48 protein-coding genes (2 of these 48 cut by a window edge) are annotated in these 57,671 nt (G+C 47.0%); 20 read left to right on the top strand and 28 right to left on the bottom strand.

The window, feature by feature from the left end; all coding sequences use genetic code 11:
- On the top strand, positions 1-495 hold the 3' portion of the coding sequence (locus tag EJV45_RS09210; protein WP_129715384.1) for a porin family protein. The gene continues 102 nt to the left of window position 1, outside the view; 495 of the gene's 597 nt are visible here — the last part of the coding sequence; its start codon lies off the left edge, out of view; it ends in the stop codon at positions 493-495.
- A 317-nt stretch (positions 496-812) separates the two neighbouring features.
- Here the strand turns inward: EJV45_RS09210 and EJV45_RS09205 are convergent, their stop codons facing one another.
- The 7 genes from EJV45_RS09205 to EJV45_RS09175 form a co-directional block, all read right to left on the bottom strand.
- The gene (locus tag EJV45_RS09205) at positions 813-2,477 is read right to left on the bottom strand and encodes a RagB/SusD family nutrient uptake outer membrane protein (protein ID WP_129715383.1); all 1,665 of its coding nucleotides are present in this window, start codon (positions 2,475-2,477) and stop codon (positions 813-815) included.
- Positions 2,478-2,489: 12 nt separating this feature from the next.
- Positions 2,490-5,675 (bottom strand): TonB-dependent receptor, encoded by a 3,186-nt coding sequence (locus tag EJV45_RS09200; RefSeq protein WP_129715382.1) that lies wholly within the window; start codon positions 5,673-5,675, stop codon positions 2,490-2,492.
- A gap of 373 nt (positions 5,676-6,048) precedes the next feature.
- Complete coding sequence (locus EJV45_RS09195; protein WP_129715381.1) at positions 6,049-6,315, bottom strand: hypothetical protein; 267 nt, start codon at positions 6,313-6,315, stop codon at positions 6,049-6,051.
- A gap of 124 nt (positions 6,316-6,439) precedes the next feature.
- Complete coding sequence (locus EJV45_RS09190; RefSeq protein WP_129715380.1) at positions 6,440-6,796, bottom strand: hypothetical protein; 357 nt, start codon at positions 6,794-6,796, stop codon at positions 6,440-6,442.
- A gap of 126 nt (positions 6,797-6,922) precedes the next feature.
- Entirely contained in the window at positions 6,923-7,501 is a 579-nt protein-coding gene (locus tag EJV45_RS09185; protein ID WP_240755237.1) for a DUF4397 domain-containing protein, read from the bottom strand.
- Positions 7,502-7,710: 209 nt separating this feature from the next.
- Positions 7,711-9,330 carry a SusD/RagB family nutrient-binding outer membrane lipoprotein gene (locus EJV45_RS09180; RefSeq protein ID WP_129715378.1) on the bottom strand — a complete coding sequence of 540 codons (1,620 nt, stop codon included), beginning with the start codon at positions 9,328-9,330 and terminating at the stop codon, positions 7,711-7,713.
- A gap of 4 nt (positions 9,331-9,334) precedes the next feature.
- Positions 9,335-12,430: a SusC/RagA family TonB-linked outer membrane protein gene (locus EJV45_RS09175; RefSeq protein WP_129715377.1), complete on the bottom strand. Its 3,096-nt coding sequence runs from the start codon at positions 12,428-12,430 to the stop codon at positions 9,335-9,337.
- 219 nt (positions 12,431-12,649) lie between these two features.
- On the opposite strand from EJV45_RS09175, the gene EJV45_RS09170 reads away from it, so the two are divergent.
- The gene (locus EJV45_RS09170; RefSeq protein WP_129715376.1) at positions 12,650-13,396 is read left to right on the top strand and encodes a DeoR/GlpR family DNA-binding transcription regulator; all 747 of its coding nucleotides are present in this window, start codon (positions 12,650-12,652) and stop codon (positions 13,394-13,396) included.
- On the opposite strand, the gene EJV45_RS09165 is transcribed toward EJV45_RS09170, so the two are convergent.
- On the bottom strand, positions 13,397-14,587 hold the full coding sequence (locus tag EJV45_RS09165; protein ID WP_129715375.1) for an anhydro-N-acetylmuramic acid kinase: 1,191 nt from the start codon (positions 14,585-14,587) through the stop codon (positions 13,397-13,399). It abuts the gene before it with no gap.
- Between the two features lie 103 nt (positions 14,588-14,690).
- Between EJV45_RS09165 and nagB the strand changes: the two genes are divergently transcribed.
- Both nagB and EJV45_RS09155 read left to right on the top strand, forming a co-directional pair.
- Positions 14,691-16,616 carry a glucosamine-6-phosphate deaminase gene (nagB, locus tag EJV45_RS09160; protein ID WP_240755236.1) on the top strand — a complete coding sequence of 642 codons (1,926 nt, stop codon included), beginning with the start codon at positions 14,691-14,693 and terminating at the stop codon, positions 16,614-16,616.
- Between the two features lie 89 nt (positions 16,617-16,705).
- Entirely contained in the window at positions 16,706-17,845 is a 1,140-nt protein-coding gene (locus EJV45_RS09155) for an acyltransferase family protein (RefSeq protein WP_129715373.1), read from the top strand.
- On the opposite strand, the gene EJV45_RS09150 is transcribed toward EJV45_RS09155, so the two are convergent.
- Positions 17,846-19,396 (bottom strand): glycoside hydrolase family 10 protein, encoded by a 1,551-nt coding sequence (locus tag EJV45_RS09150; RefSeq protein WP_129715372.1) that lies wholly within the window; start codon positions 19,394-19,396, stop codon positions 17,846-17,848.
- A gap of 250 nt (positions 19,397-19,646) precedes the next feature.
- On the opposite strand from EJV45_RS09150, the gene EJV45_RS09145 reads away from it, so the two are divergent.
- On the top strand, positions 19,647-20,501 hold the full coding sequence (locus EJV45_RS09145; RefSeq protein ID WP_129715371.1) for a hypothetical protein: 855 nt from the start codon (positions 19,647-19,649) through the stop codon (positions 20,499-20,501).
- A 3-nt stretch (positions 20,502-20,504) separates the two neighbouring features.
- Here EJV45_RS09145 and EJV45_RS09140 read toward each other — a convergent pair whose 3' ends face one another.
- The 4 genes from EJV45_RS09140 to EJV45_RS09125 all read right to left on the bottom strand — a co-directional run bounded on the left by EJV45_RS09140 (position 20,505) and on the right by EJV45_RS09125 (position 26,287).
- A complete protein-coding gene (locus EJV45_RS09140; RefSeq protein WP_129715370.1) occupies positions 20,505-24,239 on the bottom strand; it encodes a HAMP domain-containing sensor histidine kinase in 3,735 nt (1,244 codons plus the stop codon).
- 90 nt (positions 24,240-24,329) lie between these two features.
- The gene (gene fabD, locus EJV45_RS09135; protein WP_129715369.1) at positions 24,330-25,211 is read right to left on the bottom strand and encodes an ACP S-malonyltransferase; all 882 of its coding nucleotides are present in this window, start codon (positions 25,209-25,211) and stop codon (positions 24,330-24,332) included.
- A 17-nt stretch (positions 25,212-25,228) separates the two neighbouring features.
- The gene (gene folE / locus EJV45_RS09130) at positions 25,229-25,870 is read right to left on the bottom strand and encodes a GTP cyclohydrolase I FolE (RefSeq protein WP_129715368.1); all 642 of its coding nucleotides are present in this window, start codon (positions 25,868-25,870) and stop codon (positions 25,229-25,231) included.
- A gap of 6 nt (positions 25,871-25,876) precedes the next feature.
- Positions 25,877-26,287 (bottom strand): 6-carboxytetrahydropterin synthase, encoded by a 411-nt coding sequence (locus tag EJV45_RS09125; protein ID WP_129715367.1) that lies wholly within the window; start codon positions 26,285-26,287, stop codon positions 25,877-25,879.
- 114 nt (positions 26,288-26,401) lie between these two features.
- Between EJV45_RS09125 and mqnB the strand changes: the two genes are divergently transcribed.
- Together mqnB and EJV45_RS09115 are read left to right on the top strand one after the other, a co-directional pair.
- Positions 26,402-27,046, top strand: a complete 645-nt coding sequence (mqnB, locus tag EJV45_RS09120) for a futalosine hydrolase (RefSeq protein ID WP_129715366.1) — start codon at positions 26,402-26,404, stop codon at positions 27,044-27,046.
- A 66-nt stretch (positions 27,047-27,112) separates the two neighbouring features.
- A complete protein-coding gene (locus EJV45_RS09115; RefSeq protein ID WP_129715365.1) occupies positions 27,113-27,961 on the top strand; it encodes a menaquinone biosynthesis family protein in 849 nt (282 codons plus the stop codon).
- Here the strand turns inward: EJV45_RS09115 and EJV45_RS09110 are convergent.
- From EJV45_RS09110 to EJV45_RS09080, 7 genes are all read right to left on the bottom strand, one after another.
- Positions 27,958-28,338: a hypothetical protein gene (locus tag EJV45_RS09110; protein ID WP_129715364.1), complete on the bottom strand. Its 381-nt coding sequence runs from the start codon at positions 28,336-28,338 to the stop codon at positions 27,958-27,960. The two genes, EJV45_RS09115 and EJV45_RS09110, sit on opposite strands and share 4 nt — an antisense overlap.
- Positions 28,339-28,350: 12 nt before the next feature.
- Positions 28,351-29,583: an FtsX-like permease family protein gene (locus EJV45_RS09105; RefSeq protein WP_129715363.1), complete on the bottom strand. Its 1,233-nt coding sequence runs from the start codon at positions 29,581-29,583 to the stop codon at positions 28,351-28,353.
- Positions 29,584-29,631: 48 nt separating this feature from the next.
- Positions 29,632-30,285, bottom strand: coding sequence for an MBL fold metallo-hydrolase (locus tag EJV45_RS09100; protein ID WP_129715362.1), 654 nt, complete (start codon positions 30,283-30,285; stop codon positions 29,632-29,634).
- Entirely contained in the window at positions 30,282-30,893 is a 612-nt protein-coding gene (locus EJV45_RS09095; RefSeq protein WP_129715361.1) for a hypothetical protein, read from the bottom strand. The genes EJV45_RS09100 and EJV45_RS09095 overlap by 4 nt, the downstream gene beginning before the upstream one ends.
- Positions 30,829-31,578 (bottom strand): shikimate dehydrogenase, encoded by a 750-nt coding sequence (locus EJV45_RS09090; protein WP_129715360.1) that lies wholly within the window; start codon positions 31,576-31,578, stop codon positions 30,829-30,831. The genes EJV45_RS09095 and EJV45_RS09090 overlap by 65 nt, the downstream gene beginning before the upstream one ends.
- Before the next feature lie 15 nt (positions 31,579-31,593).
- Positions 31,594-32,358 carry a phosphosulfolactate synthase gene (locus EJV45_RS09085; RefSeq protein ID WP_129715359.1) on the bottom strand — a complete coding sequence of 255 codons (765 nt, stop codon included), beginning with the start codon at positions 32,356-32,358 and terminating at the stop codon, positions 31,594-31,596.
- A 76-nt stretch (positions 32,359-32,434) separates the two neighbouring features.
- Positions 32,435-33,838 (bottom strand): tetratricopeptide repeat protein, encoded by a 1,404-nt coding sequence (locus tag EJV45_RS09080; RefSeq protein ID WP_129715358.1) that lies wholly within the window; start codon positions 33,836-33,838, stop codon positions 32,435-32,437.
- 265 nt (positions 33,839-34,103) lie between these two features.
- On the opposite strand from EJV45_RS09080, the gene EJV45_RS09075 reads away from it, so the two are divergent.
- The 3 genes from EJV45_RS09075 to EJV45_RS09065 all read left to right on the top strand — a co-directional run bounded on the left by EJV45_RS09075 (position 34,104) and on the right by EJV45_RS09065 (position 36,887).
- Positions 34,104-34,568, top strand: coding sequence for a nuclear transport factor 2 family protein (locus EJV45_RS09075; RefSeq protein ID WP_205942356.1), 465 nt, complete (start codon positions 34,104-34,106; stop codon positions 34,566-34,568).
- A 57-nt stretch (positions 34,569-34,625) separates the two neighbouring features.
- The gene (locus EJV45_RS09070; protein WP_129715357.1) at positions 34,626-36,161 is read left to right on the top strand and encodes an aldehyde dehydrogenase family protein; all 1,536 of its coding nucleotides are present in this window, start codon (positions 34,626-34,628) and stop codon (positions 36,159-36,161) included.
- Between the two features lie 87 nt (positions 36,162-36,248).
- Positions 36,249-36,887, top strand: a complete 639-nt coding sequence (locus tag EJV45_RS09065) for a hypothetical protein (RefSeq protein ID WP_129715356.1) — start codon at positions 36,249-36,251, stop codon at positions 36,885-36,887.
- On the opposite strand, the gene EJV45_RS09060 is transcribed toward EJV45_RS09065, so the two are convergent.
- A complete protein-coding gene (locus EJV45_RS09060; RefSeq protein ID WP_129715355.1) occupies positions 36,835-39,111 on the bottom strand; it encodes a helix-turn-helix domain-containing protein in 2,277 nt (758 codons plus the stop codon). The two genes, EJV45_RS09065 and EJV45_RS09060, sit on opposite strands and share 53 nt — an antisense overlap.
- Positions 39,112-39,248: 137 nt before the next feature.
- Between EJV45_RS09060 and EJV45_RS09055 the strand changes: the two genes are divergently transcribed.
- Complete coding sequence (locus EJV45_RS09055) at positions 39,249-41,303, top strand: tetratricopeptide repeat-containing sensor histidine kinase (RefSeq protein ID WP_129715354.1); 2,055 nt, start codon at positions 39,249-39,251, stop codon at positions 41,301-41,303.
- Here the strand turns inward: EJV45_RS09055 and EJV45_RS09050 are convergent.
- The 3 genes from EJV45_RS09050 to EJV45_RS09040 form a co-directional block, all read right to left on the bottom strand.
- Positions 41,300-41,506, bottom strand: coding sequence for a hypothetical protein (locus EJV45_RS09050; RefSeq protein ID WP_129715353.1), 207 nt, complete (start codon positions 41,504-41,506; stop codon positions 41,300-41,302). The genes EJV45_RS09055 and EJV45_RS09050 overlap by 4 nt on opposite strands.
- The gene (locus tag EJV45_RS09045; protein WP_129715352.1) at positions 41,506-42,564 is read right to left on the bottom strand and encodes a nucleoid-associated protein; all 1,059 of its coding nucleotides are present in this window, start codon (positions 42,562-42,564) and stop codon (positions 41,506-41,508) included. Before EJV45_RS09045 ends, EJV45_RS09050 begins: the two co-directional genes overlap by 1 nt.
- A 171-nt stretch (positions 42,565-42,735) precedes the next feature.
- Positions 42,736-43,341 carry a TlpA disulfide reductase family protein gene (locus tag EJV45_RS09040; protein ID WP_129715351.1) on the bottom strand — a complete coding sequence of 202 codons (606 nt, stop codon included), beginning with the start codon at positions 43,339-43,341 and terminating at the stop codon, positions 42,736-42,738.
- A gap of 84 nt (positions 43,342-43,425) precedes the next feature.
- Between EJV45_RS09040 and EJV45_RS09035 the strand changes: the two genes are divergently transcribed.
- The 5 genes from EJV45_RS09035 (at position 43,426) to EJV45_RS09015 (ending at position 48,932) form a co-directional block, all read left to right on the top strand.
- Positions 43,426-44,553 (top strand): sorbosone dehydrogenase family protein, encoded by a 1,128-nt coding sequence (locus EJV45_RS09035; protein WP_129715350.1) that lies wholly within the window; start codon positions 43,426-43,428, stop codon positions 44,551-44,553.
- Between the two features lie 83 nt (positions 44,554-44,636).
- Positions 44,637-45,917, top strand: coding sequence for a replication-associated recombination protein A (locus EJV45_RS09030; protein WP_129715349.1), 1,281 nt, complete (start codon positions 44,637-44,639; stop codon positions 45,915-45,917).
- 1 nt (position 45,918) lies between these two features.
- A complete protein-coding gene (locus EJV45_RS09025) occupies positions 45,919-47,391 on the top strand; it encodes a DUF5687 family protein (RefSeq protein WP_129715348.1) in 1,473 nt (490 codons plus the stop codon).
- A 2-nt stretch (positions 47,392-47,393) separates the two neighbouring features.
- Positions 47,394-48,089, top strand: coding sequence for an ABC transporter ATP-binding protein (locus EJV45_RS09020; protein WP_129715347.1), 696 nt, complete (start codon positions 47,394-47,396; stop codon positions 48,087-48,089).
- A gap of 165 nt (positions 48,090-48,254) precedes the next feature.
- Complete coding sequence (locus EJV45_RS09015; protein ID WP_129715346.1) at positions 48,255-48,932, top strand: OmpA family protein; 678 nt, start codon at positions 48,255-48,257, stop codon at positions 48,930-48,932.
- 91 nt (positions 48,933-49,023) lie between these two features.
- Here the strand turns inward: EJV45_RS09015 and EJV45_RS09010 are convergent, their stop codons facing one another.
- Positions 49,024-49,380: a hypothetical protein gene (locus EJV45_RS09010; RefSeq protein ID WP_129715345.1), complete on the bottom strand. Its 357-nt coding sequence runs from the start codon at positions 49,378-49,380 to the stop codon at positions 49,024-49,026.
- A 95-nt stretch (positions 49,381-49,475) separates the two neighbouring features.
- On the opposite strand from EJV45_RS09010, the gene EJV45_RS09005 reads away from it, so the two are divergent.
- The 3 genes from EJV45_RS09005 to EJV45_RS08995 all read left to right on the top strand — a co-directional run bounded on the left by EJV45_RS09005 (position 49,476) and on the right by EJV45_RS08995 (position 54,446).
- Entirely contained in the window at positions 49,476-50,498 is a 1,023-nt protein-coding gene (locus EJV45_RS09005; RefSeq protein WP_129715344.1) for a Gfo/Idh/MocA family oxidoreductase, read from the top strand.
- Between the two features lie 536 nt (positions 50,499-51,034).
- Positions 51,035-53,344 carry a TonB-dependent receptor gene (locus EJV45_RS09000; RefSeq protein ID WP_129715343.1) on the top strand — a complete coding sequence of 770 codons (2,310 nt, stop codon included), beginning with the start codon at positions 51,035-51,037 and terminating at the stop codon, positions 53,342-53,344.
- Between the two features lie 58 nt (positions 53,345-53,402).
- Positions 53,403-54,446, top strand: a complete 1,044-nt coding sequence (locus tag EJV45_RS08995) for a hypothetical protein (protein WP_129715342.1) — start codon at positions 53,403-53,405, stop codon at positions 54,444-54,446.
- 57 nt (positions 54,447-54,503) lie between these two features.
- On the opposite strand, the gene EJV45_RS08990 is transcribed toward EJV45_RS08995, so the two are convergent.
- From EJV45_RS08990 to EJV45_RS08980, 3 genes are all read right to left on the bottom strand, one after another.
- Entirely contained in the window at positions 54,504-55,064 is a 561-nt protein-coding gene (locus EJV45_RS08990) for a type 1 glutamine amidotransferase domain-containing protein (protein WP_129715341.1), read from the bottom strand.
- 96 nt (positions 55,065-55,160) lie between these two features.
- Positions 55,161-55,910 carry a glycosyltransferase family 2 protein gene (locus tag EJV45_RS08985; RefSeq protein WP_129715340.1) on the bottom strand — a complete coding sequence of 250 codons (750 nt, stop codon included), beginning with the start codon at positions 55,908-55,910 and terminating at the stop codon, positions 55,161-55,163.
- 6 nt (positions 55,911-55,916) lie between these two features.
- Positions 55,917-57,224 carry a glycosyltransferase gene (locus EJV45_RS08980; protein ID WP_240755235.1) on the bottom strand — a complete coding sequence of 436 codons (1,308 nt, stop codon included), beginning with the start codon at positions 57,222-57,224 and terminating at the stop codon, positions 55,917-55,919.
- 70 nt (positions 57,225-57,294) lie between these two features.
- On the opposite strand from EJV45_RS08980, the gene EJV45_RS08975 reads away from it, so the two are divergent.
- Positions 57,295-57,671, top strand: the start of a protein-coding gene (locus EJV45_RS08975; protein ID WP_129715339.1) for a bifunctional 2-polyprenyl-6-hydroxyphenol methylase/3-demethylubiquinol 3-O-methyltransferase UbiG. Its footprint extends 379 nt past the window's final position; only the first 377 of its 756 coding nucleotides appear in the window; it begins with the start codon at positions 57,295-57,297; the stop codon falls past the right edge of the window.

Here is a 57,671-nt window from a genome sequence, read left to right as displayed (position 1 = left end):
CTGAGTACCGATTTTGCTGACAAAGAGAACCGTCTCGGTTACCAGCTTGGTGCCTGGGCCCGCATCGGAAGCGGCTTTTATGTACAACCTGAAGCGTATTTCGGCAGCAAGGGAAACCGGTTTGTAAGTTTTACCAATAACAGCGGCACAGAAGTGGAAGCCGAAGGTAAAGTCCGCTTTACAACCCTTGATATCCCGGTTTTACTCGGTACTCGGGTAGGCGTAGACAAATTAAACCTGCGTTTTATGGCTGGTCCGGTCGTGTCATTTGTTCTTGATGAAAACGCAACATTTTCATCTGCATATGATCAGGCTACAGACTTCAGAAACTATAAGAACAATGCGTTTGCTGCACAGTTTGGTGCTGGTGTAGATGTGGGTAATTTGGCTGTAGACCTGCGTTATGAAGCCGGTCTGAGCAATATCAGCAACAGCGACCGTTACAAACAACGTCCCAACGTCTGGCAATTGAGCCTCGGTTGGAAATTGTTCTAAGTACAGATACCATACAGATCTTAAAGGCTGGCCGTTTGGCCGGCCTTTTTTTGTAACTTCTTAATAAAAGGGTTAATACGCGCTCAAAATGCTTTTTAGGCGTATGCTGAAATTGCGGCTTTGGGCCGACGGTATTGAATCAGCTAGCAGGTTTCAAATAGCCATCTTAGCCGCGCCCTGCCCCCGCTACCACCGCCTTCAAACCATTTCCGATTACGACTGCCCCTGCGAAGATTGGCTGGAAACCTTCCGTGTACCATGAGGGCCCATAGAACAAAAAAGGTCCGGGCCTCGCGCCCGAACCAATCGATTTACATTTATTCCCAGCCCGGGTTTTGCTTCAGCACACCCGGAGGGTAGAGGCTGATTTGCCCGGTCGGAATGGGGGAGAGGTAATTTTTCGGATCGACAAAGGTGCGGACCGAACTTGCTGCGTATGGCATAATATAACCCTGCGCATTCCTCAATACTCTGCCGTTGTCCGGAACTTTTGCGCCCAGAAATGCATCCGGATTCTGGGTTCTGTCCAGATAATAACCTTTCTTCCAGCGCAGCACATCCTGGTAACGGAATCCATTCATCATGAGCTCGGTGCGGCGTTCACGCCTGATTTCCCACATAAGCGGTGAGATGTCAGCTTCACGTTTTGGGTCTGCAATTGTGGTTGCCCCGTTGGCACCAGAGGCAACGTTACCTCCGCCCTGAACAACCAGTTTTGCCACACCGGCACGCGCGCGGAGCAGATTGACCGATTTGTCGAGGTCTGCCTGCGTTACAGCATATGTGCCTTGTTTTTCCATCAGCGCAACGAGCTCTGCATAATTCAGCAACACCTCAGAATAATAAAAAATCGGGGCATCTGTTTCATTGAATGGTGCCAACTGGTTTGATGCAGGCTGCAGGAATTTTGCCGGCCGATAGCCTGTGCTTGTGCTGTAGCCATTTACAAGCGATCCGTTGTAAGCAAGGAAATCGCTGATTGTGCTCGTTAGCCGTGCGTCGCGATTTGCGCGTACAGCTGTAATATTTGCATCACCCTGGTAAAGGGGCGATTGGCCAATAGGCAATCCATCTGTAGCCGGGTAGGCTTCTACTGCAGATTTAGTGAGCCCTGCCATTTGCGTGGTACTGTTTGTATAACCAATAACGGAATGGGTCAGCACACCGGCCAGGTATTTTTTGTATAACAGCACTTCCTTGTTTCCGGCAAGATCCATCGAGCTGTAGATTGTACGATAGTCAGGGTTCAGCACATATTTACCGGTCATCAGTTTCTCTGAGGCATCTTTTCCTTCGGTCAGGAACTTCCCGGCATCATTTAGTCCCAGCTCGGTATGATAGATGCGGTAAGAGCCTTCAAAAAGACAGATTCTGGCTTTCAGCGCAAGCGCAACATCCTGGTTTACGGTATTGTCTTCGTCGCGCACACGGATATTTGCAACCGCGTAATTGATGTCTGCCAGCACACTGTCCATAACAAGCTGACGGCTGTCGCGCGGTTTGTAAATGAGGTTGTCTTCCGAAACATCCAGCGACTTGCTGATATAAGGAACACCGCCAAAAAGTTTGACTTTGTTAAAATAGTCCATAGCACGGAAGAAACGTGCAACACCTTTCCAGTGCCGTTTTGCATCATCGCTCATCGCAATCTGGTCTATACGCTCAAGCATGATATTCGCTTTGCGGATGTATGACCAATCCCAGTCGCCTGAGGTGGGCGGAGCTGTCAGCGTGAAATTCTGGAACGTGGCGGCATTCTGGTCATCACTCAGTGTTGAGAAATAAAAGTCTGCCGATGTACCTGTTCCGAAACCCGTAAAGAGGTTATAAAAACCCCATGAATAGCTGCGCACATTGTTTTCGCTCGTCCAGAAGTTGTCGTCAGAGAACTGGTCGGGCGTATCTACATTCAGGTCCTTCGTGCAGGACGCCAGCACGGCGGCTATAAATGAAAAGAGTATGATTGATTTGAAAAATTTCATGATCTAAATCCTTTAGAAAGTTAAATTGGCACCAAACGAATACATTTTGTTGAAAGGGAAGGTGCGTCCGGTATAACCGGCTTCGCCGTCTGTCATCTCCGGATCGATCGGAACACCTACGTTCGAGAATGTTGCCAGGTTCTGGCCACTCAGGTAGAGCCTGAATTTGCTTACACCAAATTTCTTCAGCGTGTTTGCCGGCAGCGTATAACCGAGCGTAACGTTTCTCAACCGCAGGTAAGCCAGGTTAAGCAAATATTTTGTTTGCGGGTAAAAGTTATTGCCGCTTGCCGGGAAGTTGGAAATGCGGGTGCCGGCATTACCGATGTAAGGCCTCGGGTAAAATGCATCGGTATTTTCAGGTGTCCAGAAGTCCATCTGGTTTGCGTACATAATATCAGCGTTGCCATATGCCGGGATAACCATCGTACCGATGCCCCAATACGCGCGTTTGCCTACACCCTGCATAAAAATATCCAGATCAAAACCTTTAAATGTGCCGCCAAAGCGTGCGCCGTATTGATAGCGTGGCTGCGTGTTGCCTATCACCTTGAGGTCGCCATGATCATTCAGCGTTGTCTTACCCATGTTGATCACGCCATCACCATTGAGGTCTTTATATTTTACATCGCCCACGCCGTATACGAAATTTCCGTTTTGCAGGGCGAACTGGCTTGGTGAGTTTTTTACATCATCTGCTGATGTAAAATACCCGTCTGTTTCAAAACCCCAGATTTCGCCATAAGTCTGCCCCGGGTAGTAGCCGGCACCGTTCTGATAGATAACCATAGAAGGGTTGTTCCATTTGGTAAATACCGTTTTGTTATCGGCGAGTGTCAGCGTGGCATTAACGTTCAGATCTTTATTTACAGGGTAATTGAAGTCAAGGCTGATCTCATAACCGCGGTTGCGGAAATTACCCACATTAATGCGTGGTCCGCCGGCGCCAAATGTCGCCGCTACAACCGTGTTTTGAAGCATACCCTTGGTATCGCGCTGGTACCAGTCGAATGTTAAGCCCATATAGTTTTTCCAGAACCGGAAATCAGCACCGATATCAAGTGTCTGTATTTTTTCCCAGGTCAGGGTTTCGGCCACCGGAATCGGCGCATTGATACCCTGCACCAGCGTGGTGCCTGAAGGGGTGATCCAGTTTGCCGTTGTTCCGGACATGGTTGGGATGTAGTACTGACCACCAACGTTCTGATTGCCTACAGAGCCGTAGGAAGCACGTATCTTGATGTCGTCGATAAATGGCTTGCTGAAGCGCATGAACTTTTCCTCGCTCAGGCGGTAGCCCGCAGATGCCGATGGGAAGAAGCCCCAGCGGTCCTTTTTAGAAAAGGCAGACGAGCCGTCATACCGGCCATTTACTTCCAGCAGGTATTTTCCCTGGAAATCATAGTTTACGCGGGCGAAATATCCTGCATAAGCACCCAGACCACGGCCGCCTGAAGCAAACTGAGTTCCAACGGCCAGCGGAAGTTCCCCGCGGGTTGGGTCGAGCAGTGTTTGTCTGCCGGCGGTGAAGTTTACATTCTGGTAAGTCTCGCTGTTTACACCCGCGGTTAGTTTGAAGTTATGTTCGTTTTCAATTGACTTCTGATAGGTCAGGTAAGCATTCAGGGTATTTACATAGTTCCGGCTTCCGGTGTAGTTAACGATATCCTGTCCGGCCGTAGCAATATTAACAAGTTTTGGCGGGGTTCCTGCCGTCCAGAAGTCCCATGCATTGATTGGTCCGCCAGCTTCATGCCTCATTGCATTATCTCGGCCAATCGTGTAATCAGCACGCAAATTCAGATCTTTTGTAATCTTTACGGTAGCGCCCAGGTCGATCCGATTGTAATTAGCGGTTAGGTCTGCGCGCTGTGCGCCGGCCAGGTAGGCTGGTGTATGCCGGAAATAGTTGCCCTGGTAGGTGCCATAAGGAAAATATGATCCCCAGCGCCAGAAATAATACCAATAGTTTTGATATTGATAAGGGTACTCGTACTTGAAATTCCTGTATAGAAACTTGGCGTCTATGTCCAGCCACTTGGTAACGGCGGCATTGATTGAACCGGTGATGTTGTACTTATTAACCTCGTCGGGATTCAGCTTCATGATGCCGTTATCATTTGCGTAACCTGCTGACAGGTAATAGCCGATTTTATCGCTTCCACCCTGTACGCGGATATTGTGATTATTCTGGGTAGTGAAGTCTTTCAGCATTTCTTTTTTCGGATCCCACACTTTGTAGAAGTAGACGCGGCCATCCTGGTAATCAAAATCCTGACCCAGGATCATCTCATTTCCGGTGTTACCCGAATAATTGTTTTTCCAACGGATAATGCCTTCGCGCAGTTTGGTCAGCTGCATACCGAATGTTTCGGGAGAAGTTGTGCCGGCGCGGACAGATGCATCGTATAAGGCCTGAAGCTCTTCTACGGGGTCAGCAAAATCAGCCAGTACGGTAGGCTGATTCCATGAAAAGTTATTTGTATACGTAACGGAGGTAGGCGCGTTTTTCCTGCCCGACTTGGTCTTAACAAGCACAACCCCAAAGGCGGCGCGTGCACCGTAGATAGATGTGCTGGCAGCATCTTTCAACACAGAGATACTCTCGATGTCATTTGGATTGATTACAGAGAGGTCTGGCGTTTCTACATTGTCCACCATGATAAGCGGCCGGCTGTTGCCGTTTATTGATCCGACACCGCGCAAATTGATGCCGGGAGCGGAGGTCAGCCCACCATTTCCGTAGGTGATGGTCAGGCCGGGTACAACCCCCTGCAGCGCACGCGTAGGATCGGTGAGCGGTTTACTTTCGAAAGTTTTTGCAACATCGACTGTTGTGACGGCACCTGTGAGGTTAACGCGTTTTTGGGTGCCGAAGCCCACCACAACGACTTCATCCAAGCCTTTGGCATCGGCCTCAAGTGTCACATTGATGGTGTTTACTGTGCCGACCGTTCGTTCCTGCGCTACATAGCCGATATACGAAAACACAAGCACCTCGCCGGTGTTGGTGGCGATAGAATAGTTTCCCTCTGCGTCGGTTTGCGCAGTCGTGTTCTTTGATTTGATTTTTACGGTTACTCCTGGCAGCGGACCGTCTGCCGCCGTCACTTTTCCTTTAACCGTTAACTGTTGTGCAAAGGCACTGCCCAGCATCAGAAACGTTCCAAGAAAAAAAAGCAGTAGTTTTTTTTTCATAAACTCTAAGAATAGAATGTGTAAATGTTTTGTTGATCCGATTTCGAAACATGCAGGTAAGCGCGTGTTTTGAAATCGTTTAGTAAATATCCCGATGTTTTTTTGATATTCTGCGCTGCGAAAATCGCTATTGAACGAAAATCGCGCATAACACTGCAAAAAGCCGCAAAAATTTTTTGTAACAATGTAGTTCCACTTATTAAAAACGCATTAGAATGATGCCGGAACGGTGAGAAGGAGAGGAAAAAAGAAAGGAGCCGCATGGGCTCCTGTTTGGTTAGATTGGGTTAATTTCGACAATGTTGACCTCGACGAAACCGGGCCCGGCATATTGGTTGAATGTGGCCTGCGCATCGGTTCCATAAATATCGATCTACTCATAGCTGGTATACGATGAATTTTCGAAACGTATACTGATAGTAAGTCTTTTCGGACCATCGTCAAAAGAGCGGGTGATCCAGATGGGCAGCGCTCCAAGCACGAACGAATCGTAGGCAACGTTGTAGGAGGGGTCGTCAACGTGTATTGAGCGTAAAGACGCCTGTTTGTCTTTAGGCGCATTGCCTGCTCTTGATGAATGAGGAGCAATACTGATCGAGATGGTAAGTGCCATCGCACTCGCCAGAACGAGGTTTTTCATATTCATATGGATAGGGTTTAGGTTGCTGATCATGCTTCCTCTGTAGAAAGGCTAACGATAAACAGATTGGAGGAGCGCAGTCTGCTATGCGATCTGGATGCCTTAAATAGTAGCACAACTTGGTTCAAAGCGGGCTAACGTCCACAAGCGTGACGCCTACGGAGTAAGGGCCTGAGTACTGCGTAAATACAACAAACGTTTCAGTGCCCTCTATGTCAACAAACTCATAGTACGGCTGCGGATTGCTGCCGGCATAAATACGCAATGTCAACCGCTTCGGTCCGTCGTCTTCCGTCCTGGTAATGCGAATCGGCAAAGCGCCGTAGACGTATTCATCATAGAACAGTTCGTAGCTGGGGTCAAATGGTTTTAGATTGGTTATAGGAGTCAGCGGTCGTGGCTGGTGGAAGGCTGACGCCGAACCTGAACACAAGATAGCGGCTGCAAGCACTCCGGCCATCAGATGATTTCTTTTGAACATAGGGTTATGATTAGGATTAATTGCCTGAATATAAGGTTTTGATCAAGAAGGTCCAAATGGCGCAGAACAAAAGCCACAAAAAAGGCCGCCCTGATGAAGGACGGCCTGTGATAATTGTGTTTTTTCTTATTTGATCAGGAAAAACGACACGTACGGTCGTCGAACCGCATCTGTTCTGCCACTGTAACCGGTAGCGAATACGGTATACGATCTGCGGTTGAGAAACGTGTTCGCGCTTGTATAGGTTGCAAGAGCAGTCGATGTCGGCGCGCTCCCTGTGGGACGAATGGTCCACGCAACGGCTGCAGTCGTTAAGATTGGTCTTAGAAAGTAATCTGACGCTGACAGGTATGAAATATTTCCTACAACCAATACGCCTCCATAGTACAGGTCAACTGCTGGTACATTTGGCATCAGGTTCACGAAACGGAAACGTACGAAGCCAGAATCGGGAATGCTATGGTCGTCTTGTGTAAGAAAACTTTTGGTATTTGCAGCCGTATCGGTCAAATGAAGTGTGTAAGCTTTACCAGGCTCAGTCGTAATCTCGGTTTTGTACAAAACAACTGAGTCAGTCAGCGTACCCCGTTTCGGGATGCTGATGCTAACCTCTTGTTTACCAGGAGTAGCGCGCAGATAATCAGCTCTCGAGTCGCCAAGCGTATTATATCCGCCTCCGGGGTACGGGTATCTAGCCGTTAACAAAGGCGAAATTCTCTGACCGTTCAATTTGATTTGAATGCCTGGATTTGCCGAGTATGCAATATTATAATTAAACTTTATCCTCGCTTCTGAGGAGGTGACTTCTTCAAAGTCCGCGTATTTTATCTCGTTTTTAGTACACGACGTTAATCCGATTGCCGTGCATATTGTAACGATAACTAATAATTTAATAGATCTCATCATGATTTGCATTAATTATTTGGCAGACTGAACCACGTTTCCACTGTGTGATAATTTGGAGCCAGCCCTCCCCATTTGTCAAGCTCTTTTCTATTCCAGATGTACTCCGAGTTGTAGCGTGGACGGAGACGGTAGGCATACTTGCCAAGGTTGGTGTCGTTAAGTTCTCCTTCAGCTAATTGCTTGTAATTGCGGAAAACATCAGCACTGTAGTGATGTTTTCTTAAGTCACACCACTGTTCCAGGCCGGCCCAACCCCACTGCGCAATATATTTCTGGCCCATGATGTCAGCAAGTTTTAAATCGCCGGCAGTTTTCGCCACTTCTGTGCTTGCAAGATAAGCATCAATCTCTGCAGCTGTTATCGCTTGTGCAGATGGATTTCCATTTCTGCCATAGGTGTTGACAAAATCCATATGTCCACGAATACCGGCAATGTATGCACTATAGGCACCAGCCAGGTCGCCTTTCGTAAACAACGCCTCAGATTTGATGAACTGCAATTGAGCATAAGTCATAATCGGGTATCTGGCTGCATTCGCGAAAATATATTTACCAGGAAATGGAGTAGCACTTGAACCGGTAACAGAGCCGAGAACATGCGGGATTGTTTTTACAGTAGGTACATCGCCCTGTGTTGGCATAACTCCGCGATATACCCCATTTGTTGCTGGGACAGTTGTAGACATTGGATTAATCATTCTCGTCAACCGCGGATCGACTGATGTCCTTGGGTCAGCAGGAGGGATTCCTCTGACACCACCGGTTAGATAGTCGACTATTGGCTGACCAATGCGGCCATAGGCGAGAGGGGTGAATAAAGCAAAATTCTGCCCGAGGGGATTTGAATCTCCAGATGTGTTTCCGTTGAATCCAATCGTCGCATCGTCTGCAGAGTTAGCGAAAGAGAGATTAACATATTTAACCACACTGTCTGCATAGCGAGCTTTGAATTCAGGTTTATTTACAAGATGTCCATATTGTGTTGCTAATACAGCGTAAACAAATTTTCTCCACTTTGGTCTGTCGCCGCGGTACATTTGGTCGCCTGAAGGAGAAGATAACAGTGCTGCAACATTCGCTCCTTCAGTTTTGTTGAAGCATTCGAGCGCCTTCTGACTCCATTCGCGTACTCTGGCATAAACTTCAGGTTGATCCTGGTAACGGAACTCAAGTTTACCTAATGTAAACGCCTCATCGAGAATTACCGGACCATGTGCATCGGTTAGCATTTGATAGCCCCAGGCTTTAACTGCGTAACCAATTCCAGCGTAGGTCCACTTATTGGTAGCTTCAGCCTCCTTGATCATGTCTTCGAGGTTCAATCCAAAGTTTACATACGCCATTCTCCATAGCGAGCCGCCTAAATCACTCGCCGACACATAACCGTGACGGTCCCAAACTACGCTTGCGGCAAGAACATCTTGCGAGAACATGTTTTGTGTATACTTGAACAATACGCGATAATCAGTAGCGGTATTGTTAGCCATTTGGAAGATGATCGGAGCAAGCATATATTCAGCTTTGACCACCTGTGGTGTTGCCGGATCTGTATTGACGTCCAGCAGTTTTTTACATCCGCTAGCTGTAGCTAAAAGGATGGCAAGTATGATTAATGAATAATACTTCATCGTTTTATAATTTAAGTCTGAAACCAACATTCACACCCAGTGGGCGTCCAAGACTTCCAAGGTCAAAGCCGATTGCTCCTGCACCGCCAACGCTTGGGTTTACTGCATTTACATCAGGATCCGTACCTGAATAGTTTGTAATTAGGAAAACGTCTGTAAGGGTAACGAATACGCCGAGTGAGGAAATTTTTGCCTTCGATAACATCGATGGTGAAAAGTTGTAGCCAAGTGTTAAATCCCGAAGTCTGAACGAATTAATATTGCGCTCGATAAAGTCTTCAGGCGCAATGCCTCCCGTGGTTGATGTATAATAGTTTGTATTTGTTGCAGGCGTAATCACAATGTTATTCGGGGTAGGGCTATCAGAATTTTCCAGTCCATCCAGAAGTACACCTTTAATTACGCGAGGGACTTCACGATCCAAAGTTTTCGTGCTAAGGCCCCGGCGATATAGTTCGTATTGCGTACCGTTGTATACATCTCCACCTACGCGAAGGTCAAAGAGAAATGATAGATTAAAGTTTTTGTAACTGAGTGAGTTTACTGTTCCCAACAGGAAGTTCGGTGCGCGATCCCCAATGATCGGATAATCCGCGTCGCTTGCAAGCAATGGCAATCCGTTTGCAGGATTAATTACCAGGTCGCCGTTTTTATTCCTTCTGTTTTTCCATCCTCCAATAGAAAGGAAGCTGGCCCCGGGATAAACCGCTGAACGTATACCGCCGCTTATCCATGTATCAGATTCATAGAGTTCCGGCAAGTCGTCTGCGATTGACAGCACTTTGCCACGATTTCTGCTGAAGTTCATTGTTATGTCCCAAGTCAAAGATTTACTCTTAACGGGAGTTCCACGAAGTTGTACTTCGATACCCTTATTTACAACATCTCCCCCGTTCATCATTCTAAGGGCAGATCCTGTTCCGTAGCTTGTTCTCGGAAGAATAATTTGGTCTATACTTTTCATACTGTAGTATGTAAAGTCGATACCAACCCTGCTCTTAAACATGCTCAGGTCGAATCCGAACTCATAGGATTCGGTCTTTTCCGGTTTTAAGGTGATATTTCCTCCATTTGCAAGGTCATATGCCAAACCACCGCCAGTGTTGGTCTGAGGTTGAAGACGGGTAGCTAAAGCATAAACTTTATAAGGCTCTTTACCTGTCAAACCGAATGATCCCCGTAGTTTTCCACTGCTTAACCAGCTGGAATTTTTGAAATTCTCAAGATCTGAAAAGTTGAAAGCCAAACTTGCTGAAGGATATGCGAAATACGGATTGTTAGGCATCAGTCGTGATGCTGCATCCACTCTTCCGGTCAGTGTCAGGAATAGCAAAGATTTGTATCCCAATACAGCCTGAGCGAGTGCGCCTGCATTTCTATAGCGGGTAATGTAAAGCCGGGCTGTCTGTGTCGAAGGCAATGTGTTGTTGATACTATAGAAATTTTGATCAAACATATTCTGACCGCGGGCAGAATTTTGCTCGTTATTTACGTCTGCAGCATTTACTCCAAGAATGTACGTGTTATTGAAGTCTCCAAACTTGTGCGTAGCAGATGCAGTTAAAGACATATCAAATCGTTTGTTAAATGCTGTGTAGGTGTTTACAATACCTCCATTAGGAGTAGCAGCACTTCCCGACCCCAGGAATGACTGTGCGTGATATACTGTCAAGCCGTTTGTATGAGATAGATTCATACCTAAAATTCCAGTAACTGTTAACCATTTCGCTGGTTTGTAGCTCAAGTTTGCATTACCTAGCAAGCTGTTTGTGCGATCGTCCGCTATATTCTTGTTAACATCCCAAAAAGGGTTGTCAGTTTCGTTGTAGATATTTGTCGAAGTCAACACCCTATTGCCCAGATCATCAATCCAGTTCGTTACGTCATAACGTGATGGGAAGCGCAGTAAGCCTAAAAGATATCCCTGTACTCCTTTATTTGCTTTTTTGTTATAAGCGTTTGTATAACTAAACCGTGTTGTTAAATTCAGCTTTGGGTTGATCGCAACACTTCCGGTAAGTGAGCTGACATAACGCTGGTACTGGGTTGTCGGAATCGTCCCCCGGTTGTCGGTGTATTCGTTTGACCATCGATAAGTAAGGCCTTCTTTACCGCCCTCTACGATAAGGTTGTGCTTTTGCGCGTAACCGGTTTTGAAAAAGGCATTTATGTTGTCATAAATTGGAAGACCTTCCGCATATTTTGGGCCGAAGAAGTTGCCTGATCCTGGGTTAGGAATACCATTAGCATCGCCCTGGCTGTAAACCTGCTGTACCTCAGGGAAATTGTTCACCGTTTCGACGCGAAGGGAGCCGTTATACGAAACGCTCGATTTTCCAGCTTTAGCTTTTTTAGTAGTGATGATGATTGCACCACTAGCACCAAGATTTCCATACAGTGCCGTTGCTTCCGGTCCTTTCAAAATCGTGTAGCTTTCTATGTCAGCAGGATTAATATCAGCCCCCCTATTGGTGTAGTCCTGATTCCTGTTTGTTCCGGCCATAGCCATATTGGTTTGGCTCACTACCGAGTTGTCAATAGGAACACCATCAACAACAAATAAAGGGCTATTGTCGCCGGTAATTGACACCCCGCCACGCAGAACGATTTGCGATGAAGCGCCCGGATCACCAGAGGTTTGATTCACTGTCAAACCAGGAGCTCTTCCGGCAAGGCCGTTCAGAAAGTTTTCACGGCCGGTTTGAGTAACCTCGTCGCCTTTCACCTTCGGCGTCGAATAGCCTAGTGTTTTGTCTGATCTTTCGATACCGTAGGCAGTGATGGTAACATCGTCAAGGGTGGTGTTATCGCTTACTAACTGGACATTAATCACAGTGCTGTTTCCGACTGTTCTTTCCTGTGCAGATGTTCCGATATACGAAAATACCAGTACGTCACTCTTCGTAGCAAGGATGCTGTAATTCCCTTCCCCGTTGGTTTGAACAGCGTTCTGCGTCCCCTTTACCCGTACCGAAACACCCGGCATAGGGTCCTTGTCAGCCGCAGACGTAACTTTTCCGCTTACCCGTATCTGCTGAGCAAATGCACCGGCATAGCAAAAAAGCAACCCCATCAGAATCTGGAGTAGTTTTCTTTTCATGAAAGCTTGGTTTTAGTTAATTAATAAGTTTGTTTTGTTTGGCTAAACACGCATTAACACGCATCTATAGTTTGTTCTGCTAAATATCTGAAAAAAAAGGACATATAGCATAGAAAAAACTGCACTTTTTTGCGCTATTCAGGAATATCCTGTTTTAAACACGCAGAAAGCAGCAAACCGGCTTGCAAAATCAAATTTTTGTTTATTTTCGAAAAAACTATGCTTAAGAAGGAAAGACACGATTACATCATGCGGCAGATTAATCTGCATAACCGCGTGCTGACTTCAGACCTGGTACAGCTGTTATCCGTATCTGAAGATACCATTCGCCGCGATCTGCAGGAGCTGTCTGATGAAAACCGTCTTTACAAAGTGCATGGAGGCGCCTTATCCCGCTCTTACCAGTCTGGCTTTGACGACAGCGAAGTGTACGCACGTGACGCAAAAATCGTCATTGCAAAGAAAGCCATCTCTCTTATCAAAGACGGTATGGTCGTACTGACAGGCGGAGGCACATCAATCATTGAGCTCGCTAAACTGCTTCCAGACAGCCTGCACGCTACTTTCTTTACCATTAGCCCCATGGTTGCCATTGAACTTGCTAAATACAGTAATATCGAGGTTATTCTCATTGGCGGCCTTTATTCCAAAAATTCGCAGGTTGCTTATGGCGGGCATGTGATTGCCCAGCTCGCTGAGATCAATGCCGACCTGTGCCTGCTGGGTACAAGTGCTATCGATCCCGAAAAAGGCCTTACCGATACCGACTGGGAGATTAATCAGCTCAAGAAGGCCATGTTGAATGCTTCAAAACGTACGGCCGTCCTGTGTATTTCTGAAAAATTGAACACGTCCCTGAAACTTAAAGTCGCCTCACTGAGTAACCTGAGTTACATGATTACCGAGCTCGACAGTAACGTACCCGAGCTGGATGCATTCAGAAACGCAACGCTGGAGATCCTGTAACTAAAAAGGGAGGGAAATTTTACCCATACAAACCGAAGGTATTCCGGATTCTGCAGAAAAAGGCTGCGGTTCTCCAGACATCGTTTCGTTCGCCAGAATGGCAAACAACAAAGCTTCTTTTGCATCCGGGTCAATGCCAAGATCGGCCGTTGTGAAAAACAATGCATCAGGCAGCAGCTCTTTCAGCATGCTGACCAGCAGGCGGTTGTGCATGCCCCCGCCGCTCATAAACAGGCTGATGCTTTTTTCATTCGTACGCAGCACCGCATCTGCAATGGCCCTGGCAGAAAAGTGACATAACGTAGCCATGACGTCTTCATGGCTCAGGCCGCTTGTGGCTGAGCGATGCTGTGCACTTTCAAGATAAGCCAGGTTAAATAATTCGGGTCCTGTTGTCTTTGGCATGCCGGCGCTAAAAAACGGGTGGTCCAGTAATGCCGTAAGCAGGTCCTGATTTGATTCGCCCCGGCCTGCAACCGCTCCATCCTGATCAAAATGCTGCGAAAAATACTGCTGCATATATTGGTCCATCAGGGTATTGCCGGGGCCAACATCTGAAGAAAACACCCGTTTGCTGTCCTCATCACCGGGCAGGAAAGTAAAGTTTGCAATACCGCCGATGTTGAGCATAATACGGTTTTCGCCTTTTTTGGAAAAAACCAGGTAATCGCCATAAACGGCCAGCGGCGCACCCTCGCCGCCTGCTGCCAGATGTTTCTGCCTGAAGTCTGAAAGCGTAATGATGCCCGTTTTTACCGCAATATGGTCGCCATCCCCAATTTGCAGGGTTCCGTTCGGGTAATTTTCGTAGCCATGCAAAGCCCGTGGTGCATGAAAAATCGTTTGCCCGTGACTGGCAATCAGGTCAATGTCTGCAGGTTTAAGGTTCCATTCGTTAAGCGTGCTGAGAATCATGTCTGCATGCACAATTGCCGTCTGTTCGTTTAACAGGCAGACACGTTCGAGGTCGGCATCGTGCCGGGAAAATATGGCTTTTACCTCCGCCTTCCACTCAGCGGTGTATGGTACAGTTTTGAACCGTTCCACCCGCGCTTCAGTACGTCGGCCGTGTCCCTTTAATGTACACAAAGCGATGTCTAACCCGTCAAGCGATGTTCCTGACATCAGGCCGATAATTTTTTTTTCAGCCTTTTGTACAATATCAAACGTTTGCTTCCAGTGCTTATTCATTTTTTTTGCGAATGTTTCCTTAAATGTATAAATCCTTTGGTAAAGTGAAACCACAAGTAACTATATTTACCGCTCCGTACTTACTAAAAAGCTACAAATCAACATGGCAAGATTAAATTTACTGGAGGAGACACGGTTCGAAAAACTACCGGTTACGGTGTTCAGCGACCCCCAGTCTGCTTCCCTGAATGTTGCGCAGCGTATTGCCGCACTGATCAGGAAAAAGCAGGAAAACAATGAACAGGCAGTCCTCGGACTTGCTACCGGCGCTACACCGGTAAAGGTATACGCCGAACTGGTGCGTATGCACCGGGAAGAGGGACTCAGTTTTCAGAACGTCGTTACATTCAACCTTGACGAGTACTATCCTATGCAGCCGAATGCGGCACAGAGTTATGTCACGTTCATGAATGAGAACCTGTTCGATCACATTGACATTGATAAAAACAATGTTCATATCCCTGACGGAACACTCAGCCTGGATGCGATTCCCGAATTTTGCCTCAACTATGAGCGTAAGATCGGCACATTCGGAGGGCTGGACATCCAGATTCTCGGTATCGGCCGTACCGGTCACATCGGTTTCAATGAGCCGGGATCTGCGCCCAATTCGGGTACACGCCTCGTTACACTCGATGATCTGACCCGGCGGGACGCTGCGCGGGATTTTGGCGGCAAGGCTTTCGTTCCGACCAAAGCGATCACCATGGGTATCGGCACCATTTTCAAAGCCAGGGAAATTATTCTGATGGCCTGGAACAAAAAGAAGGCGTCGATCATCCGCAAGGCTGTAGAAGGAGAAATCTCGAGTGATGTTCCGGCAACTTACCTTCAGCTTTCAGAACATGTTGAGTTTGTACTCGACGAAGATGCGGCATCGCTGTTAACCAGGTTCGACACACCATGGCTGGTTAAAGACTGCGTATGGACCGATCAGCTGATCAGAAAAGCGGTAATCTGGCTTGCGAATAAACTGCAAAAGCCGATCCTGAAGCTTACAGAAGACGATTATAACAACAATGGCATGGCCCAGCTGGCTACCGAAATGGGGCCGGTGTATAACATCAATATTCACATTTTCAATAAGTTACAGCATACCATTACCGGATGGCCCGGCGGTAAACCCAATGCTGACGACTCCCAGCGGCCTGAACGTGCCGAGCCTGCCGTTAAGCGGTCGATCATTTTCTCGCCGCATCCTGATGACGATGTGATCTCGATGGGCGGGACATTTATCAGGCTGGTTGACCAGAAGCACGATGTGCACGTGGCTTACCAGACATCAGGAAATACCGCGGTTTGGGATGACGATGTGCTTCGTTTTGTGGAGTTTAATATCGACTTTTCTGAAAAGATGGGTGTGACGCAGGATAAAATGCGTGAGTTGTATGACAACATGCGCAAATTTATTGCGTCTAAAGAGCCTAACCAGGTTGATACGCCCGAAATACAAAGCGTAAAAGGACTGATCAGAAAGGGAGAAGCCATTGCAGGTGCACGTTACTGCGGCGTTCCTGACGACCACATTCATTTCATGGCACTGCCATTCTATGAAAGTGGGAAGAGCCAGAAAAATCCGGTTACGCAACAGGATATTGATATGACCATTGAGCTGCTGCAGAAGGTTAAACCGCACCAGGTTTTTGCTGCCGGCGATTTTGAGGATCCGCACGGAACACATATTGTGTGCTTCAACATTATCCTTGCCGCACTGAATAAGCTGCGTGAAACCGAGGACTGGGCAAAAGATTGCTGGCTCTGGATGTACCGCGGCGCCTGGCACGAATTCGAAACGCATGAAATCGAAATGGCGGTTCCGATTAGTCCGAATGAGCTTGAACGCAAACGTTACGCAATCTTCAAACACCAGTCGCAAAAGGATCGTCCGGTGTTTCCGGGCGACGATTCGCGGGAGTTCTGGCAGCGTGCTGAGGACCGTAACAGGGAAACTGCACGGGCATATAATAAGCTTGGGCTTGCCGAATATGAAGCTATGGAAGCTTTTGTACGCTGGAAGTTTCAAGACTAAGCGACAAATTGCAATAGAATTGATCCGCCCGGCAGCTGTTGGGCGGATCTTTTTTTTGCCGTATATTCGATTGCCTAAACCAAACAACCATGCATGAAAACCGACGCCTGTTATCCCTCGATTTCTTTCGCGGGCTAACCGTTGCCGCCATGATCCTTGTAAATAATCCCGGTAGCTGGGGCCACATCTATGCTCCGCTTGAGCATGCTGAGTGGAATGGTTGTACACCTACCGATCTGATTTTTCCGTTCTTCCTCTTCATTGTCGGCGTTTCTATTGCCTTTTCGATGGGAAGTAAACGGCTTGAGCCGGCTACGCATTCAAAAACGCTTTTTAAGGCATGCAAACGCGCGCTCATTCTATTCGGCCTGGGGCTCTTCCTCTCATTGTTTCCAAAAATATTTACCGACCCGGTATCGGCGCTCCAGCATGTGCGCATACCGGGGGTGCTGCAGCGTATCGCTGTCGTGTTCTTTTTTGCCAGCTGGATCTTTATTAAAAGTTCTGAAAAAGGGATTTTCAGGGTTATGACCGGCCTCCTGTTTGGATACTGGCTACTGATGAATTTTGTCCCGGTGCCAGGTACCGGTTATGCAAATCTTGAAAAGGAAACCAATCTGGGTGCCTGGCTGGACCGCACGCTGCTGACCGAAGATCACCTTTGGAAATCTGCGCGAACCTGGGATCCGGAAGGCATTCTGAGCACGGTGCCTGCTATCGCGTCCGGGTTGTTTGGTCTTCTGGTTGGTATGTATCTGAAGAGAAAGGACCTGGAGGAAAGCGTAAAGATCAGCTGGCTGTTTTCTACCGGGCTTGCTACGGTGATGCTGGGCCTGCTGTGGGATCTTCAATTCCCCATAAACAAATCGCTTTGGACAAGTTCATTCGTATTGTATACCGGCGGACTTGCCACGCTCGGACTGGCATTTTGTTACTGGATCATTGACGTGCAGCAATACACGCGTTTTACAAAACCCTTTGTGGTTTATGGTGTGAATGCTATAACGGTGTTTTTCCTCTCAGGGCTGATGCCGCGGTTGCTCAACATGATCAAGGTTACCGGCGCAGATGGCAGCAAAATCGGATTGGCCACCTGGAAATACGAAACGTTTTTTGTTCCTTATTTCTCACCCGTCAACGCATCGCTGGCCAGTGCCGTTGTACTGGTGCTGACCTGGATGCTGATACTCTGGATCATGTACAATAAAAAGATCTTTATAAAGGTCTGATTATTTAGATTGACTGAGCTCCGGCACTTCTACACCGATGGGACCGGTCGGCTCGCTTTCATTTTTGATCCTGTCAAGCGCAGTGACCAGGTAGCTGTATCGTTTTCCTTTTTCAATCCCGGTATCCAGAAACTGCGTGTAGGTGTCGAAACTGATCTTGAGAATGTTCCGGGCGTTCAGAATATCGATTTTCTCGCCTTCTAAAAAGCGGTACACCACATACCCTGATGCAGTCTCCCCGTCGCGTGCTTTAACCGGGGTGCTCCAGGAAAGGTGAACGCCTTCCGCTCTTGCTTCGGCTTTTAGCGCAGTAGGCTGGTGCGGCGGTACATCATCAATCCATGGCATTTGAGGTGGTAGGGCAGGATAGCGGTAAAAGTCGTTACGCAGCGAATCACCAACAGCCCGAGCAACCGTAGCAAAAGATTTCGAGCTGAAAAAGACGCTGCCCTGTACGCGGTTGTTGTTTCTGATTGCCCTCATCTGGTCAGGAATCTGGCCCGGCTGCCGCCATGCTGCCTCCATGCGGTTGTTTACGAGGTATGCTGCCTGCCCGATATAGAGGTGCCTGCCGAAAGTATTGTTACCCCACCAGTCGAGCAGCGTTCCGAAAGGTGCAGCCCGTTTTGTAAAGCTGAAATAAATCTGCGGATTGATGTAGTCGACCCAGCCTTCCTGAACCCATTTGCGCGAGTCGGCAAACAATGCAGAGAAATTAGACAGGCCGCTGGTTCGTGAACCCAGCGTATCCTGCCCGTAGTTTTTCCAGATCCCAAACGGACTGATCCCGAATTTGATGTGTTTTTTATAATGGTGAACGCTGTCGTTCAACTGTTTGATGAGCAGATCGACGTTATTGCGTCTCCAGTCGTTAATATTGGTAAAGTTGTTCGGGTATTTCTGAAATGTGGCTGCGTCTGCCAGCGTTTGCCCGGCCACGGGATAAGGGTAAAAATAGTCGTCGAAATGGACGCCGTCGATATCGTATCCTTTTACCACATCAAGAATAACCTGAACGATATACTCGCGTACATCAGGAATTCCCGGATCAAATTGTTTCTTACCCGCATATGTAAAAAACCAGTCGGGGTGTTTGTTATAGGCATGGCCTTCGGCAAGTCTTGAGTTCGGTGAGGTGCTGGCGCGGTAAGGATTAAACCAGGCATGCAGTTCCATACCGCGTGTATGCGCTTCGCGGATGGCGAATTCCAGGGGGTCATAACCGCGCGCCGGGGCCAGGCCCTGTCTGCCCATCAGCCACTGGCTCCATGGTTCTCTTGATTTAGCGTAGAGTGCATCGGCCGCAGGCCTGACCTGCAGCATCACCGCGTTTAAGCCGTCGCGTTTATGACGCTCCAGAATCCCGATCAGCTCCTGCTTCTGCTGGTCAACGGTTAGTCCGGCCCGGGAAGGCCAGTCAATGTTCTCGACTGTAGCAACCCAGATACCCCTGAATTCCCTTTTTGGAGCAGTTTTTGTAGTTTCCTGCGCGTAAAGACAAAACGTGGATAATAATAAAACAAAAAGTGCGTAGAGTTTGTTTATATGCATTTTTTCCCTGTGTGTTATTTTGATGCAGTTAAGCTTCTGGCTTATTTTTAATACAGTTAACTAGCTGCAGCATTCGTAATTAAACGATTTTTTACGGGAACTGATACGTTCCCTTTCAATATTTTACAATTCAGGCTGTTTTTAGTATGTTCGCGACCAAAAAAATAGATGTTTAAACACCCAGCAAGAGGTTTAGATGCAGCCTGAAAAGCACGATACAAATAAAAGGGACAAAAATAAGATATACTTTTTGATTCTCATTATCGTCGCGCTGGTCGGCACCAATATTTTCCTCTTCCTGCGAAGTGACAGCGGCCGGTCTTCCCATGTGACCATCATCAATGAAAAAGAAAGGCTCAGACTTGAGCTTGCCAAAATCGAAATTGAGCTTGATAAGGTTACCGTGCTGAACGTTAAACTGTCAGAGCAGCTGATCAATGAACAGCAAAAGGCCCGATTAAAAATTGCCGAGTTAAAACTGGCGCTGCAGAAGGCGAGGTTAAATGAAAAGGAACTGGCAGAAGCAAGAACCGAGATAACCGGCCTCCGCGTTTTTGTAAAAGAATACAATAAACGTGTTGAAAAGCGGCAGCGGGAGATTGAATACCTGCGCGAGGAAATGGACAGCTTGCAAGCCAGCGCAGCCGAAGCGAAAAAGCGGGCTGCCGAGCTGGAGAACCGCAATAAGGAACTGAACAGCAGAATCAGGAACAGCGCGGCGTTGAAGGCTTCAGAAGTTCGCGCCATTGCCTTCAGGGAACGGGAAAATGGCCGCAAAACCGAGGTTACCCGAGCCTCTACCACCAGCATTTTCAGAATAGAATTTACCGTTGTACCGAATCCTTTTGCAGAAGGCCGGAAACACCGTGTTTACCTGCGTGTATTTGATCCGGCCGGAAACCTCATTGCCGATGATAACAACATGTTTGAAGCAAACGGACAGCAGATGCAGTACAGCCTGTCTTCGCTGATTGATTACCAGAATGATGGCAGTGCACACCTCATTGACTGGAAAAACCCCGGTTCTTTCATCAAAGGTACGTATACGCTCATCCTCTATTCAGGAAACGCATCTATGGGAAAAACGCAGATCACGCTGCGTTAAGCGTTATGAGAGCGGAAAGCGCAGGTAAAACGTTGTGCCTTCCCCGCTTCTGGATTTGAACCCGACAGCGCCGCCTGCATTTTCAACGGCCTGTTTCACGAAGGCCAGGCCAAGACCTGTTCCCGACGATTTGGTTGTAAAATTTGGAACAAAGATCTGGTCGTGGGCCTCTTCAGGAATTCCGTTTCCATTATCTGTTACCTCAATGAAAACGCTCGTATCATCATTTTTTAGGCTGATCAGGATCATGCCCCTGTTGTCGCCATCAACGGCCTCAATAGCGTTTTTGAGCAGGTTGTTGAAGACCCGCTGCAGCTGATCTTTGTCGCCGAATATCATGACATCGCGGTTGGTGTGATTGGCTATGGAGATGTCTACGTTTTCGGTATTGGTAAACACATCTTTCGCATACGTAACCACCGGAAGCAGCGCTATTTTTTCAAGTTTAGTATCGGGCATCTTAGCAAAATTCGAAAACTCTGAAGCGATTCTTGACAAACTTTCGATCTGTTCTATAAACGACTTGCTGAAGCGTTCAAACTTCTGCGCAAAATTCGGATCGTTTTCCCTCCAGGACCTTTCCAGCAGCTGCACACCAAGTTTAAGCGGTGTGAGCGGGTTTTTAATCTCATGCGCAACCTGTTTGGCCATTTCACGCCAGGCGCTTTCCCGTTCAGACTTGGCCAGTTTGCGCGCACTTTCTTCCAGCGCAGCGATCATGTTGTTGTACTCCCGGATCAGCGAGCCGATCTCGTCATGCCGCCGCCATATGATGGGTTCATTTCTCTGCCCAATCTTGGTCCGGCTGATGTTCTCCTGAATAAAAGTAAGCGGCCCGGTAATCTGGTTGGCCAGGAACACCGCCAGCACACCGATAAGCACAAAGACCAGTGCGTAGATATTAATCAGTGTTGTGATGAAAATGCTGATCTTATCGTTATAATCTGCCTCATTCGAATAATAGGGCAAGCCGATATAAGCTACAGTGGTATTTTCCTCATTAACGATAGGCACGTAGGCCGCAGCATAAGTGAAATAGCCGATTTTTTCTTCCGGATTTACATACTCAGATCGCTGCTCTTTGTTCAGCGAAATGTAAGCTGTCGGACCCATTCTCTTGCTGATAATGCCGTACTCGTAAAGTGATGGGAGTGTGGTAAGCAACAGGTCGCCGTCAATGCTGAAAAGGTTGAGATAGGTATTGTTGAAGTCGGCGAAGTCATTGAATTCTGCTTTCGCCTGTTCGTTTGTTTCCACCTTGCCCGTTTTTACAAGCTGCTTCTCATAGCCTTGTTTAACCTTGCTGATCTTTTCCCGTATCAGCTCCTTCTGCTGCTGACGGTATTCATCGCGGATGTAGTAGAACGTAATCCATCCGACAATAACGAGGGTAATCACTACAGAGATGATAATTGATGCCTGGATACGCGTCTTGTACAGAATCTTGTTTGCATTAATCATCAGCGTTCTGTTGATAGTAAACCACCCGATGCGTTCGTCTTCAAGATTCTTGATAAGCCAGATAAATACATACAGCAGTGCGGAGAAGACAATAAAGACGAGGAAGAAGAAAGACAATGCTGCCAGCCGGCTGATATAGGGCACACGTTCCTTACTCATAATAATCAGCCGGCTGCTGGTCGGCTGAAAGATCAGGTGGCTAAAGTCGAGATCCGGATTCGGATCGTTCATAAAGATCAACTTGTTCTTATCTCCATGAAAAACTGTATTGATCAGCGGATAGGTGTACTGCCCCGACTGGTTCAGTAACTTGCCGTTGCTGTAAAAAGCAAGCGAATAGTTTTTGTATTCATTGTCTATGTTGATCTTCCCGTCTATCAGCAGTTCAGGAAACTGGTGGTCTTTATGCAGGTTTTTTGACCGGAGCTCTATCACAAGCTTACCAATGATCTCATTGTTATGCACGACGGGAATAATACCGAAATAGTGCTGATAACCAAAGGTATCATTGATCTTATAAAAATAATGGGCATCGGGTATTTTAACAGAGCCTGCCTGCACCAGCCGCTGAAATTTCGAGAGGGCTACAGGCTCATCATTTTTTATTGACGCGTTATCGGCGCTGTATTGGTAGATGTGATATTCATACTTAGACAGGTAACCATCCAGGTACATCTTGTTGATGTAGTTCTGCAGAATACCCTGCTTATACATGGCTGGTTGAAGGAAGTTCTCCAGGATAAACCGGTCGTTTCCAATCGAGGTCTCCAATGCTTCGAGCGAATAATTTGTACTCGGTTCGTCGTTATTCTGAAGTTTTTCCGCAAGCGTTTCGCGGCGTGAACGCTCTTTGATGTCGTTGAACTTGACGTATTTAATGGATGTATTAAATGCCAGGCAAAAAAACATCGATGCGAACAAAGCTATAGAGAACTTTCTCTGCTGTACATACGTGTTGTAGCCGACGATGAAAATAAACAAGGCGAACACCACGAAGAATGCCGTAAATCCGGTAAAGAGTTTGTAAAAGGCAAAGGCCAGCAGCATCCCTATAAAAAGCACAAGCCGTTCGCGGTTGCTGAAGTTGAGCTGTCGGGTGTAAACCATGAATACCACCGCCAGCAGGTAGATGTTCAGCCAGGCAAGACACAGGATGAAAATACTGATCCAGCTCAGCCAGCCCAGGTTGATGATGATGGTGATATCGAAATTGATTTTCGAATTATAGATCAGTCCGAAAAACACCTCATCAAAGAGCAAAGCGCTTGCACCCAGTAAAACCAGAAATAAGGCGTGAAGCACGAAAGCCGCAACCTTACTCTTCCTGATTGCTTCAGGTGCACGATAGTTGTTTTTCTGCCGGTAGATAAAAAACACAACCCAGGTTAGTGCCAGGGTGTTGAGTAAAAAATCGCCCAGCGAGGGCATAAAAAAACTCTCGGCATAGATGCGCGGATCGAACAGTCCTCCGTTAAACTGTAGGTCTAACCAGCCAAATTGCAGGTCGGTAAGCCGTGCTGTGAGAAAAAAGAAGGCAATCAGCAGGGTAGCCAGAACGGGGTGGCCCTGTTTTGACAGCCGGGCGCAAGCGAAGTTAACAAAGACGCAGATCAGCAGGCAGCCTGCAATCCAGAACCAAAGCTCTATATCGGTATAAAAGTTTCTCGAGTAATTGGGGATGAGTTTTACCTGAAACAGGTAATTGTTCTGGATGTTATAGATGTTCTCTACCTCCTTGTCAGAAATGGAGGCCAGTGTAAGGCTGCCCGAAGGTGAAAGGTCTTTCGGAATTTCATCGACCAGGTACTGATTTTTTCGCGGATACTGATTCTGAATGCCGATCAGGAATAAGAAGGTAAACTTTCCCGACGTTTTTTTGATAACCTCGTATTTACCGTTAAAACTGAGGAATGAGCTTCCTTCCCGAATCGCCGAAATATCTTTTGGCAGAATGACCTTAAAAGTGCTCCAGAACTTAAGCCTGTTATCTTCATAGACAAACAGATTCAGGCTGCTTTTCCTGTACAGGTCGATAAATGCGCGGGCATAGGCCGGATTGAGATGAAATTGTTTCGCCTTTTCAAGCTGACGCTGATCGGATAAGAAACTGTGTACAATTCTTTCTTTGGTATAAAGATTTTCCTGCAGTTCCCGTGCCTCGTGTTCAAGCAGGTCTTCACTGGTCACGGTGCGCTTAAATGATATTGCTGTAGCTATACAGCAAATCCCAACAATGAGCAGTAAGATCCTTATTTTGAAGCCGGTACTTAGTTTCATCCCTTTTCTTAAAGGTATTAAATATTAACAAAACCCATTGACGGTACTTGAAAAGTCCGGCAATGGGTCAATTGTTTGCGGAGCCAGAAATTATATTGCTTTCGCAGCGGATGTGACGGCTTCGCGGTTTACTTTTTTTACAAGTCCCTGAAGTACGTTACCGGGTCCAACTTCGATAAACTCGGTTGCACCTGCGGCCAGCATGTTTTGTACGGTTTGCGTCCAGCGCACGGCACCGGTTAATTGCAGAATAAGGTTTTGCTTGATGATAAGCGGATCTGTATATGCGCCGGCATCAATATTCTGGAAGATGGGGCAGACCGGGGGCACGATGGTGGTGTTTTCTATCGCTTCCTGCAGCTCCAGCCTTGCCGGCTCCATAAGCGGCGAGTGAAACGCACCACCCACATTCAGCTTCAATGCACGTTTGGCACCGGCTTCTGTAAGCGCTGCACAAGCGTTATCAATACCTTCTATACTTCCTGAAATAACAAGCTGACCCGGACAGTTGTAATTTGCCGGAACAACCACATCCTCAATTTCTGCGCAGATCCTTTCAACGGTCATATCATCAAGGCCTAAAATGGCAGCCATGGCAGACGGCTGCTTTTCGCAGGCCTTCTGCATCGCATTTGCGCGGGAAATGACCAGCTTAAGACCATCCTCGAACGTAATAGCCTGCGCTGCGACAAGCGCAGAGAATTCGCCCAGTGAGTGGCCTGCAACCATATCCGGTTTAAACTCCTCACCTAATACTTTTGCAAGGATAACTGAGTGAATGAAAATGGCCGGCTGGGTAACATTGGTTTGTTTCAGTTCCTCGTCAGTACCGCTGAACATGATGTCGCTGATCCGGAAACCGATGATATCGTTTGCTTTCTCAAAGAGTTCTTTTGCTGATTCATTTGCATAGAGCTCCTGGCCCATGCCTGTAAATTGCGCACCCTGTCCCGGGAATAAGTATGCTTTCATTTTTATATGTTTTGAAATTAGTCGAGACTGGCCGTAATTAGTCTGAGAAACTCAGCCCGCGTTTTGTCATTATTAATAAACTCCCCTGTAAAGGCAGAAGTCGTGGTTACCGAATTTTGCTTTTGTACGCCCCGCATAGACATGCAAAGGTGTTTACATTCGATAACAACCGCCACACCTTTGGGGTTCAGCGTCTCCTGTATACAATCGCGAATTTCATTGGTTAAGCGTTCCTGAACCTGAAGACGCCGGGCATAAGCATCTACAACCCGCGGAATTTTGCTGAGACCGACAATATGTCCATTCGGAATGTAGGCTACGTGCGCTTTCCCGAAAAACGGCAGCATGTGGTGTTCGCACATGGAGAACACCTCGATATCTTTTACCACAACCATCTGGCTGTAATCTTCCTGAAACATGGCAGATCTCAGAACCTCTGTAGGTTTAAGATCGTAGCCATGGGTAAGATACTGCAATGCTTTGGCTACGCGTTCAGGCGTCTTAACAAGGCCTTCGCGCTCAGGGTCTTCACCAAGCTGTGCAAGAATATCTTTATAATGGCTGGAAATTGCGTTGATTTTATCGTCGTTATAACGATCTATTTTTACATATCCGTCAATTGCCTCTTCGGGCAGGTAGTGTTTTTCTTCGTTTGCCATGAATGTTTAGCCAAAGTATTCAACAAAATTGTTGTCTGTCTCGTTGATCTTGATAGAGTGCAGGGTGGCGCCTTCAGCTTCGACAGGTTCCAGAAGCTCGTTCCAGACCGCAATTGCAAGGTTTTCAGTAGAGGTGAGCTTGCCCTGCATGAAATCAACGTCCAGATTCAGGTTTTTATGATCAATCTTGTCAACAACGCGTGTGTTGATGATCGTTTTCAAAACCTTAAGATCGATAAGAAAACCGGTTTCAGGATTTACTTCTCCCTTCACGGTAACAAAAAGTTCATAGTTATGCCCATGCCAGTTTTTATTGGAACATTTTCCGTAAACCGACTCATTTTTATCGTCGTCCCAGTCGGGCCGTGCCAGTTTGTGGGCAGCATTGAACGAAGCTTTTCTGGTTATGTATATCATTTGATTTGAAATGTCTTGCAAATATACGCAATAACCCTGCACGAAGTTCAAAAATGAGAAGCCAGCGCCCGCATGCATATCGGCACTCTCTCTGCATATCGTTATCTTTATCGGATGAAAACCTTACTGATTGCAGCAACGCACGCAGAACTGGGGTCAACGATTGCTCATTTTTCCCTTGACCCGCAGCTGCCCTTTCAGACGCATGAGAAGTTTGACCTGCTGATTACCGGCGTAGGCATGACAGCAACTGCCTTTGCGCTTGGCCGGTTTGTAAGTGCTGAGCACAGTCTGCTGCTTAATTTGGGCATTGCCGGCGCGTTTAACGATGCCATACCTTTAGGCAGTCTGGTTAGGGTAGATCGCGATAAATTTTCTGAATTGGGCGCAGAAGACGAAGGGACTTTTCTTAGTCTTGAACAGCTTGGCTTTGGTGCTGCTGAGTTTTCTACGCATAACCGCCGCAGCTATCCAATGGCAGACCAGCTTCCGGCGGCAGCCGGAATAACAGTTAATACTGTGCATGGTTGCGCCCAAAGCATTACTCAGGTGCTTGCCAGAGAGCAGCGCGCTGAACAACTCGTCGAGTCGATGGAAGGAGCTGCCGTTTTTTACGCCGCGCAGCAGCTTCAGATTGATTGTCTGCAGGTCAGGGCCATATCAAACAAGGTAGAGCGTCGTAACCGCGAAACCTGGCAGATCGGGGCTGCAGTGAGGGCGCTGAACGAATGGGCAATTGCGTTTCTTTCCAACTCCTGAGTACATCTCATGGCATTATGACCCTCGTTTAACCGAACACCTCCTGATCCTAATTATTTTTGAGACATGAAACTCAGCCTTGGATTTTCCCCCTGCCCGAACGATACCTTTATTTTTGATGCCCTTATTCATCATAAGATCGATACAGAAGGGCTGACTTTTGAAGTGTTTTTTGATGATGTGGAAACGCTCAATCAGAAAGCCTTACGGGCTGAGCTCGACATCACCAAACTCAGTTTTCATGCCTTTGCTTATGTTGCAGAAAAATACGCACTGCTTGACGCCGGAAGCGCCCTCGGATTTGGCGTGGGCCCGATGCTTATCAGCCGCGAACCTTATGATGATGCCGCTGTGGGGCGGTTCAAAACGCCCGGAAATGGTCTGAAGATCGGTATTCCGGGAAAATTAACTACGGCTAACTTTCTGCTCGGCGTAGCTTTTCCGGAGCTCAAAAATAAGGAAGAGCTGATCTTCTCTGACATCGAAAATGCGCTTCTTGAAAACCGGATTGACCTCGGACTTATTATCCACGAAAACCGGTTCACTTACCAGGACAAAGGTTTGCATAAGGTAATTGACCTTGGTGATTACTGGGAACAACTAACCGGTTGCGCGATCCCGCTGGGAGGAATCGTTGTGAATCGCAATCTTGAGCACAGCATTCAGCTCAAGGTGAACCGCCTTCTGCGGCAATCGGTTGAATACGCCTTTGCGCATCCGAAATCTTCACTTGATTTTATCCGTCAACACGCGCAGGAAATGGATGAGGCTGTCATGTACAAACACATTGATTTGTACGTGAACAAATACTCGGTGAACCTTGGCTCAGAGGGGCGAAAGGCAATCGATACACTTTTTACAATGGCCGAAGAAAGAAGTATCATTCCGGCGCAGCCGAAAAACCTCTACGTTTAGTGCGTACAAGGCCCTTCGGGGATTTCCTTTGAAATCTTCAATAATTTCGTGACAACCAGGGTAGAGTCAAAGTCAGCATTAATGGCGGTCGTATCAGATTTGATCCGGTAACCTTCGGCCTCGATATAAACCGGCTCGTAAGGTTTTTCAAAATTAAACCTGGTGTACGCGAGTTCAAGGGTTTTCGCACTGTCGGCTACCCAGTACTCGCGGCCTTCCTCGCAGTTGGTGAACGATTTAATCTCCGGACCAAAACTATAAAGCCCCTTAAGCTGAATGGTTCGTTCCTTATCTTCCTTGTTTTCTGCCGGACCGCATGCTGTCAAACACAGCATTCCTGCAAAAAATAACCCCCCAACGTTCTTATAGATTTTCATAACAATTTTATTCTACAGGTCTGAGGTCAGCTGTCCGGTACGCCTGACACTCAGGTTTGAAGACAAGGCCGAAGCCAGAAAGGAGATAATTCCGACGGTAAGAAACACCAGAACAAAATCTTTCCATTTCAGGTGAACAGGATAGGCGCTTATTATTGCCGTTTTGTTACTGCCCATCTGTACAAGCCCGTATTTCTGTTGCATAATACAAAAAATTAAGCCGATCAGCAAGCCGGCAACGCAGCCAATCATTGTGATCATCAGCCCCTCAAACAGGAAAATACGTCTGATCAGGCCTTTACCCGCGCCGAGGCTGGTCAGTACTGCGATATCTTTTATTTTATCGATTACCAGCATAGTTAGCGAACCAATGATATTAAATATTGCTATGATGAGAATGAATGTCAGAATGATGTAGACCGCGCTTTTTTCCGTATTCAGCATATGGTATAATGTTTCATTCTGCTGCGCGCGATTCTTAACGAGGAAGCCCTCGCCGAGGCGGCCAGATATTGCCCGTATAAACCTGTCTGCGTCCTGCCCGGGTTGCAGGTTCAGCTCTATCGCAGAGACTTCCGTCGCCTCGTCAAGCAGTTTTCGCGCGAAGGCGAGCGGTACAATTATTCCATTATCAAATTCTTCCTGCACTTCGAAAACACCGCTTACCGCAATGGTTTCTATTGTAAAGTCGTCTGCCGGATTAACCGCGTTCAGCGTGCTTGTCTTTTTTGGCGAAAAGATCTGCAGCCTGGTAAACGGATCGGCTGTGTTTACACCCAGGTAAGACTGCAATGCAGAGCCAATCACCGCGTTGTAACCACTGCTGTTATTGAGCACAAAACTGCCGTCGACAATGGCGCTGTCAAGGTCTTTGTTCTTCATGTAATCAAAACTTACCCCTTTAACCAGACCGACCGACTGCTTATCTCCATACCTGAGCAGCGCATTTTCCTGCAACACTTCGGTATAAGAAAAAATTTCTTTCTGATCGCGCAGGCCCTTGAACGCTGCAGTGTTGGGGTTAAATGTTTTTCCTTTAGCCGGCTGGATGACGATTTCGGGGGTGAAGGTGTTGAACATCTTAATAACAAGATCTTCAAAACCATTAAATACAGAAAGAATGATGATCAGGGCCGCACTTCCAACCAGCACGCCTGCCATAGAGATGGCAGAAATGATGTTGATCGCATTGGTAGATTTTTTTGTAAATAAATACCGTTTTGCAATATAAAAGGGTGTGTTCATGCGGTAAACTTTGCAGTAAATGTTTCAGGCAGATGAATTAATGTGGTGTTAACTTGCTGCACCTGCCAGGAACGGATTCCGCCTTTTCTCAAGCCCGATGCTGGTTGCCGGTCCATGCCCGGGATAAACGGTACAGCTGTCTGGAAGGGCAAAAAGCTTGCCGCGAATATTGGTTATCAACTGCTCATGATTTCCCCCCGGAAGGTCCGTACGTCCAATACTGCCATAAAAAAGCGTGTCGCCGGCAATCAGCAGGTCTTCATCTTTCGCGTAAAAGCAAAGGTGTGCGGGCGAATGACCAGGCACAAAAATAAGTTCAAGCGTGCTGTGACCAAATGTAACTGATCCCGATTCAGGAAGGAAAGTCTCGGGAAGAGGAGAAAGTTCATAGTTGTAAAAGCCCATTTGCGGTGCATAGGCAGGCACCGCCTGAAGAACAGGCAGTTCACCTTCATGCAATTGCGGCTTCAGTCCCCACTGATCAAATACGAATTTATTGCCGAAGACATGGTCAATATGGCAATGCGTATTCAGAAGCAGCTCTGGCCTCAGGTTGCGGTCGCGGATAAAGGCTGTTAGTGTGTTTTGTTCTGCACCCGAATACATGCCGGCATCGATGATAACACAGGCCCCACTCTCATCGTATAGAACATAAGTGTTTTCTGAGTAGGCATTAAATGTAAATATCTGTAGGCTGATCATGGTTTCTGAAGATTTAATGTAGCTGAATCTGAAGGCGTCTTCCAGCGAAGGCTGCCAATCATTTTTTTTATGACAGGTTCGATAGTTCGTGTGCGTGTACCCGAACTGTCGGACTGAGTAAAGTAAAGTGCTCCGCGCAGCCAGTTACGGGTGCTGTCGGTTGCATAAAATTGAATAGGTGAGGCGCTTTCGCCGGTAATCCTGAAATAACTGCCACTTACATGATTGGCACGGTCTGAAAAGGACTGCCGGTCCAGTGCTGTTGCAAAGCGCGCATGTTTGATCGCCATTGCATCGGCATCTTCTATCAGTTTATTGAGGCTGCGCCCTGCCCCAAGCCGGGTATAAGTCAGGTAAAGTTCTGCATCCAGGCTGTCGAGATATAAAATGTGCCATTTGCTTAACGAATTATCACTTTGTGTTTCCTTTAAATGCGCAGCTGGCGGAATGGCAAGGCTATAGGCAGAGGTGGAAACCTGAATGTACTTTAGGTCTGCAGCTTTGTCTGCAGGTTTACAGGAGAAGAAGAGAAAGACGAAAAAACTAAGGAATGCTGTTCCAGATACGCCAGGCTTCTTCAGCTTGCAGGTACAACATTTCCAGGCCATTTTTAACTGTGCTTCCTTGTTTTGCTGCATGCGATAAAAATAAGGTTTCTTCCGGATTGTATACAAGATCGTATGCAAGATGATCAGGTGTGACGGCCTGGTAGGGGATGTCGGGCGCGCTGTGCGTATCCGGCGACATGCCCAAAGGTGTGGTATTGATCAGCAGGGGGTGCAGGGCCAGCAGGCCTGCATCGACTTCAGCATAGGTAATACAGCCTTCAGCCGGCTGCCTGACAATAGATAAAAAATCGATTCCAAGCTTGTTGAGCACAAATTTTACCGCTTTTGCAGCCCCGCCGTTCCCAAAAATGAGGGCTTTTTTATGCTGAGCACGCAACAGTGGCAGTAGTGACTGCTCAAAGCCGAATGCGTCGGTATTGTAGCCGCTTAGTTTCAGCGTGCCCTGACTGTTTTGTATCGCTATGCAGTTTACAGCGCCAATTTCTCTGGCAGCTTCATCAACGTGGTTCAGGTAACGGAAAACGTTTACCTTATGGGGGATCGTTACATTAAGCCCAACGAGGTCCGGGTTTGATGTGAGCAGGGCGGGAAGGTCTGCTATGTGCTCGATCGGGAAAAGCTCATACCGGCAGCCATCAATACTTTCCTTTTCAAACTTGTCGCTAAAATAGCGTTTGGAAAAGGAATGGGAAAGCGGGAAACCAATAAGCCCGTATGTTTTCATTCGCAGGGAAGGGCGTTATTTCTGGTTCAGAAAATGGTCAAAAGTATCACCGCGCAGGCCCAGACGAATGGTCTCCAGGGGAATAACTTCAGCAGGTGCAATATTGCCAAGATTTACGTTCGTGCCGATCAGTTTGATGAACCAAACCTGCTGAACTTTTTGCGGTGCTTCCCAGATAATGGTTTCTTCGGGGATCTGCGTCAGAATTTCATCAACAAGACCTTCGCGAACCTCGCCCGAGTCGCGATAAATCCCAACGTTACCGCCTTCGCGCGCTTCAGCGATCACTTTCCAGCTGCCCGCTTCAATTTCGGCGCGCATCAGGTTGATCCATTTGTAAGGCGCAAAGATTTTCGTTGCATCTTTAGAACCCACCTCAGAGATCACTGTTACCTGCCCCGAGAGCTTCCGGATATACTCACATTTTTCTTCATGAGAAATGGTAATCGACCCGTCTGAAACTTCGGCAAACTCCATTTTGTATTTATCAAGAATGCGGCGGTACTCATCAAACTGGTTACGGATTACAAAAGCTTCGAAAAGCGTTCCCCCGAAATACACCGGAATACCGGCATTTTTGTATATATCCAGTTTTGCCTGGAGATTAGGCGTAACAAAAGATGTAGCCCAGCCTAACTTCACTATATCGGTGTGTACACCAGAAACTTCAAGAAAGTCTTCGGCTTGCCTTGTGCTCAGGCCCTTGTCCATCACCATCGTAATACCCTTGTGTCGGGGTTTTACTGTCCGCTCGGGCACATTAATAAGGGGGTAATTCATATCTGCTGCAAAATTGAAAAAAAATCCGGGATATCCATGTCAAATTTTTTAGACAGAACCCCCGGTTGCCCCGGTTCTAGCGCAGATAGCGGTTAATGGTATCTATAACAGAGCTATTATCCTGAAGCTGCGGTAGATATTCAAAAAGCACATGGTGCTTGTCCGGATCGGTACGCAGTGCCGTTTCCAAATAGCCCATGGCATCATTGTAGTGACCCATAGCAAAAAGATAAGCTACCATTCTATAATAGAGTTCTGCAGAGTCAGGGTTATTTTTGATCGCGTCTGCTATCGTCTCAGAAGCCTCAAGCAATTTGCCCTGTTCGTATAGTACGGTTGAATAGTCGAGCCAGGCCTCAATGTCCAGCGGATTATATTCTGTTACCTTTGCGTAAGCTTCCAGCGACTGGTCAATCTGGCCCAGTTTGTAGTGTGCATCGGCAACTGCAAACCAGAAGTCGGCATTTTCGGCATCCAGGTCAATGGCTTTCTTATAGAAATGCAGTGACTCAAAAAAACGTTCCTCGAAATTCAAGGTAACGCCGATGCCAAACCAGCTGTCTGCAAGCTTGGGGTCCATTTTTACAGACTTTTTGTAATAAGCCCTCGCTTCGTCCATCTGTTCGAGTTTCTCGTAACACTCACCAATAGCGCAGTAGGTATCTGCATTTGGCTTTTCATATTCGAAAGTGTGCTTGTAAATCTCAATGGCTTCGGCAAACTTATCAAGCTGAACAAGTGAATTCGCTTTGTTGTAATGTGCAGATGCGAAATTCTCCTTAATCAGGATCGCATAATCATATGCATCAATTGCTTTTTCGAAAAGATTAAGTTTGTGATAGGAATTACCCAGGTTGTACCAAGCAGCATGCGAATAGGGGTCAGAGTCGATGTACTGCTGGTAAAATTTGATGCTTTCTTCCTGTTTGTCGAGAACGTCGTAACAGAAGGCCAGCTCATACAGGCCGTCCTGGTTTTCCATGTTCTGCTCCAGGCTGAACTTGATGTATTTGATGGCACTTTCGTAATCCTGCATATTTTGGTATACGTAAGCCATTTGCAGGTAAATTTCGTCTGTGTTTTCGGCAAGCTGCAGGGCGCGCTCAAAGTTTTCGAGTGCTTCGGCGTACCTTTCCAGGCCGTAGTGAATGTTGCCTCTCAGTACGTAAATATCGGCCTCAGAAGGTTCAAGCATTTCTGCTTTATCCAGGGCGGCAAAGGCGCGGTCAATCTGATTTGTAACCAGAAACATCTGTGCCTGCTTAATAAGGAAGACAGATGCGTAAGGGTGCTGGCTGATCGCAAACTCAGCCACCTGCAGGGCCTTGATAGGGTCGTTCTTTTCTACATAATAGTCGATAATGTTCTCAAAGGCGTGCGAGTCGAAAAAATATTGATCTTCATTTCGCAACATCTCCTCATAACGCTCTACCGAACGCCTTGGATCGTCATTGTATTCGAAATTGAATTCTTCTTCCATAATAAGCTGAATTTAAAAGAACCTTCCCTTGTTTGTACTAAAAGTACAGCTTAACGCAGATATCCGTATCATAAACGGTGCCGGTATTTTTCAACATACAAACAACGTTTAGAATAAACGACTGATAATAAATAAAATGCTTATCGGAGGCGGATGAGTATCCGGTTACTTTTCGGGTCCCTTCTTTTCTGTATAGTTCAAATATACGTTAATTGCTCTGGATTTTACGTAATTTGCCTGTAAAATCGGCCTTCCGGGTAAGACTATGATCAGAATCTTAACTTTTTTAATTGTGCTTTTGCTTTCGGGGGCCAGCCTGAATGCGCAGACCGTGGCCAGTGAAGAGGAGGCGGTGAAGGGGAGCATCAGGCGCTTGTTCAGTGGAATGTTTCAGGCTGACAGTTCCCTGGCGGCATCTGCTTTCGACCGGGCATGCATCATGCAAACCATTAAAACGGCCAACGGACAGACTTCGGTACAGACCGGCAGTGTGAACAGTTTTTTAAGTATGATTGCGGGCGCCCCGCGCCAGAGATATGATGAGCGCATTGTTTTTACTTACATACATGTCGATGGTCCGCTGGCAAGTGTCTGGACAGATTACCAGTTTTATAACGGAGGTGTTTTCAGTCATTGTGGCGTGAATTCATTTCAACTGGCAAAAAAAGGCGCGGAGTGGAAAATCGTGTATTTAATTGACACCCGGCGAAAGGAGCCATGCAAAAAATAAATTTCCTAAGAATCCAGGCCGGGCCGAGTATACATTTCATTATAAAACATCAAAATCATGACAGACCGTATCCGCAACGTTTTAACGGAACTTAAAATCACCGACCAGAATATGGGCTGGAGCACGGGAGCCAGAGAAGGCGTGACCGGGAGGGCGCTTGAAAGTTTTTCTCCGGTAGATGGAAGCCTTATCGCGGCAACAGCCCTGGCCAGCCAAAGGGAATATAATGAAGTAATCGGCACAGCGCAGCAGGCTTTCAAAGTCTGGCGAAATATTCCTGCTCCGAAGCGTGGTGAAGTTGTCAGGCAATTGGGTGAGGCGCTTCGCGTGAAGAAGGCGGCACTCGGTACGCTTGTCTCGTATGAGATGGGAAAAAGTCTTCAGGAAGGGCTCGGTGAGGTTCAGGAGATGATCGATATCTGCGACTTTGCGGTGGGCCTGTCGCGGCAGCTTTATGGACTGACAATGCATAGCGAGCGGCCGCAGCACCGGATGTACGAGCAATGGCACCCACTGGGTGTAGTTGGCATTATTTCGGCATTTAACTTCCCCGTGGCGGTATGGAGTTGGAACGCGGCGCTTGCACTCGTTTGCGGGAATGTGTGTGTCTGGAAACCTTCAGAAAAGACGCCGCTGACAGCAATTGCATGTCAGAAGATTCTGTCTGAAGTGCTTCGGGATAATGGCGCGCCTGAAGGTGTTTCCTGCCTGTTGATCGGGCAGCGTGAGGCCGGCGTATGGCTTAGTGCCGATACACGTGTTGCGCTTGTTTCTGCAACCGGATCGACACGAATGGGGAAAGCCGTTGCAGAGACTGTTGGGGCCCGGCTTGGCAAGAGCTTGCTTGAATTGGGCGGCAATAATGCGATTATTATATCTGAACATGCTGACCTCGATATGGCAGTGATCGGAGCGGTTTTCGGCGCGGTAGGTACCGCCGGACAACGCTGTACCAGTACCCGCAGGTTAATTATCCATGAAGCCGTCTATGACGAATTTCGCGACAGGCTTACACAAGCATACAGCCAGTTGCGAATCGGCAATCCTTTGGAGGAACAAAACCATGTAGGACCTCTGATTGATAAATCTGCTGTTGAAAGTTACACCAGGGCCATTGAAGCATGTAAAGCCGAAGGCGGAAAGTTTGTTGTAGATGGTGCTGTAATAGAAGGTGGGGGATATGAATCCGGCTGTTATGTAAGGCCATGCATTGCGGAAGTGGAGAACCATTTTGAGATTGTACAGCAGGAGACATTTGCGCCGATCCTGTACCTGATCAGGTATAGCACCTTAAATGAGGCGATAGCCATGCAAAACGACGTTCCGCAAGGACTTTCGTCAGCGATCATGACGCTGAACCTGCGCGAAGCGGAATTGTTCTTGTCTGCCGGAGGGTCAGACTGCGGAATTGCGAATGTAAATATCGGTACATCCGGCGCAGAGATTGGCGGGGCGTTTGGTGGAGAGAAAGAAACCGGCGGCGGCAGAGAAAGTGGCTCTGACGCCTGGAAGGCATATATGCGGAGGCAGACGAACACGATCAACTATTCCACAACCCTGCCCTTGGCCCAGGGAATCCGCTTTAGCGTTTAACCCACCTCGACTCCTGCAAAGTTGGTAACTTTCGTAAAGTTGCCAACTTTAAGTTAAAAAATTAACCAAAAATTATTATTCGTGGTTATGGCGAAGAAATCACATTACAGTACGCGATTTGAGTACAGCGGATATTGTCACATCTACAATCGCGTGATTGACCGGAAACCGCTTTTTACACGTGATGAGAATTTCCGGTTCTTTCTCAGCAGGATGCAGAAGTACTCGTCTCCGGTGCTCGACGTGCAGGTGTATTGCCTGCTTTCCAATCATTTTCATCTTCTGGTCAGGGTTAAAGATAAGTTTCGGGTACGTCTGGCAACGGCTGAACAGGACCCGCATCTGGTTGTGACGCATTGCACGCAACGGTTTCTGCAATCATACGCCATGGCATTCAACAGGCAGGAAAGCCGGGTTGGCTCGCTTTTTCAGCAGCCATTCAAACGTTCCCGCGTTACATCACAAAACTATCTGATCTGGCTGATATTTTATATCCATAGCAATGCGCAAAAAGATGCAATGGTTACAGACTTCCGAAACTGGAAATGGAGCTCTTACCGAAAGTTTTTATCACCACAGCGAGACAGGTTTCTGCGGCAGATCATTAGCTTATATGGATCGCGCAAAGAATTCATTGATTTCCATAACCAACAGCTGAGCACACTATCTTTTTTTAATCCAACACGGATGGATTGGCTTCAAGATGCGCAAGAGCCACTTTTATGACAAAATATGAATAATCCTGGCCTACATGATCTTTGATCTCAGACAGTTTTTTCGTTTCTAAACCGCCAAACGCCGCCAACAGACTTGCGAGCTCATCCTTTGAAATAAGTTCTGTAGCTTCCAGGCTTCCATTCGCTACATATCTGCATAAATGACCTTCGATCGTCGTCACGCTTAACTTGCGCTCCCGCGCGATATCCTGGATCGATTGTCCTGATTTAAACAGGTCGAAACTGGCTTCAAAAGTATCAATCCGTGGCGCTTTCTGTTTCTTTGCCCTGCGGATGTCGCCGCCGCGAAGCACTTCCTTTCCGTCAATGGTTAGTGCCCTGGCCATTTGCTGCTGTCTGCGCGCCTCCGCCACGGGCGAAACCAGGGTGTCTTTTTCAAGTTCACCCCCCGTCGACTGAACTTTTATCAGTGCTATTGCTTTTTCAATTTTTTTTATTGATTCATGGAAGGCCAGTTCTGCGTCAAGAAGTTCGCCCAAATAAGTTTTAACTTTGCTTTCCGTTTTCACGAGCTCCAGATGGTCCAAGACTTTGTCAGAAATTGTCTGGAGCCTTGGTATAAAATAATTACCTGCCGCCTCTGCTCTTGCCAGTACGTTTACGAGTCCCGCCGTTGCCACATCGTTAAAAAGAGAATGAAGTTGCCAAATGAACTTATCTGCAGGCACTTTCAGTGTTTCCACTTCTTTATAGATTTCCCATGCCCAATCTTTGTATTTTTGCTTTGCTGATCGCTGCTCGTCTGCATCGTAAGATTCAACATGATTTTTCCAAACATATAACATCAGTCCGAAATCGAACGCACGAAGCAAATATTCTTTCAGGAAACTTAGCCGGTCCACATCCATTCTGCCTGCTGGATCACCGGCTTCCGCCTGTTTACGATGAAACAGGGCTACGCTCTTGTCAGAATCTATATTTTGATTCGCAAGCATAGACGTGAGGACCAGCCCCTTCAATGACGTCAACCTTGATAACGCTACATAGATCTGTCCTGGGGCAAATGCGTTGCCGACGTCCAGAACTGCCTTTTCGAACGTTAAGCCCTGGCTTTTATGAACCGTAATTGCCCAGGCCAGTCGCACAGGATATTGTGTAAAAGTCCCTATCACCTCTTCATTTATCTCGTTGTTTACGGCGTTCACTGTATACCGCTGATTTTTCCAGGTATATTTTTCCAGCAGAAAACGCTCACGGGATCCGTCAAGGGCTACCTCGATACCGTCATCATCGAGTTGCGTGATATAGGCGAGCTTGCCATTAAAAAACCGTTTATCAGGTGATGGATCGTTTTTAATAAACATAATCTGTGCGCCCTTCTTTAATTCGAGCGATACCTCTGCCGGATAGGTATGTTCCGGGAATTCGCGGTCTACAGCGGCACTGTAAACATGAATCTTTTCAGGCAGGGCCGCGAGTTTACGTCTGTTGATCTCCGTTGCGGCGGCGTTATGCGTTGTAAGAGTTATGTAACCGTCGCCATCCTTCGGTTCAAATCCGGGCTTATAATATTGCTGAAGCAGTTGGCGGTGGGCTTCTGTGATCAGGTTATTGCGCAGGTTGTTTAGCAGATCGATAAAGATTCTGTCATCCTGCCTGTATATCTTATCGAGCTCAATACAAATAAGTTCAGTGCGTTTAAGTACAAGGGCATCGAAGAAAAATACACTTTGATAATACCGTTGCATGGCCTGCCATTCTACAGGTTTCACAACCGGCGGTAGCTGACTCAAATCGCCAATAAACAATACCTGAACACCCCCGAACGGTTGTTGATTGCGGCGAATGTGTCGCAATACGAAGTCTATCGCGTCTAGCAGATCGGCCCGAAGCATACTCACTTCATCAATGATCAGCAGTTCAAGCTCCTGCAATACCTTCCGTTTTTTAGCAGGCATATTGAATTGCCTGGTCAATGTGCGCGGTGTATGGAAGCTGAAAGCTGAATGATCGATATCCTGCTGCGCCTGTTCAGGCAGAAAGGCACCAAATGGTAGCTGGAATTGGGAATGGATGGTAACGCCGCCGGCATTTATCGCTGCTATACCGGTTGGTGCAACGATAAGCGCCTTTTTGAATGTAGTTTGAATCAGCTTATGAAGCAGCGTTGTCTTGCCTGTTCCTGCTTTACCCGTAAGAAAAATGTTTTTCGATGTGTAATTGACAAATTTTTGCGCAAGTTCCTGTTTCGTAATGGTTGTGTTCTCGTGCATAAGCCTGCGGTCATTAATCAAATATATAAAATTTTTCTCTAAATGAAATTTCAAAACTGGAATTTGTCTGTATGCCTGTAAATCAGCGTTTTGAAGTGACGACTTAAATTCCGATATTTGACCCACGCTCACGTGTCATGCCCGAAATTACTCAACGCCTGGTTATTCAGATTCGTCTGTTTTTTTTCATTTTGCTCCTGCCGCTCTCGGTTTTCAGTCAGCAGAAGACTGCCGATAGTCTGGTGCATGCGCTTTCTAAGGCCAGGCCGGATACTGCAAAGGTATGGTTGTATTTTAATCTTGGAAGACAGTATTATACCTCAGACACAGAGAAAGCTTTAGATTTTGCAAGAAAAGGGTTGGCACTTGCGCAGGATCTTCATTTTGAGAAGGGTGAAGCGAAAACTGTGAATCTTATTGGCGTTTGTCAGCTTATTCTCTCTCAGTTCGACGAATCGCTTAAAAGCCATTACCACGCCCTGTCTATCCGCGAAAAAATGCGTGATACAGTCGGTATGATGGAGTCTATGATCAACATTGGCAACGCCAACTATCGACTCACGAATACCGAAGAGGCAGTGAAGTTTTATAAGAAAGCACTTACCTATGCCATAAAGAAGAACAGCAAGCCGGGATTGGCGCTGCTTTACAACAATATCGGAAGTTATTATAAGGATAGGTGGCTTTCACAAAAAAAACAGGCCGATTATCAGCAGGCGGTCCGGTTTATTCTGGCTGCCAGGCAAACCAAAAAAGAGCTGAACGACAGGAAAGGTCAGGCGAATTGCCTTTCCATGCTCGCCCAGATTTATCTGGAAAAAAAGAATTACAAGCAGGCTCTTGCTGCTTTTAAGGAGTCGCTGAACATTCACCGGTCATATGACAACAAAGAAGGTGAGGTAACAGCACTCAGCAGTATCGCTGATCTGTATCTGCTGCAAAAAAACAATGAAGAAGCAATCAGATATGCCGACAGTGCGTATGCGGTTGCTAAATCAACCAAGTCTGATTACATAATTTCGGGCGCTTCCGGCACCGTCGAAAAAGTAAATAGCGCCCTTCGAAACTATAAGAAGGCGTACGAAATGCTCTTGCAGGACAAGGCACGTGACAGCCAGCTATTTGCAGAGTCCAGGCAAAAAGTAAGGGAAGAATTGGCAATCAAATATCAGACGGCACAAAAAGATAAGCTGACAAAGCAGTTAGCCAGAGAAAGCAGCAGCCGGTTGGCGACTATTCTCAGAAAGAACGAAACCCAGGTTCAGGCTTTTATCGCCATTGCTTTTTTGCTTATTCTTACTGGATTTATTCTCTGGAGCCGCCACAAAACAATGCGGGCCAACCAGAAGCTTATGGATCAGAACCGGATCATTGAGCAAAAAAATGATGAGATCAGTATTCAAAACAAGCAGATCGAGCAGCAGGCTTCTGAATTAAAAATGAAAAATGAAGCGCTTGTTACTGCTAATATGATCCGTAACAAAGTCTTCTCTGTGATATCGCACGATCTGAGATCTCCATTGGCCTCTCTCGATTCCATTCTGGGCCTCATTAAAGGCGGACAGCTGGACCGCGAGGAAATGGAGCACTTCGTCGGTCTGCTTTCAGACGACATCGATGTTACACAGAAAATGTTAAACAGCCTGCTCATTTGGGCCGGAACGCAGATGGACGGGCAATCCGTTCGGCGCGAACATGTAGCTCTCAAAAATATCGTACGCGAAAACTTCATGCTTTCTGCCAAGCGAGCCCTGGAAAAAAACATTTCCCTCGTGAATGATGTGCCGGCAAAAGCAGAGATTTATACAGACCGTGAGAAATTGAACTTCATTGTTCGTAACATCATCTCAAACGCCCTCAAATTTACCCGTCAGGGCGGCACCATTTCTGTGGCGTGGGCCCAGCATCAAGGCAGAAACGTCCTTAGCATTAAGGATAATGGTGTGGGCATGAGTGCCGAAGCCATTGAAAGTCTGTTCTCTGACAAGCGCTACAGCACGCCTGGAACAGACCGCGAAAAGGGCACGGGCCTAGGAATGCTGTTGTGCAAGGATTTTGCAAACAGCATTGGCCTTCGCATTACCGTTGAAAGTGTCCCTGAACAAGGCTCCACTTTCTTCATCCATCTTCCCGAAGATGAAACCAATGTGCCTGTGTCAGTTCAGGCAAAACCGGTATTAAGCCGTCGCTAATTGTCTGACGCCGGATTTACCGAAATTAAATCCCAGTTTTTTCCGTCTTTATTTTTCGCGTATTGCGCCCGGTAATTCTCTGCCGGCGGAAGCGTGAAATGAAAGCTGAACACATTTGCTTCAGGGTTTTTCGGGATGAAATTAGCCATGATCGTCTGCGCAACCGCCTCTACATGTTCCTTGCTCGCACTGTTTTTACCCATCAGATCTCTTCCTTAAAGTAAACTTTGTAATAATTCATATGTTTTTCATCATCAAAGCCTTTCTCGATGAGCTCTTTATTTCCATGAATATAAATATGAAAGTTCTTGTCCAGCTTAAGCACGCTCTTATAAACCCGTGATTGCTTTTTTACAGCCGCTTCAGATATTTCGAAACTGGACGGTATCGGACTTTCAAATTCTTCTTCAAAATTTTTGGCATAACTCATAAAAGACGCAATACCCTCATCATTCCCGATTACCTCATTTCCGAACTCTTCCATATCAAAGCTCTCCTTGTCCTTAAAGTATTTCATCGACTTATTGAGCAGGTCAATTTTGTCGGCTTTTGAAATCTCGAAAGACTTATCCAATTCCTCAGTGACAAAATTCTTGTAAACGCCCAGCACCTGCTGCGTCTGGTTATAACTGTCATTCCTTATCTTTAGTTTTAGGAACTCGTCTTTCCAGTAAACGGCCGCATCTGTCTGCCTGTTGGTATGGTCTACCACCAGGACCTTGTATCCGTCTTCCTTTGCGAGATTTACAATCAGACAACCTTTATCCAACTTGTTGATGTTAATGCCTTCCTGCTCGTAACTTAGCCCGAAGCCGCCATCTTTCGGGAAGACCTTTAGAAACGTGTCTTTCGTTTCAGACTTGAAAATGCCTATCGCCTGGGCCTGTTCACCTTCAATCTGAATCTGATTGAATAAAGTAACATACATTTCCCCCGACTTGATTTTGGGGTGATTAGCTACATCATACAGGTACTTTGCGAGCAGTTGGGAATTTTCATGAAAAAGCTCGGAATCGCGGAAGATCTCGCTCGCAAAATGAAATACCTCATTCAGATCCAGATTGCCGCTGGAATGCTGAAAATGATATACTTCGTTTAACTTCTCGAACGGTTTCAAAAAGTATTGCATAAGAAGTGAAGAAAGAATTTCGTCTTCAAGGTTCAGCGGTTCATCTGACAGCGCATAGTATTCTTCCAGCATTCTGTTGCCGGTACGGTGTATGGAGAGTTTAGCGAGTGAAGCATCAAAAGAGGTTATCATGCCGCAAAGTTAACAAACAATAGCAGGGCGGCCGATAAAATATTTGATCGCACAGCAAAATAAATTATAGTTAATAAGGTAAAAATTTAACCTAAAGTTGGTAATTTTACGAAAGTTACCAACTTTGCAGGAGTCGAGGTCTCTTTTGTCGATCTTGTCGTAAAATTAAATTTACCGCTTTAATCCTGTGCTCTTCAGTTTGATAAAAAATTCGTCAAACCGCTTGTTACCGTAGTCGGCCATACCTTCATGCCTGAACGACAGGCGCCCCTGTTTGTCGAAGACCACGGTCGTGGGTAAGGATCCGCCGAATATTTCACGGGGAACATCACTTGCCGCCGTATAAACCGGCCAGGAGTATCCTTTATTTTGCAGAAATTTTTCTGCAAGCTGTAATTTGCTGTCCGCATCTACGAAGAGAAAAACAACATCTTCGTCCTTCTTCCATTCTGTATATAATTTATTCAGAGAAGGCATTTCAGCCCGGCAAGGCGGGCACCAGGTAGCCCAAAAATTGATAAATATGATCTTCCCTTCCAGGTCGCCGAGATCGACCGTCTTACCATGCCTATCGCTGAAACGGATGCCCTTAAGACTGCCTGCAGCTGATGGCTGTGCATTTGCATCGAGATCGGGCCGGAACAGGCCAATCTTCATTAGGCCCTGAAGAAGCATGGCCCGTGCAGGCGGCAAAAAGACAACGCATAGAAAAAAAGCGAAGAGCAGGGCGTTGAAAAAGCGATTTAAGTACTTTTTGTTTTGAGGGGTTAAGGCCATGCAACAAAGATAATGAATCGGTGGGCTGGCTCGGCAAACTTACGCGTGCTCAATTTGTTATCAATTCGTTTAAGCACTAAATATATGAAAACACTCCGTTTTGTCTGCGGGTTACTTGTGGCTTTACCCCTGATGGCTGTGACCTGCAACCGGCCCACCAAAAAGGTAGAAAACCCGCTGTTGTCCTCGATCAAACTACCCGAAGGGTTTGAGATTTCCGTCTTCGCAAAGGTTGACAATGCGCGGTCTATGGCGCTGGGCGACAAAGGGACCGTATTCGTAGGGAACCGTGACGGAAAAAAGGTCTATGCACTGGTTGATGCGGACCAGGACGGTGTAGCCGAAAAAACTTATATCGTTGCCGATAATCTTGATACGCCAAACGGCGTCGCCTTCAGAAATGGAACGCTGTACATTGCTGAGATCAGTAAAATATGGAAGTTAGAGAACATAGAAGACAAACTCCAGAATCCGCCGAAACCTGTTCTGTTCTTCGATAAATTACCCGATAAGGAGCATCATGGATGGAAATACCTGGCGTTCGGACCTGATAGCAAATTATACATACCGATTGGCGCGCCTTGCAACAACTGTAATGACAGTGAGAAAGATCCGAGGTTTGCTTCAATTTCTCGTGTCAATGAAGATGGTACCGGCTTCGAGGTATTTGCTCATGGCGTGCGCAATTCTGTCGGTTTTGACTGGCATCCGCAGACAAAAGAACTCTGGTTTACAGAAAATGGCCGCGACATGATGGGCGATGACCAGCCTGCCGACGAACTGAACCGTGCACCTAAGGCCGGAATGCATTTTGGCTATCCTTATGTTCACCAGGGAACCATTATTGACTCTGAGTTTGGCAAAGGAAAAAATCCGGCAGATTATACACCTCCTGTTGCTAACCTGCATCCGCACGGCGCAGCGCTTGGAATGAAATTTTATACCGGCAGGATGTTTCCTGACAGTTATAAAAACCAGGTCATACTTGCCGAGCACGGATCCTGGAACAGATCGAAGCCGATCGGTTATCAGCTCTCTGTGGTCAAGCTAAAGGATGGTAAGTCTGTAGGCTACAGCACTTTTGCCAGCGGCTGGCTGAAAGACGGCAAGGCCTGGGGCAGGCCTGTAGATGTATTGCAGCTGAAAGATGGCTCGCTGTTGGTTTCAGATGACTTTGCAGACCTGGTATACCGGATTTCCTATAAATCGTAGCCGGAAGCGGCGGCAGTGCGCAACGACCCGCTGTCTTTAGGCTTTTTTGCCACAAATCGTCCAATTTTGATATCTTTACAGGGATGCAGAACCTGGCGCCATTAGCTGAACGGATGCGGCCGCATAACCTTGATGAGTATGTCGGTCAGAAACACCTGGTGGGTGAGGGTGCCGTTCTTCGCAAAGCCATAGAAAGCGGACAGCTGCCTTCAATGATATTCTGGGGGCCACCGGGGGTTGGTAAAACCACACTTGCCTATATCATTTCGCAGACACTTGACCGCCCGTTTTTCAACCTGAGCGCTATCAATTCAGGTGTTAAGGACATCCGGGAAGTGATCGAAAAGGCAGCCCAGTTAAAAGACAGCCTGCTTGGACTACCCGTCCTCTTCATCGATGAAATACACCGGTTCAGCAAATCCCAACAGGATAGCCTTTTGGGTGCCGTAGAACGCGGGCTGGTGACACTAATTGGCGCAACTACCGAAAACCCATCATTCGAAGTGATATCCGCATTGCTCTCGCGATGTCAGGTATACATCCTGCAATCGCTTACCGAAGAGGAATTGCTGGGCATGCTGCAGTCCGCTCTGACTAAAGATCCGGTACTTCAGGAAAAAAAGATCAAGATCAAGGAGCACGAAGCGCTGATCAGGCTCTCGGGCGGCGATGGAAGAAAATTACTGAATGTTTTTGAGATCGCGATCAATGGCATTGGCGGCGATAAAATCACGCTGACCAATGAAAATGTACTCCGTCATGCGCAGCAAAACATGGCCTTGTATGACAAGGCAGGAGAACAGCATTACGATATCATCTCGGCTTTTATTAAATCCATCCGCGGCAGCGATCCGAATGCAGCGGTGTACTGGCTTGCGCGTATGATCGAAGGTGGTGAAGACCCGTCGTTCATTGCACGGCGTCTGCTTATACTTGCATCAGAAGACATCGGGAACGCTAATCCGAACGCCCTGCTGCTTGCAAACAATTGTTTTCAGGCCGTTAATGTAATCGGTTATCCGGAGGCGCGGATCATCCTCTCGCAAACGGTTACGTATCTGGCTTCGTCTGCAAAAAGCAACGCTTCCTACGAGGCTATCAATCGGGCGCAACAGCTGGTTAAACAAACCGGTGATTTGCCTGTGCCCTTGCACATCAGGAATGCGCCGACAAAACTTATGAAAAATATTGGTTACGGTAAGGATTATCAATATGCGCATAGCTATGAAGGGAACTTCTCTGCCCAGGAGTATTTCCCCGAACCGCTGAGCGGTACCGTGCTTTACGATCCGGGAAAAAATCCTGCGGAAGAAAAAATGAGAGAAAAACTCAGGCAAAACTGGAAAGACAAATACAACTATTAATATGCTAACTACTTTTTTAACGCACCAATGGAAAAGCTTCTGGCGCTCTCGAAACCGGGGCGGCAGTATTGCTGCTCAGGTTGTCCTGGGCTTTTTCATGCTGTACTTTATGCTCATCGCGATTGCTATCGGACTTTTCATGCCACAGTTTATAGGAAAGCTGTTTCCCGGTCAGGACGTGTTTGTCGTTTTTACAGGTTTATTGCTTTATAATTTTGTGCTGGATTTTGCTGCGCGACTGCAACTTCAGGATCTGCCTACCTTAAGTATTGTGCCTTATCTGCACCTCAATATCAGGAAGCAGCAGATTGTAAACTTCCTGAATCTGCGGGCGCTCTTTACCGTTTTCAACCTTTATCCGTTTCTGCTTTTTGGCCCGTTTACGCTTTACCGCATTAGTCAGGCATATGGCACGACAGCTGGCGTAATGATGTTTGTTGCAGTTATCTCGCTGAGCTTATTTAATAACTACCTGGTTCTGTATGTAAAACGTAAATCGATCGGCAATGCTTTCATCGCGATACTGGTTGTTGCCGTACTGGCGGTTTTCGGCTTACTCGAGTACCTTCACATTATCTCCATTTTAGGTTTCTCGAGCGCTATTTTTATGCCGGTGATGAAGCAGCCGCTGTTGGCGCTGATTTTCCCGGTCATGGCGCTCATCGTTTTTCTGATCAACTCAGCCTACCTTCGCGCAAATTTATATACGGAGGAACTTAGCACACGCGAAGAGAAAAAGGCCAGTACAGACTACGCATTCCTGAACAGATTTGGTCGCGTTGGCGAACTGGCCGCGCTTGAGCTTAAACTTATTCTGCGTCATAAGCGATCAAAAAACTCGCTGACGATGGGTGCACTATTCTTGTTTTACGGATTTCTATTCTATAAACAGGAGCACCTTGCAAAAGATTCTTTTGGCATGATGCTGTTTGCAGCGGTGTTTATGACCGGTATCTCCATCATTACCTATGGCCAGTTCATGTATGCCTGGCAAAGCGCTCACTTCGACGGTCTGCTTGCCAACAAAGTGGATTTCAAGAACTTTATCAGGGCCAAATTCCTTCTCTTTACGATTGCAAGTACCCTGGTTACACTATTGTCGAGTTTTTACGGCTTTCTAAGCTGGAAACTTCTGCTGCTGCATTTGGCCGCTTATCTGTACAATGTCGGTTTTGGTACCGTTATCGTCCTGTATTTTGCAAACTTTAATTTCAAACGGCTCGATCTGAGCAAGGGTGCGAGCTTTAACTGGCAGGGTGTTGGTGCTACGCAATGGATTCTTGGTTTGCCGTTTTTACTGCTTCCCCTGGTTATTTATATTCCATTTGGCCTGGCCGATAAGCCATATATCGGTCTGATTGCCCTTGGCTTGTTCGGCCTCATTACCTGGCTTATGAGACCGTTCTGGATAAACATGCTGACAAAAAAATTTGAAAAACAACGTTATAAATTGGCCGAAGGCTTCAGAGAATAGTTATGATCGAAATTAAAGACCTCAAGAAAATTTACGGCAACAGAACAGTTGTCGATATACCGGCGCTGGAAATCCGGGCAGGCGAAACCGTAGGCCTGGTAGGCAATAATGGTGCAGGTAAAACAACGTTTTTCCGGATGCTCCTGGATTTGATCCGCCCTACATCAGGCGCTGTCTTTTCCAAAGGCGAAGATGTTTCAAAAAACAGCGCCTGGAAAGATTACACGGCTTCCTATCTGGACGAGGGTTTTCTGATCGATTACCTTACGCCCGAAGAATATTTTACCTTTATCGGCAGCCTGCACGGCTTATCTGTTGCGCACGTGGCAGACTACCTGCGCCAATACGAGGAGTTTTTTAACGGAGAAATCCTGAACCGAGGAAAATATATCCGCGACTTTTCGAAAGGTAACCAGAACAAAGTCGGCATTGCGGCCGCCCTGATGCAGAAACCTGAAATTCTGGTGCTGGATGAACCATTTGCCAACCTTGATCCGACTACGCAGATCAGGCTTAAAAATCTTCTTCGTGATCTCAGCGTGAAGCAAAACCTGACTACATTTATCTCCAGTCATGATCTGAATCATGTTACAGATATCTGCAACCGCATTGTGCTGGTTGAAAAAGGTCAGGTTATTAAAGATATTCAGACGGATGAGAACACCCTGGCAGAGCTGGAGACTTACTTCTCGGGTTAATAATAAACTACAAAATCATCAATAAGTAAAGCATGGAGCAGGACGATCGTCCTGCTCTTTGCGTTTTAGTGGTGCTAAAGCCAATATTTTAGTTTTTCTGCCCGGGTAAACTTTTTTGGCATTGAGTTTGAAAAGGTGCAATTGTTAAACTTAAATACCTCAGTTATGAATACCTCAAAAATAAAAATCGCAACGCTCAGTATCGGATTGGCAGTAGGCGCAATGACTTTGCAAAGTTGCGATAGTCTTACCAAAACTCAAAAAGGCGCGGGTATCGGTGCTGCAGTAGGCGGTACACTTGGTGCCATTATCGGTAAGAAAGCAGGTAACACAGCCGTTGGAGCAATTATCGGTGGTGCTGTAGGCGGTACAGCCGGTGCTTTTATCGGTAGAAGAATGGACAGACAGGCAGCAGAAATCCAAAACGCAATTCCAAACGCAGAAGTAATTCGTGAAGGCGAAGGGATTATCGTAAAATTTGACAGCGGAATTTTGTTCGATTTCGACAAGTCTGCACTGAAAGATAATGCCAAAACAAATATTCAAAGCCTGGCTTCATCATTGAATAAATACCCGGGTACAGACATCCGGATCATAGGCCACACAGATAGTATCGGCTCAGCGTCATACAACCAGAGTCTTTCTGAGAGACGTGCAGCGGCTGTAAAATCGTACGCAGTATCACAAGGTGTTCCTTCATCAAGACTTCAAACCATTGGTAAAGGCAAAACCGAACCAATCGCAGACAATGCAAGTGAAAACGGTCGTGCTCAAAACCGTCGTGTTGAAGTGGTGATTATTGCAAATGACCAGTTGAAACAAGAAGCAAAAAGTCAGGGATAATTCTGCAACAACCTTCTGAAAAGAAGATCAACATATACCTATGAAAAGAGATCGCCCGGCAAAATGCCGGGCGGTTTTTTGTTTAAGGCAATTATGCGCCCAGTTCAGGATAGATGTCTGTAAAATATCTAACGGCCAATGACTTCAGCAGCATTTCCTGCTCGAGCATTGTATAGGGCGGGAGTTGCCTGACAAGTTTCCAATGCGGCCATCCGTCCTGGTCCAGTCCTTCCAGCTCATAAAAGCCCATTTCACTCAGCAGCCTGCAAGTTGCAATGTGCATTAGCTCCTCCTTTTGTCTCTTGCTATATTTCTTAGGACCCTTTCCAAGTTCCTGAACGCCAATTAAAAACAGCATTACCTTCATGTCAGGAAGATCCGAATCAAACGATTCTGCAAGTTTTTGCTGCAGCACTTTCCACTTGGCATTTATTTCTGAAGGCTTCATGGTGCAAAGATAAAGAATTGCGGCCGGGCCATAGCAAGCCGGGGTTTTTCTGACATTTTATTTAGCCGGCCCGGTGCAAAATGATAGCTTTGCATATGAGCAAACGCATTTCTACCGGTATCCTGGCATACGGAATGTCCGGAAAAGTTTTTCATGCCCCTTTTGTGGCGGCACACGACGGCTTTGAGTTCCGGGCTGTTGTAGAACGTAGTAAGAAGCAGGCTGCTGAAGATTATGAAGGTATAATCAGTTATGATTCTATTGAAGAACTGATCGCTGACCCGGCTATTGAGCTCGTGGTTGTCAATACACCAAACTACCTGCACTACGAGCATACGCGTATGGCATTGCTGGCAGGGAAACATGTACTTACAGAAAAACCATTCGCAGCCACCGCTGCAGAGGCACAGGAGCTGTTTGATCTTGCCAGGCAGCAAAACCGGAAAGTGCTGGTTTACCATAACAGGCGCTGGGATAGTGATTTTCTTGCCATTAAAAACGTCCTGGACAGTGGCAAGATCGGCACACCCATTGAAGCGCATTTCAGGTATGACCGGTACCGCCCGGCCATTGGTCCTAAGTTTTTCAAAGAGCAGCCCTATGAAGCCAGCGGACTGCAGTATGACCTTGGTCCACATCTCCTTGATCAGGCAATCACTCTATTTGGTGCCCCGCTTGCATTTAACAAGGTTCTTTCAGCCAACCGGCCAGGTACAGCTGTCGATGACTACTTTCATATCCAGCTCAGGTATGAAAATAATTTCTGTGTGTTCCTGACATCAAGCCTGCTGGCAGCCGAACCACAGGCGGGGTTTGTGCTGCATGGAACCAGGGGGAGTTTTATAAAAAACAGAACAGATGTGCAGGAAACCCAACTGCTTCAGCATATTAAACCAACCGACCCGGGATACGGAATAGAAGGGGATGGGCAAGACGGACAGCTGACCATCATCACCGAAAAGGGCGAAAAGCATACAGAGCGAATAAAACCGCAGTCTGGTAACTATCTTGGCTTGTTTGATGCCGTTTATGAAGCTATAGTCAATAATGTTCCCTATCCCGTCCAGGAAGAACAGGTCATTGAACAACTGAAGATTCTTGAAGCGCCGGCGGACTAAACCAGGCACTGCTTTGTTACTTTTAGATGACGGCCGAAATTGCTAATTTTGGCTGCTTGAAAACACGTAAGTCAAATATTGCAAAGTTTCTGGCCATCAGCCTGCTGATGGTTTTTGCTTTATCTGTTTTTCCCTGGAGCCTTACGCATAAGCACCTGGAGCGAAGCATTGCTGAAAAAAATTGCAGGCACAAAGCGCATGTGGAAAGGCATGCAGAAAACTGTCCGCTGTGTAATGCACAATTCGAAAAGGATTTCGATATCCCGCGACCCTCAGACTGGATCATTTCTGTTATCAAATTCGATTACTTAAAATCCGCTCCTGAGAAAGGATCATACGCCAGCTTAAAATCAACCTGTCTCCGGGGTCCGCCCTGCCGTTCCTGACCGGCCGCTAAACCGGTTACGCCCTGACTATTGCAGGGCCCCTTCCAACTGTTGTATACTTTTTAATCCATGCTGTGTTTCTGTTTGTAACAGCAAGCAGCTCATATGTGCCGTCCGCCGGCCTTCCAGGTCCGGACGCCTGATTTACTCATGAAAAAAATATTATTATTTATACTTGCGGTCTTTTGCTCATTATCGTCCTTTGCGTCGGCACTGGCAGATTTAAAGGGTAGGGTCGTAGATGCATCAACGGGCGCACCGCTTGCCGGCGCGAGCGTCTATATTGCCGATCTGCGGGTGGTCAGCACCACCGGGGCAGACGGCGTTTTTACGTTGAGAAATTTGCCACAACGCGGAAGATTTCTCCTTGAAGTGCGGTATGTTGGCTATAAAACGTCGAGCCAGTATGTGGACGCTGCCAAAGGACTTACCGCTGATATTGCGCTGCAGCCCTCGGCTATAGAGGCCGCTGAAGTGGTTATCACCGGGTCTCCTTTCAGTTCAAATAATCGTACAAACAGCCTGTCTGTTGTTGGTGTGGGCAAAGAGCGCCTGCGTCAGGCGGCCGGCACAAATGTGATCGATGCGCTTGCAAAAGTGCCCGGTGTTGCACAGGTTACAACCGGCGGTGCCATCTCAAAACCGGTTATACGTGGATTGGGCTACAACCGCGTGCTCACGATGGTAGACGGTGCCCGCGAAGAAGCCCAGCAATGGGGCGACGAGCATGGCGCGCAAATTGATCAGTTTGCAGCGGCGAGGATTGAGATATTGAAAGGTCCGGCAAGTTTGCTCTATGGCTCAGATGCCCTTGGTGGCGTAATTAATATCCTTGATGATTACACACCTGCAGAGGGCGTTGTAAACGGCGAGTTCGTCAGTTCTTATAGTACAAATAACGGACTGAGTGCCTCATCCCTCATGCTGCAGGGAAATGACAAGGGTTTTGTATACCGGGGACGGCTGTCTTATAGAAATGCTTATGCCTACCGCTATAAATCTGCGGCGGTGCCTAATTCAGGGTTCGACGAAACCAATGGCAGCGCGCTGCTGGGGCTTAACAAGACCTGGGGTTATTCTCATCTGAACTTGTCCTGGTTCAATACGAACGTAGGCCTGGTAGAGGAAGGTCCGGACGATGACGGCCGCTTCAGGGATGAGGAAGGCAATGTCCTCACCAAAGCCGAAGGCCGAACAAGGCGCCTTTCATTGCCGAATCAAAATATCAACCACTACCGTGCGGTGTGGAACAACAACATCATTCTGGGCAGCAGCCGCCTGCGGGCAACACTTGGTTTTCAGAAAAACGTGCGCAAAGAGTTTGAAGAAAGCGCAGTTGAACCGGGTCTTAACCTGGACCTGAATTCATATACCTACGATCTCAAGTATTATTTTGCCAATAGCGGCAGTTGGGAACCGGTAATCGGCGTTCAGGGTATGTACCAGGAGAACCAAAACAACGGCGACGAATATCTTATTCCCGATTATAACAGCAATAACGTAGGCGTGTTTGCATACCTTAAAAAGACCTTCGCGAAAGGCGCAATCAATTTTGGCGCGCGTTACGATTATAAAAAGGTAAACGGGTTTGATCTGATTGATGAGGATGGCGAGACCGTTTTTAACGCATTCCATAACCGGTTTTCGAACGTTTCCGGATCCGTAGGGGCTGCGGTAGAATTAACACGAAACCTCGTGTTGAAAGGAAATCTTGGATCGGGCTTCCGGGCGCCAAACATCGCGGAGCTCGGTGCCAATGGCCGTCACGAAGGAACTTTCAGGTATGAGATTGGCAACAGTGCGCTTAAACAGGAGAATAGCATACAGGCGGACCTGGCACTGGAATACAGCGGAAACAGCATATCAGCAAGCCTGAATGCGTACGCGAACCGCATTTACAATTATATTTATCCCGGAAATTTTAACAATGAACAGATCAATTATACAAATGAAGATGATGTTACAGAAGTACTGCCGGTATATCGTTTTGTACAGACCAATGCCGACCTTATTGGTGCAGAAGCATCGCTTGATATTCATCCCGTAAAGTCCCTGCATTTTGAAAATACCTTTGCCTATACACGCGGAACGAACCGTGCAGACGGCTCCGCCTTACCGTTGATTCCGGCCGGTACCATCAATAACGAGCTGCGGTTTGAGCCCCAGCTGAAGGGGCTCGGCGACACGTACATCAAAATAGGGGTGAGTAATGTTTTTGCGCAAAAGCGGTTCGAGCCCGAATTTGAAACGGCCACCTCATCTTATACCTTGCTTGATGCCGGTCTTGGCACCAGCTTCAGAACCCGCCGGGGCGGGGAACTGAAATTCTGGATCACAGGTCAAAACCTGCTGGACAAAGAATATTTTAATCACCTGAGCAGGTACAAATATGCCCAGGGGAACGGAATTTATAATCCCGGGCGGAATGTAACTTTTGGCCTTAGCGTGCCGCTGCTATAAAATCTGATGTCTGAGGTCAGTACGCATGGCCGTAGACATTAATTGTTATCTTTAGTGCATGTCTGAAGACGATGTAAAGATTTCCCGTAAAAAGCCCGTTTTTCCGGTCAGGCCTGCCTTGCAGAAATACCTGAAAACATACCAGCGTGATGCGAAGCTGCCCCTTACTTATGCCGACCTTCGCCTGTTCGACGAAGCTTTTCCGGTTATGGACAAAAATGGCCGTGATTCATTGTGGGAAAGTCCGATTTATCCGCAGGACAGGCTTGAACAGATTCATGAAAGATTGAAGGAGATTTATGCGTTGCTGAAGGCATCCGGTAACCTGCGTATCGTTGAGCACAAATACATAGACCGCATTGATTTTTGTACGTTCGGCAATACACACCCATTCCGCATTCGTATTGTAAACCGGCTAAATGATGTGTATGACTATTTTTATGTAAAACAGGCCGATGCCTCGCGCATTTATGGGCTGGAACTGGAAGAAATCCTGTCGCCGAACCAGGTAAATTATCTTGTTGATGAAGAAACGCTAATTGAAGAGCACATAGCCGGTATTCCGGGCGATGTCTTTGCAGCAGATCAGCTTTACCGGCCGGAATACAATCCGACACGCATTGCTAAAGAATTCGTAAAGTTTAACGAGCGCTGTCTGATCATGCTGCTTGGCGACATGCGCGCCTATAACTTCGTGATGCAGGTGACACCCGATTTTGACGATATCCAGTTCAGGATCCGCGCCATTGATTTCGATCAGCAGTTTTATGAAGGGAACCTGAAGGTCTACCTGCCGCAGTTTTTCAAAGAAAATTTTCCATACGTAAAACTGTCTATGGAGCAGCTTACCGAAAAGACGGTTCAGCAGTACCGGCAGGAGGAACGTTCATCTATTGTTCACCGCGTTCGCAGCGAAAGACACAGGCTTACTGACCTTCGTGATGTGTCAAACCTTGAGGCATTGACTACTCCTGAAAATATAGCCAGGCTGAAAGATTCAATGGCGGCCTACTTCAATGATTCTGCGTACCTGCAGTGCATTACCATGACTGATATGATTGAGCTTAATATCAAAAATATCATCCGGCAGGTCAAGCTCTAAAAAAGGAAAGGCCCTGCAATGCCGCAGCATCAGGACCTCTCTCGAACCTATGATTTGTTAGGCATGCTGACCATCGTGTACGCCTTCGGCAAATTCTTCAACAATTTTATCGTTAAAAGCCGGAAGGTCATCAGGGTTACGACTGGTTACAAGTCCCTGATCTACCACAACTTCCTCATCTACCCAGTTCGCGCCTGCATTGACCAGGTCTTTCTTTACGGAAGGGTATGAGGTAAGCTTGCGGCCTGAAACTACTTCTGCATTGATCAGCGTCTGAGGCCCGTGACAGATGGCTGCAACCGGTTTTCCTTCTTCAAAGAACCCCTTTACGAATGTGAGCGCATCTTCATTGATACGCAAGGCATCCGGATTGATCACGCCGCCCGGCAACAACAGACCATCATAATCTGATGAGTTCACGCTGTCTACCGTTTTATCTACATCAACTTCAATACTCCACTCATGATCTTTCATGGCGCGGATGGTTCCGCTTTTTGACGAAATGATGTGTACGGTAGCGCCCTCTTCTTTCAGGCGTTCTACAGGACTGGTCAGTTCAGATTCTTCAAAGCCATTTTCAGATAATACAGCAATGGTGCGGTTATTCAGTTTTCCCATGATTTTATATTTAATATTTAATAGTTGTCTTACAGACAAATAAACTACATCTGGAAAAATGGATTGTTTTTGGGAATCTCAGAAATGACAAGAGTGCTAATCGTTTGTACGCCTGTGGCGCACAAAATACCAGGCCAGGTTAATGGCGATCACGCCATGACTCAGGATATTCGGAATGAGTCCGTAATACTTTGTAAAAATGGCAAAACGCTCACGCAGGCTTGCAAGGTGTTTCTTTTTCGACATACCGCCAACAAGGTATTTAGCTACGTACATGTGCACATTTACAATACTGGAGGCTTTTTTGGCGGCCCTGATGATCCAGTCAATGTCGGCGCTGTATTTATAGCGCAGGTCGTACGGACCGGTCAGGCTGCGCCGGATATAAATGGCCTGGTGACTTACGCTCATACCATACCGGAAACTCTCCCAGTTAAAATGTTCCGGAGCTTCGTGCCGGCGCTGACCAAGGCTATTCCAGTTCCGGTCATACATTTCCGTTTCGCCATAATAGATATCCGCCGAAGGCGAAGCTTCAAAAACTTCGGTAACCGTTTGCGGTTCGTACAGTTCATCGCCTGAGTTCATGAACAATACATAATCGCCGGTAGCAAGGGATAAACCTTTGTTCATCGCATCATAAATGCCGCGATCAGGTTCAGAAACAAAATGAGCCAGGCGATCTTCGTATTTTTTTATGACTTCTGCCGTTCCGTCATTTGAATCGCCATCAATAATGATGTACTCAATATTCGGATAGGTCTGGTTGAGAACAGACAGCATGGTACGCTCAATGTCCTGTACATTGTCATAAACAACAGTAATGACACTAAGCTTTGGCTGCATACGAAATTATCTTTGCCGTAAATTTACTAAAGATTCGTATAACTCGAGGTGTCTTGCGGCGATAATCGACTCTGAAAAACGGTTAATTACTGAGCGCCGTGCCTCTTTTCGTATCAGGTCGCGGTCGGGGTGTAGATAGAGCCACTCCAGTCCGTCGGCCAGGCCGGCTGCCGAGCAATACGGAGCCAGGAATCCGTTTTCGCCGTGCGTAACCATATCTGGTATGCCGCCGGTAGTAAATGCGACGACCGGTGTGCCACACGAAAGGCTTTCCATAACTGTGTTCGGCAGGTTGTCTTCCAGACTTGGACTGATAAATGCATCGGCGGCCGAGTAACACTTGGCCAGGTGTGCATCGTTATTTACCGTTCCTAAAAACGTGGTATGAAAGGGAAATTCGGGAAGGTCGGTATTTTCTTTATTTCCAAAAATGATCAGTTCAAAGTTTTCCGGATCAATACCCGGCCGGGCTGCAAGTTGGTGCAATGCATCTACAAGGTAAGGGGTCCCTTTGTGCTTATCATTTTTAGAAGGCATAAAGCCGCTCATAAGCACAAACTTTTCCGGGGCTATATTGAGAATGGATTTCGCTTCCTGCTGAACGTAAGGCTTAAATACAGCGGTTTCAATCGTGTTTGGAATGACCCGTGTATTTCTTGCGCCAAGCAAACTGCTGAAACGTACCGATTCCTGCATCCAGCGGCTGGGCGCAATGATCTCGAAATCAAGCCTGGAGTACGCTTTTTGTTTCCTGACCCAGTTCTGGTGCGACTGGTCGTTCTTTCCACTGAACTTTAGTAAGGGACAATCGCCGCAACTGCGGTGGTAATGCTCACAGTCGTACCGGACATGGCAGCCGCCCGTAAATGCATTGCTGTCATGAAACGTCCAGACCACCGGCTTTTCAAGTTTCGCTAAGGCAGCAATAAACCGGGGGGTCAGAAAACCGTGGTTGATCCAATGCAGATGAATGATGTCTGCAGACCTGACATCGGGATGGCTTGTCACGTCCTGGCCGAACCACTGCAGCGAAAAAGGTGTTTTGACTGAGCGCGTCAGGTATTTGGAACAATAACGTTCTGCAAGAATTTGTGCAGCGGCGCGACCGCGCGACATGATAGTCGGTGTAAAAGTCCCGATCTGTTCATCATGACCAAATTTGAAATAAGCAAGCACTTTTGATTCTATTCCGGCGGCAGCCGGTTGCCCGGTCACAGACAGGTTGTTTAACGCCGAATTAAGCCGCAGGCAGGCCCGGCCGGCACCGCCGTTTCCGTCATAAGTGTTTAAGTGTACAATTTTCAAACCTTCCAAAAATACATTTTATGCGCTAGAGTGCATAGCCGCCCGGGCTATACTGTAAAAAATTGCTTTCTTTGCAGGCATGAGCAATCTGCTGACCGACAGAAAATTTTGGGTAGACTATTGGGAGCGCAAAACCGGCCTGGCCATGCCGATTCCGGAAAAATATCTTTTTCACAGGCAGCTAAAAAATCTTATAACCGGTCGTGAGATCAGATCGGCGATAGAATTGGGCGGATTTCCCGGGTATTATGCCGTTTTTCTAAGGAAGTACGCCGGGGTGGACGTAACGCTGCTTGATTATTTTGTGCACCAGCCAATCGTGCATGATCTGCTTACCGTAAACAACCTGGCCGATACGGATATCAAAATAATTGAAACCGACCTTTTTCAATACCAGCCAGAAGCACAGTATGATCTGGTTTTAAGCTGCGGTCTGATTGAGCACTTTAACGATAC

It is taken from the genome of Pedobacter sp. SYP-B3415 (assembly GCF_004138205.1).
Classification (GTDB): domain Bacteria; phylum Bacteroidota; class Bacteroidia; order Sphingobacteriales; family Sphingobacteriaceae; genus Pedobacter.
This window is presented reverse-complemented; position numbering and strand designations above follow the sequence as displayed.

Coding starts and splice junctions, on each gene's coding strand:
- EJV45_RS09025 (WP_129715348.1), top strand. CDS start 45,919: ATGCTAACTACTTTTTTAACGCACCAATGGAAAAGCTTCTGGCGCTCT.
- EJV45_RS09060 (WP_129715355.1), bottom strand. CDS start 39,111: ATGCACGAGAACACAACCATTACGAAACAGGAACTTGCGCAAAAATTT.
- EJV45_RS09065 (WP_129715356.1), top strand. CDS start 36,249: ATGGCGAAGAAATCACATTACAGTACGCGATTTGAGTACAGCGGATAT.
- EJV45_RS09140 (WP_129715370.1), bottom strand. CDS start 24,239: ATGAAACTAAGTACCGGCTTCAAAATAAGGATCTTACTGCTCATTGTT.
- nagB (WP_240755236.1), top strand. CDS start 14,691: ATGGCAAGATTAAATTTACTGGAGGAGACACGGTTCGAAAAACTACCG.
- fabD (WP_129715369.1), bottom strand. CDS start 25,211: ATGAAAGCATACTTATTCCCGGGACAGGGTGCGCAATTTACAGGCATG.
- EJV45_RS09190 (WP_129715380.1), bottom strand. CDS start 6,796: ATGTTCAAAAGAAATCATCTGATGGCCGGAGTGCTTGCAGCCGCTATC.
- EJV45_RS09150 (WP_129715372.1), bottom strand. CDS start 19,396: ATGCATATAAACAAACTCTACGCACTTTTTGTTTTATTATTATCCACG.
- EJV45_RS09020 (WP_129715347.1), top strand. CDS start 47,394: ATGATCGAAATTAAAGACCTCAAGAAAATTTACGGCAACAGAACAGTT.
- EJV45_RS09165 (WP_129715375.1), bottom strand. CDS start 14,587: ATGAATAAGCACTGGAAGCAAACGTTTGATATTGTACAAAAGGCTGAA.
- EJV45_RS09015 (WP_129715346.1), top strand. CDS start 48,255: ATGAATACCTCAAAAATAAAAATCGCAACGCTCAGTATCGGATTGGCA.
- EJV45_RS09095 (WP_129715361.1), bottom strand. CDS start 30,893: ATGGCCTGGAAATGTTGTACCTGCAAGCTGAAGAAGCCTGGCGTATCT.
- EJV45_RS09000 (WP_129715343.1), top strand. CDS start 51,035: ATGAAAAAAATATTATTATTTATACTTGCGGTCTTTTGCTCATTATCG.
- EJV45_RS09045 (WP_129715352.1), bottom strand. CDS start 42,564: ATGATAACCTCTTTTGATGCTTCACTCGCTAAACTCTCCATACACCGT.
- EJV45_RS09115 (WP_129715365.1), top strand. CDS start 27,113: ATGAAACTCAGCCTTGGATTTTCCCCCTGCCCGAACGATACCTTTATT.
- folE (WP_129715368.1), bottom strand. CDS start 25,870: ATGGCAAACGAAGAAAAACACTACCTGCCCGAAGAGGCAATTGACGGA.
- EJV45_RS09080 (WP_129715358.1), bottom strand. CDS start 33,838: ATGGAAGAAGAATTCAATTTCGAATACAATGACGATCCAAGGCGTTCG.
- EJV45_RS09085 (WP_129715359.1), bottom strand. CDS start 32,358: ATGAATTACCCCCTTATTAATGTGCCCGAGCGGACAGTAAAACCCCGA.
- EJV45_RS09100 (WP_129715362.1), bottom strand. CDS start 30,285: ATGATCAGCCTACAGATATTTACATTTAATGCCTACTCAGAAAACACT.
- EJV45_RS09205 (WP_129715383.1), bottom strand. CDS start 2,477: ATGAAATTTTTCAAATCAATCATACTCTTTTCATTTATAGCCGCCGTG.
- EJV45_RS09030 (WP_129715349.1), top strand. CDS start 44,637: ATGCAGAACCTGGCGCCATTAGCTGAACGGATGCGGCCGCATAACCTT.
- EJV45_RS09040 (WP_129715351.1), bottom strand. CDS start 43,341: ATGGCCTTAACCCCTCAAAACAAAAAGTACTTAAATCGCTTTTTCAAC.
- EJV45_RS09195 (WP_129715381.1), bottom strand. CDS start 6,315: ATGAAAAACCTCGTTCTGGCGAGTGCGATGGCACTTACCATCTCGATC.
- EJV45_RS08985 (WP_129715340.1), bottom strand. CDS start 55,910: ATGCAGCCAAAGCTTAGTGTCATTACTGTTGTTTATGACAATGTACAG.
- EJV45_RS08990 (WP_129715341.1), bottom strand. CDS start 55,064: ATGGGAAAACTGAATAACCGCACCATTGCTGTATTATCTGAAAATGGC.
- EJV45_RS09125 (WP_129715367.1), bottom strand. CDS start 26,287: ATGATATACATAACCAGAAAAGCTTCGTTCAATGCTGCCCACAAACTG.
- EJV45_RS09090 (WP_129715360.1), bottom strand. CDS start 31,578: ATGAAAACATACGGGCTTATTGGTTTCCCGCTTTCCCATTCCTTTTCC.
- EJV45_RS09050 (WP_129715353.1), bottom strand. CDS start 41,506: ATGGGTAAAAACAGTGCGAGCAAGGAACATGTAGAGGCGGTTGCGCAG.
- mqnB (WP_129715366.1), top strand. CDS start 26,402: ATGAAAACCTTACTGATTGCAGCAACGCACGCAGAACTGGGGTCAACG.
- EJV45_RS09010 (WP_129715345.1), bottom strand. CDS start 49,380: ATGAAGCCTTCAGAAATAAATGCCAAGTGGAAAGTGCTGCAGCAAAAA.
- EJV45_RS09035 (WP_129715350.1), top strand. CDS start 43,426: ATGAAAACACTCCGTTTTGTCTGCGGGTTACTTGTGGCTTTACCCCTG.
- EJV45_RS09155 (WP_129715373.1), top strand. CDS start 16,706: ATGCATGAAAACCGACGCCTGTTATCCCTCGATTTCTTTCGCGGGCTA.
- EJV45_RS09170 (WP_129715376.1), top strand. CDS start 12,650: ATGCTTAAGAAGGAAAGACACGATTACATCATGCGGCAGATTAATCTG.
- EJV45_RS09175 (WP_129715377.1), bottom strand. CDS start 12,430: ATGAAAAGAAAACTACTCCAGATTCTGATGGGGTTGCTTTTTTGCTAT.
- EJV45_RS09110 (WP_129715364.1), bottom strand. CDS start 28,338: ATGAAAATCTATAAGAACGTTGGGGGGTTATTTTTTGCAGGAATGCTG.
- EJV45_RS09075 (WP_205942356.1), top strand. CDS start 34,104: ATGATCAGAATCTTAACTTTTTTAATTGTGCTTTTGCTTTCGGGGGCC.
- EJV45_RS09070 (WP_129715357.1), top strand. CDS start 34,626: ATGACAGACCGTATCCGCAACGTTTTAACGGAACTTAAAATCACCGAC.
- EJV45_RS09055 (WP_129715354.1), top strand. CDS start 39,249: ATGCCCGAAATTACTCAACGCCTGGTTATTCAGATTCGTCTGTTTTTT.
- EJV45_RS09180 (WP_129715378.1), bottom strand. CDS start 9,330: ATGAAGTATTATTCATTAATCATACTTGCCATCCTTTTAGCTACAGCT.
- EJV45_RS08995 (WP_129715342.1), top strand. CDS start 53,403: ATGTCTGAAGACGATGTAAAGATTTCCCGTAAAAAGCCCGTTTTTCCG.
- EJV45_RS09200 (WP_129715382.1), bottom strand. CDS start 5,675: ATGAAAAAAAAACTACTGCTTTTTTTTCTTGGAACGTTTCTGATGCTG.
- EJV45_RS09105 (WP_129715363.1), bottom strand. CDS start 29,583: ATGAACACACCCTTTTATATTGCAAAACGGTATTTATTTACAAAAAAA.
- EJV45_RS09005 (WP_129715344.1), top strand. CDS start 49,476: ATGAGCAAACGCATTTCTACCGGTATCCTGGCATACGGAATGTCCGGA.